Consider the following 49403-nt stretch of genomic DNA (forward strand, 5'->3'; position numbering starts at 1 on the left):
CGATGGAGCCGGTGACGACCACTGCGGGCAATTCGGGATCGAGGGTCTGCCACGCGCGTTTCATCGCGCCTTCGGTACCGGTCTTGCCAAGCTCTTCTTCACCCAGGCCAGTAACGACGATGGGCAATTCGTGCGGTGGCAGGCCGTCCGTGTAATGCAGCACACTGGTGACGGGCAGGTTCTCACAACCCACCGGGCCATCGATGATGACCTGCAGGCCCTTCACCGCGGTGAAGACGTAGGTCGCGCCCCAATATCCGCCAGCGCGGTCATGATCGAGGATCAGGCTCATGTACCCACCGCCTCTGCCGCCTTGCGCGCAGCTTCGTTGAGGGCGGCATATTTGGCTTTGAACTTGGGCCGATCCTGCGGCGTGTCTTCCCACACGCCCGAGGTGTGATCGGTGCCGACCCCCTCAAAGAATGCCTTCATGCTGTCCATGCGCGCCTTGTTGGCCATCGCGCCGTTGACGACCTGCGCCAGCGAGCCAGCACCTGCTGGCCCCATGAGCGGACGGGCCGAGATGAGATTGGTGAAATAGAGCGAAGGGATGGCCTTCTGCTTGGCGTGCTGCACGACAGGCGTGGTGCCGATCGCGAGGTCGGGACCGAATTCCGCAATAGCTGCGATGTCTTCTTCCAGGCTTGCCCGGAAATTCACCCGCACACCCTTGTCTTCGAGCCATTCGCGGTCGGGATCTGACCATTGCGTGCGCGGGCAGGCGGAGCCGACATAGGGCACATCCGCACCGCTTTCGATCAGTAGCCGCGCGACCAGCAATTCGGACCCTTCATAGCCCGACACAGTGATGCGGCCATTGATCGGGTTTGCCGCGAGCGCGCCCTTGATCGCGCCGACGAAGGCGTTTTTCGATGCATCGACTTTCGCCTGTGCGATGCCGCAAGCCTCACCCACTGCGTGAAGCCAGGCAGCTGTGCCCTCCGCGCCAACCGGGGCAGAACCCAGAACCTGTCGCCCGGCAGCCTGAAATTCGCGAACGCTGGCGGTGTAGAAGGGATGGATCGCGGCGACGGCTGCGCAATCCAATGCGGAATAAAGCTCGCGCCATTCACGGGTTGGGACAACCGGACCGGCAGCCAGCCCGAGCGGCTCCAGCATCATGCCGATGCCGACTGGATCGGCGGGAAACATCTCGCCCAGCAGGGTGATGGTCGGCTTGTCGCTCTGCTCACGCGGCGCAGCGACGGGGCCCTCCTTCACTTCCTCGCGCGCATATTTGAGCATCGCGCCCGCCAGCACGTCCTTTGCTTCCGCATGCGTCGGTATGCCAAAGCCGGGCACATCAATGCCGACGATCCGGACACCATTGATCTGCTTCTTCAGCAGCCTTAGCGGAACGCCGCTTGCCGTCGGCACGCAGAGATTGGTGACGATGATCGCATCATATTTTTCGGGATCGGCGAGGTCCTCCACCGATTCCTTGATGTCCTCGAACAGCTTGCCGGTAACGAGCGTTTCGGAGCTGAAGGGCACGTAACCCACCGTCCGCCGTGCGCCGTAGAAATGCGATGTAAAGGTTAGGCCATAAACGCAGCAGGCCGAGCCGGAGAGCACCGTCGCCGTGCGCCGCATCCGTAGGCCGACCCGCAAGGACCCGAAGGCAGGGCACATGCTCTGCGGCTGGTCATGCGGGCCCACCGGATAGTCGGCGGCATATTGATCGAGGATTTCGCTCTTGCCCGCCTTGCGCGCGGCATCCTTCATGGTTTCCGTGCTGGAGCATGCGCCGCCCTCGGCAGAACCGATATCGAGCGTGTCACGCTCGCGAACAGAGGCGATACCGTCGGTCAAGCGCTATACCTCATCGTACACGACTTCGAGGCTGGGCTTGGGCTCAAAAGAACCGCCGCGCATATCGGCCTGGGTGGCTGGCACCAAAGTGATGTCACCACCTGTGTCTTCCGGGGAGAAGAGGCCTAACAACCCGTCCTGGTCGAGAGGGGTGGGCTGGCGCGGCGGAGCCTCAGCAACGTTTGCAGCCAGCTCTTCAAAGAGCGAGCCCCATTCGCCGCCGGGCGTTCCGATAATCTGGTAATTTGCCGATTTCCGGCGAATGTCTTCATTTGCGGGGATGGCCGTGAGGACCGGAATATCAACAGCGTCAGCAAAGGCCTGCGCTTCTCCGGTACCGTCATCCTTGTTCACGATCATGCCGGCAACGCCGACATTGCCGCCCATTTTGCGGAAATATTCGACCGCCTGACAGACATTGTTCGCGACATACAGTGATTGCATGTCGTTAGAGCCGACAACAATGACCTTCTGGCACATGTCGCGGGCAATCGGCAGGCCGAAGCCGCCGCACACGACATCGCCGAGGAAATCGAGCAGGACGTAGTCGAAGCCCCATTCGTGGAAGCCCAGCTTCTCGAGCAATTCGAAACCGTGAATGATGCCGCGTCCGCCGCATCCGCGGCCCACTTCGGGGCCGCCGAGTTCCATGGCGAACACGCCATCGCGCTGGAAGCACACGTCTTCGATGGTCACTTCTTCGCCCGCGAGCTTCTTCTTGGAAGACGTCTCGATAATGGTCGGGCAGCTTTTCCCGCCGAACAGCAGGCTGGTGGTATCGGATTTCGGATCGCAGCCGATCAGCAACACGCGCTTGCCCTGCTGCGCCATCATGTAGCTGAGGTTGGAGAGGGCAAAACTCTTGCCCGATCCGCCCTTGCCGTAGATCGCAATGATCTGCGTTTCGGATTTGACCTCTCCAGTGTGGACCGGATCGGGTTCGATGGCTGCTTCTTCGCGCAGGGCGGCGTCAGTATCGAGCATCGTCATGCGGCTTGGCTCCAGTCGAGTACCATTTTCAGGCAGTCGGTATCGTGAAAGGCTGTGGGATAGGCGCGCTCCGCATCGCCAGCGGGGCTGGTGTGCGAAATCAGATCGGAGAGATCGAGCGCGCCGGTTTCGATAAGATCGCGCGTTACGGCGAGGTCCTGCGGCTGCCATTCCGCCGCGATGCGCATCCGCGCTTCTATCTGGAAAGCGGGCGGGAAGGCGAAACTTGGGCGGTTGGCGTAAAAGCCTGCAAGAACGAGCTCGCCGCCATGAGCGAGGCGACCGATCAGCGTGTCGATCCCATCGGCATATCCGCTCGCGTCATAGATGGTCGCGTAGTCTTTGCGATCATCGTCTTTCGGGGCGATCACATCATAACCGACCCCGCCGCTGCGGCGACTGGCCTTATTGTCCCAGACGGTGGGAGCAGGCGCTCCGGTAGCGATGGTCAGGCGAGCGAGCAGGCGCCCCAGCGTGCCGTGGCCGACAATCAGCTCGGGCGGCTTTTCGCCGGAAATTGCGTGCAATGCGGTCGCAGCCAGAGCGAAAAGAACGCCGTCCTTGCCAAGTGATTCGGAGACCAGAAGCGCGCGCGATGAAGGCACAATTACTCGCTCTGCCGTACCGCCGAAAAGGCTGCGTGCATCTTGGTAGCAAGCGGCGCCGGGCACGAAGACCCATTCGCCAATGCGGCCTTTTGCGTCAGCCCCCGCGTCGGTGATCCGGCCGACCGATTCATAGCCCGGCACAAGCGGGTAACCCATTCCCGGAAACCGCGGCATTTCGCCAGTCCAAAGGAGTTTTTCAGTGCCGGTGCTGATGCCGCTCCAGGCGATATCGACGATCACGTCGGAAGGGCCGCACTCGGACAGGTTCAGGCGGCGGAGCGCGAGCTGCCGTGGTGCCTCTAAAATGACCGCGTGTGCGTCCATGCGCCCGGTCGTCCCCTTTCCGTCCCGTGAGGGCGTTATCGGTATCTCGCGATACCCTTCCTCACCGTTAGCTACGCCTTACGCAGCCGAGTGTCAATTTTAGAAGACAATGATCTATGTCAAAGAAAACTTACAATAAGGCTGCACACCAGTGGCTGGTGCGTCTTCACTTGGCGCGATCGGGAAAAGCCGGCGGCGCTGAGCATGGCCATGATCTCTTCTGCCGAGCGGGGGCGGCCCGAGTTCATGGCCCAGAGATAGAGGCCGAAATAGGCGTCTCCCATGCCCTTCGCGCCCCGTGTATCGGCCATCGGTTCGGCGATAAGCAGCCGCCCGCCCGGCGGCAGGGCTTTGCGGATGGCGGTGAGCAGCTTCACAGCCTCATCATCATCATGATCATGCAGGATGCGCACGAGCGAGATGCAATCATATTCAGACGGTAGTGGGCTGTGGAAGAAATCTCCCGGATGTAGCGAAATGCGTTCGGAAAGGCCCTGATTGCCGAGCCAGGCCGAAGTTCCATCGAGCACTGGTGGCAGATCCAAGATACCGATTCGCAGGCCCGGGTGGGCGTTTACCACTCCGGCAGCGAAACGGCCGTGCCCTCCGCCCACATCGAGAAGGCTGCGATGCTGGCTGAAGTCATAAGCCGCGAGCACTTGCTCACACACCATCGCCTGGGATTGCGCCATCAATTGCGAATATTCGGATGCCGCTTCGCCATCGCCTTCAGCGGCATAATGCCAGAATTGGGAAAGCGCGGTAGGCTTCCCGCGATCGGCGCGCAGCAGGTCGAGTGGTTCGGCGAGGTCGCGGTACAGCACGCGGTTGTGGCGCACCATTGCGAGCGCCCCTTCATTCGTGTGCAGCGCTGCGCCTTGCTGGCCGAGCATCCATTGGTTTGGCGCAACCTCTTGCGCCAGCTCGATCGCTGCGGCTGCACGGACTAGGCGAAGCGCAGCAGCGTCTGAAAGTCCGGTGTGTTCGGCAATCTCGGTGAGAACGACAGGCCCCTGCGATAGAAGCGCGAGCAGATCGCTCTCAACACATGCAAGCAGGGTCTGAGAGTAAGTGAAGCCAGCGACAAGGTCGAAAGCCCATCTGGCTTTCCAGCGCGCGATCATGGACATCGGCCAGACACGCGAAGACCATTTCTGAAAGGCGGGCGAGCCAAGGATCCGGTTGCGACGAGTGATCCAGCGGACTTTCCATCGCGATGCAGATCGTGCACCAATTCGAGAAACTTCTTCCGCCATATGTCTAGCGAACTGGACATATTGAGTGTAAAGGTCAATGAGCATGCTTTCGAAGTTTGAAACCTGATAGGAGCTTGAGCCTTGTCAGCCTCGTCTCACCAGCAGGATCATGTCGTCATCATTGGCGCTGGCATCGGCGGTCTATCTGCGGCGGCTTTGCTGGCAGCGAAGGGATGCCGCGTGACTGTCGTCGAAAAGGCTGAGCACGCTGGCGGCAAGGCACGGCGGTTTGATATTGGCGGGGCGGAAGTAGATGCTGGACCCACGGTCTTCACGCTGCGCGATGTTTTCGAAAATATCTTCTCCGAATGCGGCGCTCGCCTGACGGACCACGTCACTGTGCGCCCTGCCGAGACGCTTGCACGCCATGCTTGGAGCATGGATGAGCGGCTCGACCTTTTTGCCGATCCTGACCGCAGCGAAGAGGCGATTGGCGATTTTGCCGGGGCGAAAGCTGCGAAGGGTTTTCGCTCCATGCGTGCCGAGGCGAAGCGCATCTACGACATCCTTGATGCGCCTCTGCTGCGTCAGGGCAAGGTGACCTGGCCGCCGCAATTTATCCAGCGGATCGGCCTTGGCCGCATGGGAGAGCTTTCTGCCGTGCGGCCGTATGAGAGTATGTGGAAAGTGCTTGGCGAGCATTTCGAGGATCAGCGCCTGCGCCAGCTCTACGGTCGTTACGCCACATATTGTGGATCATCGCCTTTCGATGCTCCGGCCACGCTGATGCTGATCGGTCACGTGGAGGCGCAGGGTGTTTGGTTGATCGATGGCGGGATGAGCGCGCTTGCCAAGGGTTTGCAAAGCATCGGTGAAGCCAATGGCGCTCATTATCGTTTCGGCAATGCCGTCACCTCAATCGAGACAGAGAGTGGTCAGGCATCCGGCGTGATATTGGATAGCGGCGAGCATATTGCTGCCGATCGCGTCATCGTGAATGCAGATCCTGCCGCACTGGCGAACGGGCGTTTCGGCAAGAATGCGCAGCGCGCAACGCGCACTCACATGCGGCGTAACCGCTCCTTTTCGGCCATGGTCTGGCTTGCCAACGCGCAGACAAGCGGCTTTCCGCTTAAGCGCCATAACGTGTTTTTCTCGCCCGATTACGCGCAAGAATTTACCGACATCTGGGCAGGTATGCCGCCGAAAGACCCCACCGTCTATGTTTGCGCCATGGATCGCGAAAAGCGCGAGGATGTTTCGGGGCGAGAGCGTTTCCAGGTCATCGTCAACGCGCCTGCCAATGGCGACACCCACGTCTATTCGTCCAAGGAGAGAGAAGAATGCACCAGGGCGATGAGCCGGACATTGGCCCGCTGCGGGATGGAGCTGGAGACCGACTTTCCGCATCAGCTGCTGACGCCGAACGAATTCGAGAGCTTTTTGCCCTCGACCGGCGGAGCGATTTATGGACGGGCCTCGCACGGGTGGGCGGCATCCTTCCTCCGCCAAGGCACGAAGACGCGGATCCCTGGGCTCTATTGCGCGGGTGGAAGCACCCACCCCGGGGCGGGGGTTCCGATGGCCGCCTTGTCCGGGCAGTTGGCGGCCCGCACGGTCATGACAGACCTCGCTTCGACACGCCGGTCCCACCCGGCGGCTATGCCTGGTGGTATGTCGATGCCATCAGCGACGACGGGCAATACGGGCTGACGCTCATCGCCTTTATCGGCAGCGTTTTCAGCCCCTATTACAAGCGCAGCGGCAGAGGCGATCCGCTGGATCACACGTGCCTGAATGTCGCGCTCTATGGCCCCAAGGCGCGCTGGACGATGACAGAGCGATCGCGCGGGGCGGCGGTGCAAGAGAAAGACCAGCTACAGCTTGGCCCCAGCAATGTGCGCTGGACGGGTGAAGCTTTGGAAATCGACATCGTCGAGCGCGATACGCGCCTTTTCAATCCCATCCATCGCCGAGTGCGCGGAAAGCTGCGCGTCATTCCGCGCGCGATCAATACGGTGCCATTCGGGCTCGATCCTGACGCGCGCCATCGCTGGCACTGCCTTGCGCCGCGCGCCCGCATCGAGCTCAACATGCCAGAGCCCGGCATTAGCTGGAACGGGGAAGGTTATCTCGACAGCAATTTCGGCGAGGAATCGCTCGAAGAAGGTTTTCGCGTCTGGCACTGGTCACGCGCGCATGCCCGTGAAGGCAGCGTGGTGAATTATGAAGGCGTGCGGCGCGATGGCTCCCATTTTGCGAGCGCTCTGCGCTTTGCCAAAGATGGCTCACCAGAGCCCGCCGAGCTGCCGATGGTCGCACCGCTGCCCAACACATTCTGGCAGATCGAGCGCAAGACGCGGGCCGACAGAGGACATGCGCGCGTGCTCGATACGTGGGAAGACAGCCCTTTTTACGCGCGATCTCAACTGCTAACACAGCTGTATGGGGAACGGGTAGTCGCGGTGCAGGAAAGTCTCGATCTGGACCGCTACAAGTCACCGCTCGTCCAGTTCATGGTCCCCTTCCGCATGCCCCGAAGGCGCAGCTGATTGTTCCTTCACAAATCCGCCGATCAACTCCGCCGCGGCTTCCGCGTCCTCTTCATGCGCCAGATGGCCGAGATCATCGAGCAGGGTGAGTTGGGCGTTAGGTAGCCGCGATGCCGCGCCTTCCACCGCGCCCGTCGGCACGGCCTTGTCCTTGCGGCCATGCACCAGCAGGACGGGATTGGTGACTTCGCCCAATCCGTCGCTAAAAGTGTCGAGATCCCAATTGGCCATCATCTCCAGCGCGCCTTCGCAGTGGCGGTGATTGCCAAGCAGTGCCTCGTAACAGGCCAGATATCCGGGCGTGATTTTGGAGCCTGTAGCCCGCCGCAAGAATCTCTCGGTTTCTCCCGGAATACGGGTGGTCGCGGCAAAGATGCGTGGAACGAGCGGATTGACGAACAGCATTTTCGCCATTGCCGGAAACAGCTTAGCCGCGAGGCCGGGGAATGGCGTGATGGCTGGTCCGAAACCGACGACAGGGATGTCCGGGGTATGGGTACGAGCGTAGTCCAGCGCAATGGCGACCCCCGCCGAATGGCCGACGATAGCATCGGGGGATCGACCAAGCTCGCCCAAGAGTGCGGCCAAGGCCTTTGTCACATTGGCCAATGTAGGCCCGCCACGAAGCGAGCCCGCGGTAAATCCGTGGCCCGGTAAATCAGGCACGATCAGCGTAAAGTCGTTTGCCAGCTCTTCCATGACGCCAGCCCAGCTGTGGCAGGACGCACCGGTGCCGTGCAGCAGCAAAAGGCTCGGACCTTCGCCCATTTGCTGCACGTGCCAGTCTAGCCCGCCGGCAGTGACGAAGCGGGAGGCCTCCGCATTGGGCCAATCGGGCAGTTCCCGGTCGCGGTTGAGCGGCGATCTCATGCTGTCTGCTTCTCAGGCTGTGCAGCCAAGACCACTTTGCTGAGCGCCTGCGCATCTGCAAATGGCAGCGGCAGGTAGCGGCCCCGCATGTCCGCGGCCAGTTTGGCAGCATCGTCCCGTGGCCGGGGGGCGATGTCGATCACGAGTGACGCAAGACCGCTAGAAGCCACGGCTTTTGCAGCGGTCTGGGCATCTTCGCGCGCCTGCTTGCGGCCCGGCGTTCCGTCGGCGGCAATATTGGCGCTGCCATCAGTCAGAAAGACAAGGAATGGCGTGTTGCCTCTGCTCGCAATCGAGGTTCCGAGTTCTCTCGCCAGAGCAAGCCCGGACGCGAGCGGCGTTCCGCCCCCACCGGGCAATCCCGCCAAAGCTCGGCGCGCGCGGGTGAGCGAGCGGGTGGGGGGAAGCAGCAAGTCTGCACCCTTCCCGCGAAATGCGATCAAGGCGACTTCGCTGCGTTTCACATAGGCTTGGGCGAGGATCAGCTCGACAGCCCCCTTCGCTTCGGCAAGGCGCGCTGCGGCGGCCGAGCCTGAAGCATCCACGCAGAAAACGGTGACGCTGGCCGCGCGCTCTTCGAACCGCCGAATGCGCAGATCGGTTTTCCGGATTTGCAGCGTGTCACTGCCGCTCTCGCGCTGCCGCAAGGGTTGCCATGGAACCGCGCTTCTCAACGTATCGATGAGGGCGAGTCTTGCGCCATCGCGCGGCTGGCCGGGACGTGCGCCCAGCGGCTTTCCGCGTAGCTTCGACTTGGTGCGATTGCCGCTCCCACTCCCGCTTGCGCCCCGTCGGGTGTCGTCTTTGGCAATCATTTCGAGCACATCAGGCGGGATCGCTGCCAGCGCGGCCTCGATCACAAGATCGTCCGGGATCTGTTCGCCCGTTTGCTGCTCTTCGCTTTCGCTGGGTGTCTCGGAATGATCGGGGGGAGGGGGCGGAGGCTCGTCCGCCGTTTGCTCCTCAGGCGATTGCGGAATGCGCGTGGCACGCGGAGCTAGGACAAGTCGTGCGGCGGCGGTCAGATCGTCCTGTGCGATTCCTTCGCGACCAGACAGAGCCGCGTGCGCGCGCGCAGCATTCAGGGCGAAAAGCAGTGGCCTCGCCGAGTCCACACCGAGGGCCATGGCCACGCCTGCAAGCGTTTTGAGCGCCTCATCGGAAGCTGGAACGACAGAGCCAAGGGCAATGGGTCTCCGCTGCTCGCCATGGTCCGTCTGCAGCTTCGTGACCTTCGACAGTTCACAGTGAAAGGCGATCCGATCAAGCAGCGTCCCGGGTGCACGCTCATCTGCCTCGCGCCCATCGTCGAGCAGGATCAGGCAGAAGCCTGCCTTGGCATCCATCGCCTGTGCGAGCCTTCCCGCAAGGCCATCTCGCATCCGCTCTGCCATCGGTGCAATCAGCAGTGTGCCACCCGCATCGGCGAGCAGCCCCTTCTGCATGACTGGTTTTCCTGCCGTCAGGCTGGCGACGATGTCGACGCCGCCTAGCAAGCGCTCTTCATCGATGTGCGGCGGGATGCGCCGGGTTGGAAAGCCGCTTTTTAGCGCATCAATAACGCAATCACGCGCAGGACCTCCACCGCGCAGGCTCATGCCGCCGAGCGCTGCGGGCGCGACTTTCAAGAGCCGCGCGGCGAGCAGCGCATCCGCGAGCGGCGATGGATTGTCCGCTGGCCCTTGCCCACTCATCCGAAAAGTTCGGATATCGCCCGTTCGATGCGGACGGTGGAGCCGGTTTCATCGAGCACATCGCGGCGCAATCGGTGACGCAGCGCGAGTGGCGCGACTTGGATCAGATGTTCGCGGCGGACAGCCTTTGCGCCTTTCAGCGCAGCAAGTGCACGAGCAGCCCGCATCAGCGTCAATTCGCCGCGTAAGCCGTCGGCTTTCACTTCGGCGCATAGATTGGCCGCGTCGGTCAGCACGTCATCAGGCACGGTGAGCTTGGCGAGCTTCGTCTGGCCGCGGGCGATCTGCTTCAAGACTTTGTCTTCTTCGGCAGCCCAATCCTTGGCGAAGGCCTCTGCATCACGCTCTCGCGCGCCGCAGCGACGCATGATCTCTACCCGGTCCTCTATAGCCTCGGGCGTGCGCACCTCGACTGACAAGCCGAAGCGATCGAGCAGCTGTGGGCGTAATTCACCCTCCTCAGGATTGCCGCTGCCGATCAGGACGAAATTGGCGCGATGGCGCCCGGAGAGGCCTTCGCGTTCGACCACATTTTCTCCAGACGCGGCGACATCCAGCAGCAGGTCGACCAGGTGATCTTCCAGTAAATTGATCTCGTCGATGTAAAGAAACCCGCGGTGCGCCTTGGCCAGCAAGCCCGGCTCGAAAGCCTTCTCGCCCGAGCGCAAAGCCCGTTCCAAATCGAGCGCGCCGAGGACGCGGTCTTCCGTCGCGCCAAGTGGCAGATCGACGAATGGCACCGGTACCTTGCGCGCCCGTTTGGACGTGCAGGGATCGGGGCAGCTGCCCGATTGATCTGGCGTGCAGCCATATCGGCAGCCCTCGGCGATGGAGATGGGAGGAAGCAAAGCGGCCAGTGCACGGGCAGCGGTACTTTTACCCGTGCCGCGATCGCCAAACACCATCACCCCGCCAATAGATGGGTCGACCGCCGCGATCAGCAGCGCCAGCTTCATCTCGTCCTGTCCGACGATGGCGGAGAATGGAAACCTGCTCACGTGTCAGGCAATCTGGACAAATCCGAGCGTCAGGGCAAGCGTTGATTGCGCATTTACCGATTAGTTGCTGGCGCGCGCTTTCAAGGCGGCGGGAACCTTTCTTGGGCTTCCGCGTCTAGCCGTCGGATCACGCGATACATCAGTTCACGATCAAAACTTGCTTGTAATTCGTTCGAACGAACAGTAGGCGAGTCGCGTGAAAAACAAACTCATCAGCACAGCCATCCGCCAGTTTGGTGAGCGCGGCTTCGATGGTGCCAGCACGCGCGACATTGCGTCCGAGGCGGGCACCACGATGAGCAACATCACATATCACTTCCGCGGGAAAGACGGGTTGTATCGCGCTGCTGCCGAAGCAATCGTAAAGCGTTTCGCCGAAGTCAGTCGGCATCAATTCACCGAGCCGCCGCCGAGCGAGATGGATGCCGAGCAGCGTATAGAGCGCGTTTGCGCGGTGCTTCGCACGATCGGTGCCTTTATGCTGAGCGAGGAGGCGGAGCCGCTTGCGCGCTTCGTCGCCCGCGAACAGCATAGTCCTAATTCGATCATGCGCGAATATTTCGAGCGCGATATCGGGCCAATGACTGATGCGTTGAAACAGCATGTTTCCACGCTTCGCCCCGATCTTTCGGATGAACAGGCTCATGTGACGACGTTTTTCCTGCTTAGCATGGCCATCTCACTGCGCAGTTCGCGAATGTCACTTTGCATGTTCATGGACGTGCCCGACATCGACGATGATCTGGGATCGCGCCTACTCAATCGGCTGGAGGGCACTGTGCGCGAAGTGCTCGCTCATCCCAATTCTCAGGAGGGACAGTAGTGAACCGTCTGCTCGCCTGTTCAATGATTGCCGCGCCGCTCTTGCTGACCGGATGTATTTCTCTGGCTCCGGACGTCGAAGTCCCGGCGGTGACGGCGGAGATCCCCGATACCTATACATTCGCGTCCGATAGTGGCGAATACACTCCGGCTGCCTGGTGGACAGCTTACGACGATCCGGTGCTCAATGCCCTCGTCGACACGGCGCTTGTCCGGAATTTCGACATTGCAGAAGCTGCTGCGCGAGTGGAACAGGCGCGTGCGCAAGCGCGAATTGCGCGCAGCGCGATTTTCCCCACGCTCAACGCTACAGGCAATGCGACCAGTTCCAGCACACCCCTCGTCGGCAGCGCGTTCGGGGGATTTGGCGGCGGCGGCATCGACCGAATCGAGAATGATACCGTTTCACTGAGCCTTGGCGCGGCCTACGAACTCGATCTGTTTGGCCGAGTACGGAATGATTTGTACGCAGCCCGCGCAGATGCGCTTGCCACCGAATTCGATTTCCGCACCATCCGCCTTGCGACCGCAGCTGAAGTTATTGCTGCCTATTTCGATATCGTCGATACAAGGCGCCAGCTCACGCTTGCCGAGGAAACGGCCGACGTGCTGCAGGACCGCGCAGACCGTACGAATGAGCGGTTCGAGCGCGGCCTCGTCCAGAGCTTCGAACTCTATCAGGTGCAGCAGGAATTGCGCGCCACGCAGGCTTCCGTTCCGCAATTGCAGGCTGCATTGGCTGTCAATGAAGGGCGCGTGGCCATTCTGCTGGGAACATATCGCGGGAATATCGCCGAGCAGCTGGACGGCGATTTGAGGCCGCAGCTGGTTTTCGAAGAAGTGCCGACGGGTATTGCAGCAGAATTGCTCGATCAGCGGCCCGATGTCGCTGCGGCTTGGTTGCGGCTTGAAGCTTCGCGGCTGCGGATCGGTGCACGCAGGGCAGAGCGGTTTCCAAGCCTCAGTCTTTCCGCTTCGCTTGGCACGCAAGGCGACGGGATCGGTAGTGCGCTTAATATTGTCGACAATTGGGCGGCATCTCTCGCCGCCAATATTGTCGCACCGATCATCGATGGCGGGCGCATTTCGGCAAATATCCGCGCAGCACGCGCGACTTACGATGCCAATGCCGCCGCCTATGCACGCAGCGTGGTGACTGCCTTTACGGAAGTCGAGAACGCGCTTGCCGATTATGAGCAGCAGCGCCAGCGCTACATCCTCATCACCGCGCAATTGCGTGAAGCAGAGGCGTCGTTCGATTTGCAGCGCCGTCGCTATGCGGCAGGTGTCGGCAGCTACATCACCTATCTCGATGCGCTGCGTAATGTCCGCCAGGTCGAAGCAAGCTTGTCAGGAGCCGCCCGGGCAACAGCTCTCGCTCGGCTGGGCGTCCACCGCGCCCTCGGCGGCGACTGGGCACCTTTGGCAGCGCAACCCATTCTTGAAATGCAGCCTGCGGACGTGACCGCGGCAGGAGACGCTTCATGAGCAAGCAATTGAAACTTTCGCTGATCGTTCTTGGCGTTGCCATCCTGATTGCAGCGCTGATGATCTGGTTGCGTCCGGAACCGGAAGAGCAGCCGCGTAAGCAGCAGGCTCCCTTGGTCGAAGCGGTCGCTTTCCAAGCGGCGGCGGGGCCTATTCCGGTCATGGCTACGGGCAGCGTTCAGGCGCGGGACCAGGTGGTGGTCAGTCCGCAGGTTGGCGGTCGTCTTGCCTATGTCCATCCTGCGTTTCGCGAAGGCGGGACGGTTCCGGCAGGCGCTGTTGTGGTGCGTATCGAAGCGGCGGATTATCAGAACCAGGTTCGCATTGCTCAGGCTGACGTTGCGGCGCAGAATGTGAATGTCCTGCAGGCGCAAGAGGAAGTTGAAATTGCGCGCGATGAGCTGGCGCGGTTCGGCGCTCGTGAAGCTGCTCGCTCCGGAGATGCGCAGGGTTCGCGCATTCTGCCTCCGGATGGACTTGCTTCAGCCGGGACCGCGCGATCTGCGCCTCCCGTCAACGCCAATGGCCTCGCATCGCGCGAACCGCAGCTCCGCTCCGCTCAGGCGGCGAGAGACCGTGCGCAGGCCAATCTTTCTGTCGCGCAGCTTTCGCTCGCACGCACGCGCATCACCTCGCCGTTCCGCGGACTCGTACAGGAAGAAAGCGTCGCAGTCGGCTCGCTTGTGCAGCCCGGACAAGCGCTGGGTTCCATTGTTTCGACTTCCGCTTTCGAAGTGCGCCTATCGCTGACCGCGGATGAAGCTGCCCTGATTCCCGGCCTGCTTGGCGGTGGACGTGGGCAGATTCCTGCCAGCGTCTTTTACGATTTCGGCGGATTGACCTATCGCTGGGATGCGAGGGTCGATCGCGCCGATGTCAGCCTTGATGCAGAGACGCGCAACGTTGAGGTCTTCCTCCAGGTCCCCAATCCGCTGAACGGCGGTGTGCAGGTTACGCAAGATGGCGAAGAGCCTGCTGGCACACCAGCGCCGCCACTCTTGCTCGGCGCATTCGTGCGCGGGGAGATTACCGGCGCAGTGATCGAAGACTACGCTGAAATCCCGGCACAGGCGCTGAGGCCCGGAAATGAAATCTGGGTTGTGCGCGATGGCCAGCTGCGAATTCTGCCCGTCCGGGTAATCCAGCGCTCGGATAACCTTGCCTATGTCAGCACGCCGACACTGGCGCAGGGCGGGTATCTCGTCACCAGCAGCCTGCCGACGCCGAGCGATGGTATGGCCGTGCGCCTCTCCGGTGAGAATTCCCAATGACCGAGGGCGAGGACAACGCAAACGAAAATGGCGCGCCGACTGATGATGGTGCGCCAAGCGAAGATGGCGCGACAGATCGTTTCGGCAATGTGTCAAAGGATCGTGCACGCGACCGCAAGGGCGTAATCGCCTTCATGGCGCGCAATGGCGTGGCGGCAAATCTGCTGCTCGTGTTCATGGTCGTCGCGGGAGTGGTCGCCTACAATAATATCGTGCAGGAGGTGTTCGCCGAAAGCAGCCTCGATACGATTGCCGTCACTGTCGATTATCCCGGTGCAACGCCTGAGGAAATCGAGGAATCCATCGTCCAGCGCGTGGAAGAAGCGGTCGGCGCGATCGAAGGCGTGAAGGAAATCACCTCAACTGCAAATGAAGGCTCGGGCACGGTCAATGTCGAGCTGGAACTCGGCACCAATATGTCGGACGCGCTCGACGAAGTGAAGTCCGAAGTCGACCAGATCCAGACATTCCCCGGCGACGCTGAAGAGCCCAATGTGCGCGAGCTGACCACGCGCCAGATCGTGATGCGGATCGCCCTATTCGGCGACGTGAATGAACGCTCTCTGAAAGAAAGCGCCTATGCGCTGGAAGATGCGATTTCAGGCCTCGACGATGTCAGCTATGTCGAGACCAGCGCGGTGCGCGATTACCGCGTCTATGCCGATGTACCGCAGGATCGATTGCAGGCACTGAACCTATCGCTGACAGACGTGTCGCGGATTGTCGCGGCGAGCAGTCTGGACAGTCCGGCCGGCTCGATCGACACCGAAACCGAAGAAGTGCGCGTGCGCACAGTCGGCCAGAATTACGACCAGCAGGATTTCGAGGATATCGTGCTGCTGAGCTCAGGCGATGGCGCGATTTTGCGGCTGAGCGATGTCGCGACAGTCAGGGACGAATTCGAAGATGCCGACCTTGTCACGCGCTTCAATGACCAGCCCATGGTTTTCGTCGATGTCTATCGCACCAGTGATGAACGTGTTCTCGATGTCGCCAATGCAGTGAAAGAATTGCTGGAGAGCGGACAGGCGCTGCCGCAAAACGTCAACTACGCCATCTGGAACGATCAGTCGCTTCTGCTTGAGGATCGGCTTTCGCTGCTGGTCAATAACGCCGCAATCGGGCTGCTCCTGGTCCTGATTGCGCTGACGCTATTCCTCGACCTGCGTCTCGCCTTCTGGACCGCAATCGGCATCGGCGCGACCTTTATCGGGGCCATCTTTATTCTCCAATATGCGGGGTCGAGCATCAACATGTTCTCCCTGTTCGGCTTCATTCTCGCCATCGGTCTGGTGGTGGATGACGCGGTGGTTGTCGGCGAGAATATCTATGCCGAACGCGAGCGCGGGCGAAGCGGCATGGGCGCCGCCATTGCCGGGGCGCAGCGCGTTCGCATTCCTGTCATCTTCGCTGTTCTGACGACGATTACAGCCTTTGCGCCGCTGCTGGCTGTGGGCGGGACAATCGGCAAGATCCTTGCCGATATTCCGTTGGTCGTGCTCGCAGTCCTGTTCCTCTCCCTGGTCGAAGCGCTGCTGGTTCTGCCGCATCACCTTAGTCATTTACCTGCCTCCGGAACTGCTGCGAAAAACCGTGTCACCAAATTCTTCGAGAAGCTGCAAAACGCGGTCGACAAGCGGCTGAAGATTTTCGTGAATGGCCCGCTGGACCGGGCTCTCAATGTGTCGATCAAAATGCCATTCCTTGTGTTGTCTTGCGCACTGGCGGTACTGATCCTGTTCTTCGCAATGATCCCCGGCGGCATTATCAAGGCATCTTTCTTCCCCGATATTGAAGGCGACCGGGTCACGGCGCGGCTGGAAATGCCGGCGGGTACGACGATCGAGCGCACGGCCGAAGTCGTCGAGCGGATCGAGGCAGCAGGCGACCGAGCGATTGCGCGCTTTTACGATGGCGAGGTGACAGAGGCCCCATTCATAGAAGGAATTTTCTCCTCCACCGGACTGCAACAGGTTCAAGGCGGGCCCGATGGTTTGCGCTCCACTTTCCGCCCCTCGCTAGCGGATGTCGAGATCGGACTGATATCTGCGACCGATCGCGATATTTCCGCAACTGAGCTTGAGGAAGCTTGGCGAGAGGAGCTGGGCCCTGTGCCCGAGGCGCGATCCTTCACGATCAGCTCTTCGCTTCTCGAAGTCGGCGATCCGGTGAATGTGCAGGTTTCCCATCCTGAGAATGCCGTGCTGGACCAGATCGCCGAGCGGATTGTCGCTGAATTGCAAACTGTTGCCGGCGTCTTCGACATCGAAAGCGATCAGGATGCAGGTATGCGCGAAATCGAACTTCGCCTGAAGCCGGAAGCCCGGACGCTTGGCGTCACTTTGCAGGATGTCGCAGGGCAAGTGCGTGCCGCCTTCTTCGGCGCAGAAGCCGTACGCGTGCAGCGTGGCCGCGAAGACGTGCGCGTCTATGTCCGCCTGCCTGAAAGCGAACGCGATTCCGTCGCCGATATTGAGCGCTTCCGAATTCGCGTGCCGGGCGGATTTACGTCCGTCGGCGCGATTGCGGATGCGAGCTTCACCGAGGCACCGTCGGTCATTCGCCGCGAGGATGGACGCCGCATCGTGACGATTACGGGCGATGTCGATGAGGATGTGATTACCGGCCAGGAAGCGAGCACTGTACTCGAGCAAGACATCCTGCCTGCGATCACCGCGGACTATCCCGGCATGCGGTATTCCCTCGGCGGGGAGCAGGAAGAACAGCAGGAAAGCTTCGGCGATCTGGGCGCGGCATTCGGCCTTGCGCTGATCGTTATCTACGCGCTGCTCGCGATCCCCTTCAAATCCTACACCCAGCCTTTGATCATCATGGCCGCAATCCCGTTTGGCTTGGTCGGCGCGCTGTTCGGGCACCTGTTGCTCGGCATCCCGGTTGGCATCCTCTCGATGTTCGGGATCGTCGCTCTCTCAGGAGTGATCATCAACGGCTCGCTGGTCCTGATCGACTTCCTGAATGAGAATCTGGATGAAGGCATGGCACCCGAAGATGCGATGATGGCGGCTGCCAAATCGCGATTCCGCCCGATCATGCTGACAGCCGTCACGACCTTTCTCGGCGTGGCACCGATCACGTTCGAAACGAGCGTGCAGGCGCAGTTCCTCATCCCGATGTCCGCCAGCCTTGGCTTTGGCGTGCTGATCGGCACGATCCTGCTAATGCTGGTGATTCCGGCGCTCGCTATGATCCACATGCGCGCAAAGAAAAGGGTCAATCTCGCGCTTGGGCGAGACGACCCTTATCCTGAGCTTACGCTCGCTTACTGACCGCTATTGTTGCTCGCGAGCAGGCGGAAGCCCCACGCCGGCAGCGAAACCGTGTCACCTTGTGCCAGTGTGACGGCTTCGCCCGTGCGGAATTCGGAATAGCTGCCTGCGGCAATACCGTCTGACAGGGTGGCTTCGACCGGGCTGTCCGACATGTTGAACAGGCCGACCACCTTATTGCCATCCTGTTCGCGCACCCAGGCGAAAAGTTGCTCAGGCTGGTCGTTGACGACCTGCTGCATGCGTGCGCCCCAGCGACCATTGTGCAACGCCGGGTTTTCCGTGCGGAATGCGATCAGGTCGGTCAGCAACTCGCCATAATCGCAATCCTCGCCCTGGCTCCAGTCGATGGGATCGCGCTCGAAGAATTCGAGCCGCTTGGCGTTGCAGGCCTCCTGACCGTTATGGATCAGCGGCAGGCCTTCGCCGGTGAAACTGAGCGCTGTCATGATTTCGAGTGCATCGCCGTAATTTTCATACAGCGTGCCTTCCCACGCATTGCTGTCGTGGTTCTCGATATAGGTCATGCGCATGGCTTCGCGCGGCCACAAGCTTTCATTCTCAGCGTAATAGCCGAAAAAGCTGGTGGCGTTGCCATTGCCCTGCGCGACGTTTTTCGAGGTATTGTGCCAATCCCATGCATAGGTCGCATCGAAACTGGCGCGGTGAAAAGCTGTTTCCTGCACTTCGCCGAGCATGAAGACCGGGCGAATTTCATCGAGCCGGGCGCGCATCGTTTCCCAGAAATCTACAGGGACATAGCCTGCAACATCGGCGCGGAAGCCGTCGATTTCGAAATCGCGGACCCAATATTCCATGGCGAGGCCGACATGCTCACGCACGCCCGGCTGCGACCAGTCGAGATCGATGATGTCGGACCAGTCCCACCACGGGGTGGGGCGGAAGTCGCCATCCCATGTCTTTTCGTACCAATCGGGGTGATCGGTCGCGAGTTGGTTGTCCCAGGCGGTGTGGTTCGCCACCAGATCGAGGATTACCTTGAAGCCCTGCTCATGCGCGGCATCGACGAAGCTGCGGAAGTCCTCTTCGGTCCCGAATTCGGGATTGACCGCGTAATAGTCCTGCACCGAGTAGGGGCTGCCGAGAGTGCCTTTACGATTCACCTCGCCAATTGGGTGGATGGGCATCAGCCACAGGATATCGACGCCCATTTCAGCCAGGCGCGGGAGCTCTTCCTCGGCCGCGGCGAAAGTACCCTCTTCGGTGAAATGGCGCGTATTGATCTGGTAGAGCACCGCATCGCGGCTCCATTCCGGATTTTCGATCTGGACATAGGATTGCGGTGTCCAAGGATCGTTTTGGGCGTTCGCTGCAGGTTCTTGCGCTCCCGAACCCATCGCATAGGCACTGCCTGCCATCAGGGCAGTGGCAGCAGCGCCGATCAGAAATTTACGCATTTACAGTCTCCGTTGAGGTTTCGCCCGGCACTTGCACGCGAAGCATGGCGAGGCCCGCGAGCGTCCAGCTGGCGGCGGCAAACAGCATCGTCCAAATCGGTTCGCCCGGGAAAAAAGCATTCATGACGCTGCCCATCAAAGTCGCAACCAGCAGCTGCGGCACGACGATAAAAATGTTAAACAGGCCCATGTAGATGCCGAGCTTCTTCTGCGGCAGGCTGCTTGCAAGGATGGCGTAGGGCATCGCGAGGATCGAAGCCCAGGCGATACCTTTAAGAACCTCGCAGATGATTAGCAGGTTCGGATCGCGCAGCACGAAGAAGCCGAGGAAACCCAGCGCACCGAGCAGCAGGCAAGTCATGTGCGTGCGCACTTTGCCGATCTTGCGGGCGAGGGCGGGCAGCACCAGCAAAGCTGCGACTGCCGCAACGCCGTTCTGTACAGTGTAGATCAGGTTCCACCAGTTCGCGCCCTCATTATAGGCAGCGGTAGTCGGGTCGGCACTGCCGTAGAAATATTGTGAGACGATCGGGCCGGAATAGATCCACATGATGAAGAGCGCGGACCAACTGAAGAACTGCACCAGCGCGAGCCGCTTCATTGTTTCCGGCATGCCCGAAAAATCGCCGACGATGCTGGAGAGCATGTTTGCATGCTTGCCCTGCTTGGCCATGGAGATTCCCAGCGCACTCAAAACGCCATAGGTCGCCAGCAGACCGCCGAGCAGGTAGATTTCCTTCTGAAGTTCCAGCGGCTCGACCGACAGTGCGACAAGGGCTCCAGCAAAGATCCACAAGATCGGCGACAGATAGCTTTTCGAGGCAAGCGCGCTAACGCTTTCCCCTTCATCGACTTCGCGCTCAGCCTCGAATGCGGCCATTTGTTCGGGCGAATATTCCTTGGTCGTGAAGACGGTCCACATGATCGCGCTGAACAGGGCGACGCCGCCAGCCCAAAAGCTCCATTTGACAGTGTCCGGGATCTGCCCATCGGTAGCCACATTGCTCACGCCGAACTGATCTAGCAGCCATGGAAAGATTGCCGCGACCACCGCGCCCGCACCGATAAATGCGGTCTGCACGGCGTAGCCAGTCGCATGTTGCGACTTGTCGAGCATATCGCCGACAAAGGCGCGAAAAGGCTCCATCGCGATGTTAAGGCTTGCGTCGAGAATCCACAGCAGCGCGGCAGCAAACAGAAGGGGCGCAGCAAACGTGGGGGCAAGCGGCATCAGGAAAAGAGAAATCGCCGCGAGCAGCGCGCCGGTCATGAAATAGGGACGGCGGCGGCCGAAGCTGTTCCAGGTCTTATCCGAAAGGTGTCCGATGATGGGCTGCACGATCAGGCCGGTCAGCGGGGCTGCGACCCATAGCGCGGGCAGATCGTCCATGCTCGCGCCCAGCGTCTGGAAGATGCGGCTCATATTGCCGTTCTGCAGGACGAAACCGATCTGAATGCCGAAGAAGCCGAAGCTCATATTGGCAAGGCTGCCCCAGCCCATTTGCGGCTTGCGCGTAGGTGAAATGCTGGGCTGCGCGCCCTGAACCGATGCCATTGAAAAACCTCTTCCCGTATCCCGTGGGCGGATGGTTCACGCCATCCTGCTCCAAGTGCAATTGGCTGGCATTAAAACCCGCCTGCGACAATACGTATACGAATGTGAAGCGCGGCTTAGTCGCCGGTGCTGCCACGCTTGATCAGGCGGGCAGGCAGGCGATTGTCGGGCTTCTCCTTGCCCTCCACGTCGGCAAGCAATGTGGCGATCAGACGTTCGCCCGCACCTTTGATATCCTGCATGATCGTAGTGAGCGGCGGATTGGTAAGGCTGGCGGAGGGGATATCGTCGAAGCCGATAACGGACACGTCGTCCGGCACTTTGCGGCCTACTTCCGCAAGTGCGCGCATTGCGCCGATCGCGATCAGGTCGCTTGCCGCAAAGATCGCATCGAAATCCTTTGCTGACTTCAGGAGATCTTTCGCAGCGCCATAGCCCGCTTCTTCGGTGGTAATCGCATCGAATTGCAGGCCAGTGTCCGGCTCAATCCCGGCCTTGACGAGAGCGGCGTAGAGGCCCTGATAGCGGCTTTCGAATTCGGGATAGTGTTCGTCCGCGTGGCCGAGAAAGGCGATCTTGCGCCGTCCTTTAGAAAGCAGATGTTCGCCCGCCATTTGCCCGGCACCGAAATTGTCCGAGCCAACAGTTGTTCCGTTGAGGTCGCTTGATACAGAGCCCCAGCGCGCGAAATGCGTGCCTTGCTGCTCGAGCTGGTCGAGCCGCTGCTTGTAGAGCGTGAAGTCGCCATAGCCGAGCAGGATTAGGCCATCCGCGCGGTGGCTGTCTTGATATTGCATGTGCCAATCGTCTTCCATGCGCTGGAAGGAAATCAGCAGGTCGAGCCCGCGATTGGCGCAGGCGCGAGTGATCGATCCCAGCATGGCAAGGAAGAAGGGGTTGATCATGCTTTCATCGGGAGTGGGATCCTCGAAGAAAAGCAGGGCGATGGTATTGGATCGTTGGGAGCGGAGTGAAGAGGCATTCTTGTCGACCGTGTAATTCAGATCGCGGGCGATTTCCTTGATCCGTGCGCGCGTTTTCTCGCTAACGGACTTGTCCCCGCGCAAGGCGCGGCTGACGGTCGGCTGCGATACCCCGGCAAGATAGGCAATGTCGAAACTGGTCGGCCGACCAGTCGGGGCGCGTCCCATGATCTCTCCCGCGGTGCCACTCCCTAGACACCGACAGTTGGACGGTAGGCCGGGCGTGCAACAATTGCAAACGAGATGGAGGCCGACAGGTCAGGTGAAAATTTGATCCGAAATCGCGAAAAACCGAGACTTGTATGACGGTTCCATGACTTGCCATCATAACGCGGCCGATCATCTAAGTCTCTGAATCTCAGAGATTCACATGCAGCATTTCTGCAACAGCGCATTCTATGCATAGGATTGCGTATACGTATGCTGTCTATCTTATTGGCTCGAACCAACCGTAAATCACAAAACACGAGATTGGGCGAAAGACCCAACATGCGTGAGTTTTTTTTGGAGCAGGACTGCCGGGCGGGATTCCCAAATCTCCCGGCCATTTTCCGGGGGAATATATGAAGATCCGTAACACCCTTCGCGCTGGTGCCAGCACCACCGCCTTTGCCATTGCCGCATTCACGCTTCCGGGCGTCGCCGCAGCGCAAGATACACAGAATCAAGAAGCTCAGGTTGAAGAGCAGGAAGAAGAAGATGAGGATGCGATCATCGTCACCGGCTTCCGCGCCGCTCTCGACACGGCTGTTGGCGAAAAGCGCGAAAACGACCTGATCGTCGAGTCGGTTACCGCTGAAGATATCGGCCGTCTGCCCGATGCCTCGATCGGTGAGTCGATCGCACGTCTCCCCGGCGTTACGTCGCAGCGTCTCAATGGCCGCGCCAATGTGATTTCTATTCGTGGCCTTGGCCCCGACTTCTCCCAGACGACCCTGAACGGCCGTGAGCAGACCTCGACAAGCGACAGCCGCGCTGTCGAATTCGACCAGTACCCTTCGGAAATCGTCAACCAGGTCGTCGTCTACAAAACGCCGTCGGCCAGCCTTGTCGGCCAGGGCCTGGTCGGCACGATCGACATCCGCACCATTCGCCCCTTGGAAGTGAATGAGCAGATCCTCGCTGTGGGTGTGCGCGGTTCTTACGCTGATATCGGCGCGCTGAACGCCGGTTCGGACGATATCGGCTACCGCGCCAACGCCACTTTCGTCGATCAGTTCGCTGACGACACGATCGGCGTTGCTCTCGCAGTCGCCTACACCAATGAGCCGTATCAGCTGCAGGAATTCAACGCTTGGGGTTATGCAGGCAGTGGCAATGCCGGCGATCCGCTCGTCATTGGCGGCAACAAAAGCTTCGTCACATCGACCAGTCTTGAGCGTATCGGTTTCAACGGCACCTTCCAAGCCGAATTGACGCCGGAATTGATGCTGACGGTCGATGGTTTCTATTCGAACTTCGACGATGAGAGCATCAAGCGCGGTATCGAGCTTCCGCTGGCATTCGGTGGCTTCTTCGGAACCACTTTCGATCCGGCCACTGCCACCACGATCAGCTCACCGGATGGCGAGTTTGCGCAGTCAGGCACTTTTGAGAATGTCGAAGGCGTCATTCGTAACGACATCTTCCAGCGCGAAGCGGACCTGTATTCGGGAGGCATCAACCTCTCTTGGGAAGGCAATGACGGTTGGGGTCTTTTCGCCGACTTCGGATATTCGCGCACCGATCGCAATGAACTGAGCCTCGAGAGCTATTCGGGCACCGGTTATGACCGCCTCAATGGCGCGACCGACACGATCGGTTTTGTCTCCGACACTGACGGCACCTTCTTCTCGCCGACGCTGGACTACTCCGATCCCAACCAGATCGTGCTCACTGACCCGCTTGGCTGGGGTGGCGATCCGAATAATGGCGGACGCGTACAGGCCGGTTACTTCAACAACCGCATTATCGAAGACGAGCTGTTCCAGTACCAGGTCGGCATTTCGCATGACTTCGTGACCGGCTTCCTGTCTTCGCTACGCTTCGGCCTTTCCTACACCGATCGCACCAAGAGCCTGACGCCGGACGAATTCTTCATCCAGCCCGCAAATGGTGCCACGGAAGTTCCGATCCCCAGCGAGTTCCTGCTGGAATCCACCGATCTGAGCTATCTCGGCCTCGGCCCGATCGTCAGTTATGACGCGCGCGACATTATCGAGTCAGGCACGCTGATCCTTACGCCCAACCTGTCGAACGACATCCCTGCCAAAGCCTATGACATCTCGGAAGAGTTGCTGCGTGCCTACGTCCAGGCCGATGTCGAGCAGGATCTTGGCGCGGGCGTACTGACCGGTAATGTCGGTGTGCAAATGGTCTACACGGACCAGAACTCGACGGGCACTGCCTTCGCCAATGGTGAGCAGGTCGATGTTTCGCTGGGTGACACCTATTGGGATGTCTTGCCGAGCGCTAACCTCTCGCTGCGTCTCGATAGTGACTGGGTATTCCGTCTTGCCGCTTCTCGCCAGATCCAGCGTGCGCGCCTCGATGCGATGCGGGCTGCCATCGGCTACGGCATCAACAACAATGTGCAGGACAGCCCGACCGGCCTCGCGCCGTTCATCAGCGGTGGTGGCGGTAACCCGCGCCTTCGTCCGTATCGCGCCAATGCCGTCGACTTCAACGTCGAGCGTTACTTCGCTGGCGGATCTGGTGTGGTTGCGCTGCAGCTGTTCTACAAGGACATCGTCAGCTACATCGATGGTTCGCGCACCGTGTTCGATTACACCGGCTTCCCGCTTCCTGCAGGACAGGAGCCGGCGACCCTGATTGGTACGCTCGATTCCGAAGTGAACACCGGCGGCGGTGACTTCTACGGTGGTGAACTTTCGATCACCCTGCCGTTCGATGTCTTTACCAGCGCGCTGGACGGCTTCGGCGTAACCGGCGGTGTCGGCTATACCGAAACCAAGATCGAGAACTTCGAAGGCAATGAAGATGTCATTCCGGGCTATTCGGAATGGGTTGCCAACGGCACGATCTATTACGAGCGTGGTGGCTTCAATGCTCGCGCAAGTGCGCGTTATCGTAGTGAATTTCTTGGCGACTTCACCGGTTTCGGCGGTTCGCCCACGCGGCGCCAAGCACGTGCCGAAACGATCATCGACGCGCAGATCGGCTACAATTTCGAAGGTGGTTCGCTCGATGGACTGTCAATCTTCCTCAATGGATCGAACCTGACCAACGCACCGTTCGTTGCGCAGGCCAATGCGGAAAATGACCTCCTCGTGCTCGATTATCAGGAATACGGTCGCCGCTTCCAGATTGGTGCGACGATCCGCTTCTGATCGACAGCTTGCCGGCGGGGTGCTTGCACTCCCTTAAGTGCTCCGCCGGCATACTTGTCTCCATCATGTCTCCGAAGTGAGGCATGATTACGAAGATGGCGATGTTGCCGTCTTTGGGGCAGGGGCAGCGCTATGACAGAGAAGGTTTCAACTCGATATGTGATCGCCGGCGGTGGCACCGCTGGCTGGATGATTGCGGCGGCACTAGCTCGCTTCGCTCCTCCCGGTACGAGCATTTCCCTGATCGAAAGCGACGCCATCGGGACTGTAGGTGTCGGCGAAGCGACTATCCCGCAAATTCACCTGTTCAATCGTGCGCTCGGTTTCGATGAGCGTGAATTCCTGCGCAAGACGCGCGGCAGTTTCAAACTCGGCATTGAATTCGACGGCTGGCGGCGCGAAGGCGAGGCTTACATGCACGCCTTTGGCCCGATCGGCAGGCCTTTGGGATTGCTGCCCTTCCAGCAATATTGGCTGCGCGCCAAGAAGGCGGGCTTTGCGAAGCCACTCCAGCGCTATTCGATGAACGAGCTCGCGGCGCGCACCATCCGCATGCATCGCGGCAAAACCGTGCAGGGCGGCGAAATGCCCTACGCCTATCATTTCGATGCCGGCCTTTATGCAGAATTCCTTCGTGCCTTTGCAGAGGCGCGCGGTGTCCGCCGGATTGAAGGGAAGATCGGCACGGTCGAGCAGGATAGCGAAAGCGGCGATATCACCGCGCTGTCGCTTGAAAGCGGCCCGTTGATCGAAGGCGATTTCTTCATCGATTGCACAGGCTTTCGTGCGCTGCTGATCGATGGGGCTTTGGAAGCGGGCTTCGATGACTGGAGTAATTTTCTCCCCTGCGATCGCGCATTGGCCGTGCCTTGCGAAGGGGCGGGGGACTTCACGCCATATACCAAGGCGATTGCGCGAAAGGCCGGATGGCAATGGCGCATTCCCCTGCAAAACCGTATCGGCAATGGCCTTGTCTATTGCAGCAAATACCTTTCCGACGATGAAGCGAGCGAAACGCTCCTCGCCAATCTTGACGGAAAGCCGACTGCCGATCCGCGGCCCATCCAGTTCACCACTGGCAAACGCCGCGAGCACTGGAAAAACAATTGTTTGGCTGTCGGCCTAGCTGCTGGTTTCATGGAGCCGATGGAATCGACCAGCATTCATATGATCCAGAGCGCCATCAGCCGCTTTCTCCAGGTTTTGCCGCAGCATGGCGGCAAGGCTGAGCAAGCCACCAAGGACTGGTTCAACGATCAGGCGACGTTCGAGTGGGAGCGTATCCGCGACTTTCTCGTGCTGCATTACACCGCGAACGAACGCGAGGGGCAGCCTTTTTGGGATCACGTCCGCAATATGGAATTGCCTGCCACGTTGACGGCCAAGTTGGAGCAATGGAAAGCATCGGGCTTCATTCACCGCGAACATGAGGAACTGTTCACCGAAGTGGGCTGGTTCCAGGTTCTTGTGGGGCAAGGCGTAGAGGCAGAAGGATATAATCCGATTGCCGATGCCGTTCCCGAAGCGGATGTGCGCCGGTTGCTCGATCAGACCGAGCACGCGCTTGTCGCGCAGGTCAAGCCGATGCCAAGCCATATCGATTTTCTGCAAAACTATGTGACCGGGAAAACCCGGTCGGAGGTACCAGCATGATGTTTCGCCATTTCGCCGCAATCCTGATGGCCAGTGCGGCTCTGCCCGCCTGTGCGACGGCTCAGGAGGCCGCAGAGGCCGAGACCGGCACCAATGCTGCCTATCTCGATCGCGCTCCCAGCGAGGAAGTGATCTATTTCGTCCTGCCGGATCGGTTCGAGAATGGCGACACCTCTAACGATACCGGCGGATTTGAAGGCGGACGCTTGGAGCACGGCTTCGATCCGACCCATCGCGGTTTCTTTAATGGCGGGGATCTCGCAGGCCTGACATCGCGCCTCGATTACCTTGAGGAATTGGGCATCACCGCCATCTGGTTCGCGCCGATTTTCCAGAACAAGCCCGTACAGGGCCCTCCGGGTGACGAGAGCGCGGGCTATCACGGCTATTGGGTCACGGATTTCACCCGGCCGGACAGCCATTTCGGCACGGCGGAGGAATTCGCTGCTTTCGTGGACGCTGCCCATGCGCGCGGCATGAAAGTGTATATGGATATCATCACCAACCACACTGCCGATGTGATCCGCTTCGCAGAGGGTGACGAGACCGGCTACGCCTATCGCAGCCAAGGCGATTTTCCCTATTCTACGCGCGGGGGGCCGGATGGGGAGCCGATCAACCAAGGCTTCATGGGGCCGCTCGACAGCAGCGAAGAGAACTTCGCCCGCCTGACCGATCCGACCTGGGCCTACACGCCTGTGGTGCCGGAAGCCGAACGCGACGTGAAAGTCCCCGCATGGCTCAACGATCCGATCTATTACCACAATCGCGGCGACACGACCTTCACCGGCGAAAGCGCGCGGCTGGGGGATTTTGTGGGTCTGGACGATCTCTTCACCGAGCATCCCCGCGTTCGTGCCGGGATGATCGACATCTTCTGCGACTGGATCAGCACCACCCGCGTCGATGGGTTCCGCATCGATACGGCGCGGCATGTCGATCCCGGCTTCTGGCATGAATTCATTCCGGCCATGGAAAGCTGCGCCGATGAAGCCGGCATTCCCAATTTCCACATGTTCGGGGAAGTCTTTGCCGAGGAGCCGACCGCCGGATATATCGCTGAATATACGCGCCGCGACCAAATACCTGCCGTTCTGGATTTCGCCTTTGCATCCGCCATGCGCGAGGTGCTCGGGCGCGGGCAGGGCACCTTTGTTCTTAACCGACTCTACGACGGCGATGTGCTGTATGAAGGCGGCGCCGAAGCTGCGCTCAATCTGCCGACATTTCTCGGCAATCACGATCTCGGCCGGTTTTCGACCCTCATCAAGCAGGACATGCCTGAAGTCTCGCAAGACGAGCTTTTGAGCCGCGTCATGCTGGGCCATGCGATGATGATGAGCCTACGCGGATCGCCCACCGTCTATTACGGCGATGAGCAGGGCTTCGTCGGCGATGGCAATGACCAGATGGCGCGCGAGACGCTGTTCCCGAGCCTGGTCGACGAGTATAATGACAACAATCTCATCGGTACCGATGCCACCACGGCGGAAGAGAATTTCGACCAGACGCATCCGCTCTACCAGCTGATTGCGCGCTTCTCGGACATTCGCCTCAGCCACCCGGCGCTCACCCGTGGGCACCAGATGGTTCGCCATTACGAGCAGGAGCCGGGCCTCTTCGCGGTTAGCCGTGTGGATGAGGAAAGCGGACAGGAAGTGCTGGCCGTCTTCAACACCAGCGGCGAGGAACGTTCTGCCAATGTTTGGGTGCCCTATGATGCGCGCGCTTTTGAAGCCATCGAAGGAGAATGCCCCGCAGCTCCGACCGCACCAGGCAGCGCGGCTTTCACTATCCCGGCCTTCGGCTGGGCGCTGTGCCGTGTCAGTGAGCGCGCCGAATGAGCAGCGCGCAATCTTCCCTTCCATGGTGGAAAGGCGCGGCGATCTACCAGATCTATCCGCGTAGCTTCATGGATTCCAATGGCGACGGGATCGGCGATTTGCCGGGCATCACTTCGCGTCTCGGCCATGTCGCCAGCCTAGGCGTCGATGCGATCTGGATCAGCCCGTTTTTCACCAGCCCGATGAAGGATTTCGGCTATGACGTTTCGGACTACCGTGACGTCGATCCGATTTTCGGCGAATTGGCTGACTTCGACGCGCTTGTGGCCCGTGCGCACGAGCTGGACCTCAAGGTTCTGATCGATCAGGTCTATTCGCACACTTCTGATGAGCATCCGTGGTTTGTCGAAAGCCGTTCCAGCCGCGATAATCAGAAGGCGGATTGGTATGTCTGGGCCGATGCGAAGGCTGAAGGCTCACCGCCGTCGAACTGGCAAAGCGTTTTCGGCGGCCCGGCCTGGACATGGGATGCGCGGCGCGGCCAGTATTACCTGCACAACTTCCTGAATTCGCAGCCGCAGATGAATTTGCACAACCGCGATGTTCAGGACGCGGTGCTCGATGTAATGCGCTTCTGGCTTGATCGCGGGGTGGATGGCTTCCGCATCGATGCGCTCAATTTCGCGATGCATGATCCGGAATTCAAAGACAATCCGCCGGCACCCGAGAACGGCAAGGCGCGCACGCGGCCTTTCGACTTCCAGTTAAAAATCAACAATCAGTCACACGCAGATATTCCGGCCTTCATCGAGCGCATCCGCGCGTTGACGGATAAATATGACGGCATTTTCACTGTCGCCGAAGTCGGCGGGGATGATGCCGATGTCGAAATGAAAGCCTTCACCGCGGGCGAAAATCACCTGAATTCGGCCTATGGTTTTGACTTTCTCTATGCCGACACACTCACACCCGAACTCGTCTGTGAGGCGCTCGCGCAATGGCCGGACCAGCCGGATATTGGCTGGCCGAGTTGGGCCTTTGAAAATCACGACGCGCCGCGAGCGCTCAGCCGCTGGTGCAAGCCGGAGAATCGCGATGACTTTGCGCGGCTTAAAGCAGCGCTACTTGCTTGCCTTCGCGGCAACATCATCCTGTATCAGGGCGAAGAGCTCGGCCTGACGCAGGTCGATATCCCGTTTGAGCAGCTCCACGATCCTGAAGCGATCGCCAATTGGCCGCTCACCCTCAGCCGAGATGGTGCGCGCACTCCCATGCCATGGGAAATGTGCAGCTGCGGCGGGTTTGGATCCGAAAGCCCGTGGCTTCCCCTTGGCGAAGACAATATCGGCCGCGCAGTGGAAGCGCAGGACAAAGACGACACCTCGCTCCTCAACCACACACGCGCGATGATCGCTCTGCGCAAGGCCCACCCGGCCCTTCATCACGGAGCGGTAAGCGCATGCGGAGTCAGCGGCCATGTGCTGACGCTTGAGCGCGTAGCTGGTGATGAGACCGTACGCGCCATCTTCAATCTTGGCGCCGATTTGGTCACGCTCGATGATGCTTCGGCAAACGGCACGAAAATCGCCGCGATCAATGGCGCGACAACCGAAACACTCCCCCCCTTCGCAGCATTGGTGATGCAATTATGACTTTGATCCGTTCCCTGCTTTCGCTGATCGCTCTGCTGCTTCCCGCAGCGGCGCTTGCGGGCACTGTGACCTCGCCTGACGGGCGCATCGTCGCGACACTTGATGCCAATGGCGAGGGTGTGCCGACCTACTCGGTGAGCTTTGATGGCGAAGCGATCATCGATCCTTCGACCATTGGTTTCACCTTCACAGATGCCGATCCGATGCGGCGCGGCTTCACAGTCGTCAGCGAGACGACCAATTCGCATGACGATATCTGGGAGCAGCCATGGGGTGAGCGCCGCTTTATCCGCGATCATCACAACGAGCTGGCAGTCACATTCCGCCAAGGCGATGATAATGCCCGCGAAATGACCGTGCGCATGCGCGCGTTCAATGATGGCGTCGGTTTTCGCATCGAGTTTCCCGAGCAGGCCAGCATGCCTGTCGCCAATATTGCGGATGAGCTGACCGAGTTTCGCATTGCCAGCGATGGCGAAGCGTGGTCGATCCCCGCAGGCGACTGGAACCGCTACGAATATCTCTATGAGCGCACGCCGATCAGCGCGCTCTCGACGGTGCATACGCCAGTCACCATGATCCTCGAAAACGGCACGCATATCTCCTTCCACGAAGCTGCGCTGGTCGATTATTCGGGGATGTGGCTGCGCCGGATGGAAGGCACGCGCCTGCGCGCAACGCTCGCACCGAGCCCGCGCGGCCCCAAAGTCATCCGCGAAGGTGCATTCCATACGCCGTGGCGCACGATCCAGATCGCCGATGGCCCTTCCGGCCTGTTCGAAAGCGCGATGATTCTCAATCTGAATGAGCCCAATGTTCTGGGCGATGTCAGCTGGTTCGAGCCGCACACCTATCTCGGCATCTGGTGGGAAATGCACCTCGACACGCATAGCTGGGCTTCGGGAGAGCGCCACGGTGCGACCACCGAGCGTGCGCGTGAGATCATCGATTTCGCTGCCGAGAATGGCTTTCGCGGCATCCTTATCGAAGGCTGGAACCTGGGCTGGGACGGCGCATGGTTCGGCAATGGTCGCGAATTCAGCTTTACCGAAGCCTATCCCGATTTCGACATTGTGGAAGTGACGGACTACGCCCGCGAACGTGGTGTGCGCATCATCGGCCACCACGAAACCGGCGGCAATATCGACGTTTATGAAGCGCAGCTTGAAGAGGCGATGGCATTCTATGAAAGCCTCGGCATCGATGCTGTGAAAAGCGGCTATGTCGCCGATGCGGGCGGCGTGATCGCGCCCGATGGCGAGGGCGGCGAGACCTTCGTGTGGCATGATGGGCAGGAAATGGTGAACCACCATTTGCGCGTCGTGCGCGAGGCCGCAGAGCACCAGATCGCGATGAACCCGCATGAGCCGATCAAGGATACCGGCCTTCGCCGCACCTATCCCAACTGGGTTAGCCGTGAAGGCGCGCGCGGGGCGGAATATGATGCATGGGCAGTGCCAAAGAATGATCCGGGTCATGTGCCGGAACTGATTTTTACGCGCATGCTTTCGGGTCCGTTCGATTACACGCCGGGTGTCTTTTCGCTGGAAGGCCGCGGTGCGACGGAGCCGGACATTCCCAGCACGCTCGCTCGGCAGCTATCGTTTTACATCACCATCTATTCGCCCATCCAAATGGTTGCCGACATCCCGGAAAACATCGCCGCCTATCCGCGCGCGCTCGACTTCGTGCAGCGCGTTGGCGTTGACTGGCATGAAAGCCTGTTGCTCGACGGCGCGGTTGGCGAGTTCGCCGTGATTGCCCGCCAGGTCCGCGATAGCGAGACTTGGTTTGTCGGCGGTGTGACCGACGATCAGCAGCGCGAGGCGACCTTTGCGCTCGATTTTCTCGATGAAGGCACACAGTATGTCGCTACCATTTGGGAAGACGGTGAGGGTGCCGATGGGATGGGCGATGATCGCCATGCCATGAATGTGCGCACGCACACGGTCACGCGCGGCGACAGCCTGACGGTGCAAATGGCGCGCGCCGGCGGCTTCGCCATCGAAATCGCGCCCGTCGGCGAGTGAGCGAGCCAAGCCCCCCGCATATCGTCGTCCTTGGAGGAGGCAGCGCCGGGTGGATTACCGCCTGCCTGCTTCACCATCGCTGGGCGAAGCGGGGCGGCAAGATTACGGTCGTCGAAAGCCCGGATATCGGGATTATCGGGGTGGGGGAGGGTTCGACCCCGCAGCTGAAAGCCATGTTCGATCACCTCGGCATTGCCGAGGCGGACTGGATGAGCGCCTGCGATGCGACATACAAGCTGGGCATTCGCTTCACCGGATGGAGCGAGCGGCCGGGTTTCGAAAGCTATTTCCATCCCTTTCCGGGGCCGGTTGATCTGCATAGCGAGCCCGGCTTCACGCGCAATTGCAAGCTGGCGCGGCGCGGTTTCGAAGCGCCTGCGCATCCAGATGACTGGTTCTTGGCGAGCGTTCTGGCCGAAGCAGGCAAGGGACCGCAGGCCTCCGAAAACTTCCCTTTCGCGCCAAGCTATGGTTATCATTTCGATGCGTACAAACTCGGCGCTTTACTGCGCGATTGGGCGACTGCGCGAGGGGTTGCTCACCTGCCGCTGAAAGTCGACGAAATCGAAATGGGCGAAGAGGGAGATGTCGCCGCTCTGCTGTGCGAGGGCGGCGAACGGGTAAGCGGTGACATGTTCGTCGATTGCTCCGGCTTCCGCGCCATGATCGCGCAAGGCGCCTTGGACGGCGACTTCATCTCGTTCGGCGAAAATCTCTTCAACGATCGCGCCGTTGTTGTACCGACCGGCAAAGTCTCGCATTTTCGCCCGCAGACCGGAGCCATCGCAATGACTTCCGGGTGGCGCTGGCACATCCCTCTCACCACGCGCACCGGCAATGGCTATGTCTACTCGTCCAAATATATCTCGGATGAGGACGCAGCGGCAGAATTGTTCGCATCGCTGGGCCTTGAGCAAGATGAGGCCGAGCCGCGTTTCCTGAAAATGAAAGTCGGGCGGATGAAAGACAGCTGGCGCGGCAATTGCCTCGCCGCGGGTTTGGCGCAGGGTTTTGTCGAGCCGCTGGAGGCGACCGCGCTACATATCGTCATCGCAACCGCATTGGAGTTTGCCGAAGCGTATGAGGTGGGCGGCTTCACCGCGCAGCACCGCAACACTTTCAATGCCAATATCGGCAAGCGCTACGATGCCATTCGCGACTACATTGTCGGCCATTACCGGCTCAATCAACGCAGCGACACGCAATATTGGCGGGAAAACGCTGCGAACCAAAACTTGTCCGACGGCTTGAAAGCCATGCTCACCGCATGGTTCACCCATGGCGATATCGCTGCTGCCAATCGAGAGAATTACCCGGTGCAGGCCTATTCGTCCGCCAGCTGGCATTGCCTTTTCGCCGGCTATGGCGCGTTCCCTCCGATAGCGAAGATGCAGCCTTTGCCACCGCAGGTGCAGGCAGCGGATGTCGAGCAGGTCGGCCAGATGCTGGGCGCATGTGCAGCAAACTTCCGCGAGATAAGGATCTGATCACTGCCGCTCGGCGCTTTACGTCGTCCGCCTTTTTCGCCATTGGGACGGTGGTCGATTTAAAGGGAGTTTTCATGCAGCCTGTCCGCAATGATTGGACGCGAGAGGAAATCGCGGCGCTGTTCGGTTTGCCATTTACCGAGCTGGTATTTCGGGCGGCAGAAGTGCACCGCGCGCATCACTGTGCTGATGAAGTCCAGCTGTGCACTTTGCTCTCGATCAAGACTGGCGGTTGCCCTGAGGATTGCGGCTATTGCTCGCAAAGCGCGCATGCCGATAGCGGTGTCGAAGCGACGAAGCTGATGGATGTGCGCCAAGTGCTGCAATCGGCGGCGCAGGCGAAAGACGCGGGAAGCCAGCGCTTCTGCATGGGTGCGGCATGGCGCAATCCGAAAGAGCGCGACATGCCCAAGATCGTCGAGATCGTGAAAGGCGTGCGCGAAATGGGCATGGAAACCTGCATGACGCTGGGCATGCTTTCGCCTTCACAGGCTGAGCAGCTGAAGGAAGCGGGCCTCGATTACTACAATCACAATGTCGATACCGGCCCGGAATATTACGACCGCGTGATAACTACGCGCAATTACCAGGACCGGCTCGATACGCTGTCCAATGTACGCGAAGCGGGCATCAATGTGTGTTCCGGAGGAATCGTCGGCATGGGTGAGACCCGCGATGATCGCGTCGGTTTCGTCCATACGCTGGCCACGCTGGAGCGGCATCCCGAAAGCGTGCCGGTGAATGCGCTGGTGCCGGTGAAGGGCACGCCGCTGGGTGACATGCTAGCCGACACGCCGATGGCCAAGATCGACGATATCGAATTTGTCCGCACCGTTGCCGTCGCGCGTATCTGCATGCCGATGAGCATGGTGCGCCTCTCGGCCGGTCGTGAGAGCATGAGCGATGCGACGCAGGCGCTCTGCTTCATGGCCGGGGCGAACTCGATTTTCACCGGCGACAAGCTGCTGACCGCTCCCAATGCGGGTGACGATAGCGACGCGGCGATGTTCGAGCGGCTTGGCCTCACGCCCATGCAGGGTGAAGAACCCATGAGAGCTGTCGGCGGCTGTTCGGGCGGCTGCGCGACAGTACCGCAAGAGGCCCAGGCAGAGCTGACCTGATCGCCTGAACGCGCGCCCATGCTTGATCACATCCGCCAATCGCTCGATCGCATCGCAGCGAAGGATCGCCGCCGTGTGCTGCGCCCAGCGCAGCTTGCTGGCGATGGCCGGATGATGCGCGATGGGCGCGAATTGCTCGACTTCTCCAGCAATGATTACCTTGGTCTGGCGCGCCATCCTTTGCTGGCCGAGCGGGCCGCCGACTATGCGCGGCGCTATGGCGCAGGGGCAGGGGCTTCGCGCCTGATCACCGGCACATCCGCCGAGCATGAATCGGTGGAAGCACGCATTGCCGCATTCAAGGGGAGTGAAGCCGCGCTGGTCATGGCGAGCGGATGGCAGGCCAATGCGGGCATCATTCCCGCGCTCGCCAAGGCCGCACCTAAAACCGCGATTTTCGCCGATGCGCTGGTTCACAATTCGATCCACGCGGGATGCCGCGGCGCAAAGGCTGACGTGCATTTCTATCGCCACAATGATCACGCTGATCTTGAACGGCTTTTGGCTGAGCACGGCGCAGCGGCGGACGCGCGGATGATCATCACCGAAAGCGTCTTCAGCATGGATGGCGACCGCGCCGATCTGGCTGCACTGAACGCCACCGCGCGCAAACATGACGCGCTGCTTTATGTCGATGAGGCGCATGCCACCGGCGTGCTTGGCAATGACGGAGCGGGGCTGACAGCCGACAATCCGGGCGCAGATATCGTGATGGGCACATTCAGCAAGGCGATGGGTGGCTTCGGCGCCTATGTCGCCTGTTCCGATCTGATGCGCGATTATCTGATCAACATGTGCGCCGGCCTGATTTTCTCCACCGCGCCTCCCCCTGCGATGCTCGGCGCAATGGATGCAGCGCTCGACATTGTGCCCGGCATGGATGCGGAGCGAGCGCATCTGGGTGAATTGGGCGAGCAATTGCGCGAGGAATTGCAGGGCATGGGCTATGATACGCTCGGCTCCACCACGCAGATCGTGCCGCTCGTAGTCGGGCCAGAAAGCCATGCGCTTGCGCTTGGCCAGCACCTGCTCGATCGCGGAATTGCCGCGCTGCCGATCCGCCCGCCGACTGTGCCCAAAGGGACCAGCCGCATTCGCCTTGCCCTTCGCTCCACGCTCAAGGCGCAGGATGTCGATCACGTGCTGAAGGCAATTGGAGAGTGGAAGCTACCATGAGCCGCTTCACTATCACCGGGACCGACACCGATGTGGGCAAGACGGTATTCGCTGCGGGCCTCTCGCAGGCGTTGAGAGCCACCTATTGGAAGCCTGCGCAGGCTGGGCTGGAGGGCGAGACAGATAGTGAAGCAGTCGCGCGGCTTGCTCCGGATGCGACCGTGCTGCCAGAGGCTTATCGATTGCACACGCCTTGCTCTCCGCATGAGGCTGCGCGGGTTGACGGGGTGACCATCGATTTGGCCGAACTGAAGCTCCCTGATGTCGAAGGTCCGCTGGTTGTGGAAGGGGCAGGGGGTGTGCTCGTCCCATACCGGGAGGACTTGCTTGCGGCTGACATCTTCGCTCACTGGCAGCTTCCGACAATCCTTGTCGCGCGCACCGCGCTCGGTACGATCAGCCATTCGTTGATGTCCCTCGAAGCCTTGCGCTCGCGCGAGGTTGCGGTCGCTGGCGTTGCCTTTGTCGGGGAGCACGAGCCTGTTGCCGAGGGCGCGATCACACGCATTGGCGTAGTGAAGCATCTTGGCCGTCTGCCCATGCTCGAGCCGCTCGATAGTCAGACATTGGCGGGCGCCTTCTCCACCCATATCCGTATGGACCTGCTGGCATGAGTAGCAAGTCCCCCGTCTGGCACCCCTTCCACCAGCACGGTCTGGGCGAGCCGATCCCGCTGGTCGATCGGGCGGAGGGCGCGGTGCTGCACACGGCTGACGGGCGTGAGGTGCTGGATGTGATCTCAAGCTGGTGGGTGATCACCCATGGCCACAATCACCCCCGTATCGTCGAAGCGATCCAGCGTCAGGCCGAGCAGCTCGACCAGCTGATCTTTGCCGGGTGGACGCATCAACCGGCGGAGGATCTGGCGCGCGGGCTGCGGGCGATCATGCCGGATGAGCTGGAGTATGTATTCTTCTCGGACAGCGGTTCTACTGCGGTCGAAGTCGCGCTCAAGATGGCGCTGGGTTTCTGGGCCAACACTGGGCGGGCGCGTCACAAGATCGTGGTGATGGAGCACAGCTATCACGGCGATACGATCGGCGCGATGAGCATTGGCGAGCGCGGCGTTTTCAACAAGGCTTACAGCCCCTTGCTCTTCGATGTTGAGACCATTCCTTTCCCGCATCAGGGCACCGAACAGGCCACGCTTGATACTCTGGAAGCAGCCTGTGCTGGCGGCGGAACCGCGGCCTTCATCGTCGAGCCGCTGGTTCTCGGCGCAGGCGGGATGCTGATGTATTCGCCCGGGACCTTGCGGGAAATGCGCAGCATCTGTGCTCGCCACGATGTCCTTTTCATCGCCGATGAAGTGATGACGGGCTGGGGCCGCACGGGCACTCTGCTGGCGTGTGAACAGGCTGGCGTAGTCCCCGATATCCTGTGTCTCGCCAAGGGCCTCACAGGTGGCTCCATGCCGCTCGCCGTGACGATGGCGACCGCGCCGATTTACGACGCGCACTATTCGACCGACCGTGCGAAGATGTTCTTCCATTCCTCCAGCTTTACCGCCAATCCTGTCGCCTGTGCGGCGGCGAATGCGAACCTCGCCATCTGGCGCGAAGAGCCGGTGCTGGATCGGATTGCGACCCTTTCTGAGCGCCAGAGCAAGGGTTTCGCTCGCATCGCGGCCAAACATCCCATCAGCAACCTTCGCCAATGCGGCACCGTCATCGCGATGGATGTCGACGCAGGTGAGAGTGGTTACCTTGCCGATATCGGTCTCACAATGCGCGAAGGCCTGTTCAGGCGCGACGTGCTGATGCGCCCGCTTGGGAACACGCTCTACCTTATGCCGCCATACTGCATCGCCGATGCGCAATTGGACCGCGTGTTCACCGCGATCGATGAGGTACTGACCGAAGCTCTTTAATGCGCGTCCGGCTGGTTGTCAGGATGCGCGCGCTTGAATTCCTCCATCGCATTGCAGGCGCTTTCGATCCGCACCATGCGCGGGCATTCGGACAGATCGAATGCAAACCGCCGCGCGTTGTATAGTTGCGGGATCAGTACGCATTCGAACATGCCGGGCGCATTGAATAGGAAGTCACCGCTTTCGAGCTGCGCAAGCCGCGCTTCCACCGGATGCAGCGTCTTGGCCAGCCAGTGGCGATACCAGGTATCGATCTCCTCCTGATTGTGGCCAAGCGGATCCTTCAGATACTTCAGCACTGGCAGGTTGAGCGGCGCGTGCAGCTCCGTCGCGATGGCATAAGCCAGTTCGCGAGCGATGTAGCGATGGTCCAGGCCCGATGGCAGCAGCGGCTTGTCGCGATAGGCTTCGTCCAGCCACTCTATAATCGCCATGCTTTGCGCGCGGTCGCCGCTCTCGGTCTCCAGCATGGGCACGGTGGCGAAGGGATTGCGGCTGGTGAAAGCCTCTTCCTTTTGCGCGCTTTCGAGCAGGTTTATCGGGCAGTTTTCATAGCCGATGCCCTTGAGTTCCAATGCGCAGCGCAGGCGATAACTCGTACTGCTGCGCCAATATCCGTAGAGTTTCATGGGCACCTCCTCGATGCTCGCACGTTAGCGATGTAGTGCATTGTGCGTGAAAGTTTCATCTGTTACTAAATGACTATGAGCTATCAGACTGGTTTTCTCAACCACTTCGCCAGCGAGGCCGTTCCCGGCGCGCTGCCTGAAGGTCGCAATTCGCCTCAGAAACCGGCCTTTGGCCTTTATGCCGAACAGTTCAGCACCAGCGCCTTCACCGCGCCGCGCGCCGAGAACCGCCGCAGCTGGCTGTACCGGATGCGCCCGACCACCGAACATGGCGCCTTTAAGCCTTACTCCGGGGCGGAGCGACTTGCCGCGCCCGATGGCACGCATACCACGCCCAATCGCCTGCGTTGGAACCCGCTTCCAATGCCCGACGGCGAGGTCGATTTCGTCGACGGCATGGTGACCTATGGCGGCAATGGCGGCCCTTCCGAAGGCGGGATCGGCATCCACCTTTACGCTGCGACGGCCAGCATGGACGCGCGCGCATTTCAGAACAGCGATGGCGAGATGCTGATCGTGCCGCAGCAGGGCGCGTTGCTTATCACGACCGAGCTCGGCCGCATGGACGTGCCACCCGGTCACATTGCGGTGATACCAAAGGGCATGCGCTTCCGTCTCGAGTTCACCGAGGGAGCCGCGCGCGGCTACATCTGCGAGAACTTCGGCGCGCCTTTCCGGTTGCCGGACCTTGGCCCCATTGGCGCAAACGGCCTTGCCAATCCGCGCGATTTCGAAACACCTGCCGCATGGTTCGAAGACCGCGACGACAACTTCGAAGTGGTCCAGAAGTTCAACGGCAAGCTCTGGACGACCATGATTGACCATTCGCCGTTCGATGTCGTCGGCTGGCACGGCAATTCCGCGCCTTATCGTTACGATCTGGCGCGCTTCAACACTATCGGTACGGTCAGCTTCGACCATCCAGATCCCAGCATCTTCACCGTGCTCACCAGCCCGAGTGACACGCCGGGCACAGCCAATTGCGACTTCGTGATCTTCCCGCCGCGCTGGATGGTGGGCGAGGACACGTTCCGTCCGCCGTGGTTCCACCGGAACGTGATGAGCGAGTTCATGGGGCTGATCCACGGCGAGTATGACGCGAAGGAAGGCGGTGGCTTCGCTCCCGGCGGCGCGTCGCTCCACAACCAGTTCAACGGGCATGGCCCCGATGTCGACAGCACCGCGAAAGCGATGGCTGCCGACCTCAAACCGCACAAGATCGACAACACGCTGGCTTTCATGTTCGAAAGCCGCGCGATCATCCAGAGCACCGATTTCGCCATGAATGGCGGCCTTCTTCAGGACGATTACGATGCCTGCTGGAGTGGATTTCCGAAAGCGAGACTTCCCTGAATGACCCATCACACAACCGATCACACACATGACATGAACGCCACCAGCTGGGTGGAAAGCGCCAATGGTCATCCCGATTTCCCGGTGCAGAACCTGCCGTTCGGAGTGTTCTCCACCGATGGAGAGGATGCGCGCGGCGGCGTGGCTATCGGCGACTACGTGCTCGACCTGCGCAATGTGCTCGATGGCGATCTGATCGAGGATGATCGCGACCTGCTGCATTATGCGTCCTTCGCCACGCTCAACGATTTCTTCGCTATGCCCGGCGGCCCGTCGGAGCTCCGCGCAAAGCTGTTCGCGGCGCTGACTGACGAGAGCTACAAAGCCGCGATGGAAGTCTGCCTGGTGCCCATGGCGGACGTGCAGATGCACCTGCCATTCCAGATCCACGACTACACCGATTTCTACACCGGCATTCACCACGCGGTGAACATCGGCAGCCTGTTCCGTCCGGACAATCCGCTGCTGCCCAACTACAAGCATGTGCCGATCGGCTATCACGGTCGCAGCTCCTCGATCTGCGTATCCGGTACCGATGTGAAGCGGCCCACCGGCCAGCAGAAGCCGGCAGAGGAAGGTGGCACGCCCGAATTTGGCCCGTCCAAGCGGCTTGATTACGAGCTCGAAATGGCGATCTGGGTGGGGCAGGGTAATGACCTTGGCGATCCGATCCCTGTGGGTGAAGCAGAGCAGCATATCGCAGGTATCTCGATCCTCAACGATTGGTCGGCGCGCGATATCCAGGCGTGGGAATACCAGCCGCTTGGCCCGTTCCTTGCCAAGAACTTCGCTTCCACCGTCTCGCCCTGGGTGGTGACGATGGATGCACTCGCACCCTTCCGCACTGCGCAGCCTGCGCGCGCCGAGGGCGATCCCGAGCCACTTCCTTACCTCCAGCACGATATGAGCCACGCGGCGTTCGGCATCCAGATGGAAGTGCTGATCACGACGCCCAAGATGCGCGAAGCAGGGGCAGAACCGCACCGCCTGTCGCATGGTCCGATGACCGCGATGTACTGGACCGCCGCGCAGCTGATTGCGCACCATTCGGTTGGCGGGTGCAACATGCAGCCGGGTGACCTGCTCGGCACGGGCACGCTGACCAGCGGTGAAGACGGCGGCGAAGGTAGCTTGATCGAGCTGACCGAAGGCGGCAAGAAGACCATCAGCCTGCCCAATGGCGAAGAGCGCAAGTTCCTCGAGGATGGCGACGAAGTGATCATGCGCGCCTATGCCGAGAAGGATGGCTACGCCCGCATCGGCATGGGCGAATGCCGCGCGACAATCGTGGGCTGATTCGCGACTGTCGGGCCCTGCCGTAACGGCAGGGTGTGACAGGTGTGACAGTGTCCAAACGAACAAAAAAGCCCCCGGAAATCCTGTGTGATTTCCGGGGGCTTTTTGATTCTGTGAAACGGACGAACAAAGCATCCGTCCGTTCTTCATAGATTTAGAACGGTAGGAAAGTCTCGGTCCGCGATTTCTAAGTGGCTCTTCGCACTCAGATTAATACCAGCAGAAATAGCGAAACCATTCGCCGTTCGGCATTGGAACGTTGATGAGGCAACGCTCCGGTGTATCGGTCGGATCATCGGGATCGTCAGTGACACTGGCAAAAGCCATGTTCGGAGCAGCTACCATGCCAATCGCGCTGACGTAAACGAGCGCTCTGCGTACACTTTTCTTCATCTTGATCATGACCTTATATTGCTGACAAGAGGTCTTATTCGTGCCGCAAAGCGTCAATCGGATCAAGTTTGCTTGCGCGGTGCGCGGGGTAATAACCAAAGGCGACCCCCATCAATGCGGAGAAGAGAAACGCGCCTATGTTGAGCGCTGGATTGAACAGGAAGGGAAGGTCCATGACCCCGGCGAGCATTACTGAGAGGCCAAAGGCGATCCCAATTCCGATCAAGCCGCCAAAGCAGCACAACACCACAGCTTCGGTCAGGAATTGCAGTCGCACTTCCTTGGCAAGAGCGCCAATGGCAAGGCGAATACCGATCTCGCGCGTGCGCTCCGTGACGCTCACCAGCATGATATTCATGATACCGATGCCGCCAACTATCAGGCTGATTGCTGCGATAATCGCCACCACGCCCGTCATCGCCTGGAAAATTCCACCAACCGTGTCGGAAATTTCCTGCGAGTCGATCACATCGAAATTGTTGTCCTCGCCATCTTGAACGACGCGCCGTTCACGCAACAAATCGACGAGCTGGTTCTGGATCGTGATTGTGCTGTAGCTCGGATCGTATTTCACTACGAAGAACTGGATATCGTCGCTTCCGATAAGGCGGCGCTGGACCGTTTTGAGTGGCATGTAGACGATATCGTTCGCATCGTTTCCGCCACCGATATTCGAGCCGGAACGCTCATCGGCAATTCCGATTACGGTGCAGGAGACGTTGTTGAGGCGCATTTCTTCACCCAGCACCTGATCTTCGACGAAGATTTTCTCGACTAATGTCGTGCCGACGATGCAAACGCTTTCGCCGCGATCTTCTTCCTGATCTGTGAAGCTGCGCCCTTCGCCGATATCGATGTTCTGGGCAGAGAAAAACTCCCTGCTCGCGCCATTCACGCTTGTCTGCCAGTCCTGCCCGTTATGGAATGCGGTGGCGTTGGAGAAGACAGCGCCTGCGGCAAATTGCACACCGGCAATCTGATTGCGGACGGCGCGGATGTCCTCTTCCTCAAACGGTCTGCGTGGCACATTGATGTCGGGCTGGCGCGGGAAAACAATGAACACGTCAGAGCCAAGCCCAGCCAGATCGTCCTGCACGTCCGCGGTCAGGCCTTGGCCAAGCGTGACCATCGTCACCACGGAGGCGACACCGATGATGATGCCGAGCGTCGTCAGGAAACTGCGTAGCAAGTGCCTGCGAATTTCCCGAATTGCCAAGAGCAAGGTGGAGCCGAGCATGCGCATCAGGCGGAAGCTCCCGCTTTCAGGCCGCGATCAATGCGCTCCACCAGTCCATCGCGGAAATGCACGATGGTGCGGGCGTATTCGGCCATTTCCTCTTCGTGAGTCACCATCAGCACGGTGATACCGGTTTTGCTGAGATCGGCGAGCAATTCCATGATTTCGATAGAGCGCTCGGAGTCGAGGTTGCCGGTCGGCTCGTCCGCCAGCAGAACGTCGGGATCGGTCACGAGGGCACGGGCGATGGCGACGCGCTGTTGCTGGCCGCCCGAAAGCTCAGCCGGGGTATGTGTGGCCCACGGCAGCAAGCCGACTTTGTCGAGCGACCGCTCGGCAGCCTCACGCCGCGCTTTCTTCGTTTCACCGCGGTATAGCAGTGGCAGTTCCACATTCTCCAGCGCAGTCGTGCGCGCGAGTAGGTTGAAGCCCTGAAACACGAAGCCGAGATAGCGACGGCGCAAGAGCGAGCGCTGGTCGCGGCTCAAACTCTGCACTTCCACGCCGCGGAATTTGAAAACACCGCTGGTCGGCACATCGAGGCAGCCGAGAATGTTCATCGTCGTGGATTTGCCCGAACCCGATGGTCCCATCACCGCGACGAAATCGCCCCGTTCGATGGCCAGATCCACGCCCTTCAGCGCCTGGAAAGCCGCAGGGCCGGTGCCGAAGGTCTTGGTTATGCCTTCCAGTTCGATGAGGGGGGCTTCGCTCACTGCTGGCCCGCACCCTCGCCGGTGACGACTTCCATGCCCGCCTCAAGCTCATCCGAATTGACCACGGTGAAACGCCCGTCGCTCTGGCCAGTGACCAATTCAATACTCCGCAACGAGCCGTCCTCTTCGACAACGTAAACGGTCTGGCGGCTGCCCACACCAATGCTGGCATCGTCATTTTCTTCAAGCCCGAAGTTCGGATTGCCGAAGACGCCTCCGCTCTCTTCCTCTTCCTCCGGATTATAACGCAGCGCGCTGTTGGGAACGAGCATCTGCTCGCCCGTGCTTTCGGTTTCGATTGTGGCGGTGGCCGTCATGCCGGCGCGCAGCAATCCATCGCCGTTGCTCACCACAAGGCGCGCTTCGTAACTGACGACCTGCTGACCGCCTGCCTGCTGCTGCTGGCTGGCAAGGGCGATATTGTTGGATGCAAGATCGACACGTTCCACCGTCGCGGGGAAGCGACGGCCGGGATAGGCATCGACGGTGAAGGTGGCCTGCTGCCCGTCCTCCACCTGGCCGACATCCGCCTCATCCAGATCGACGCGCAGCTGCATCACCGAGAGGTCTTCTGCCAGCACGAACAATGTCGGCGTGTTGAAAGCGGCGACCACGGTCTGGCCCGGCTCCACCTGCCTTGCGAGCACGACGCCGGACACGGGCGAGCGTATCACCGCGCGATCGAGGCTGACCTGCGCGGTCGAAAGCTGCGCGCGCGCTGCCGAGACGTTCGCCTGCGCTGCTGCAACGCTCGCGCGGCCGCGGTTCACTGCTGCTTCGGCGAGGTCGATCTCTGCTTCGGAAGGCACACGGCCACCCGAGAGGCGCTGCACTTCCAACAGACGGTTCAGTTGCGCTTCATCGCCCTCCAACGTGGCCCGTGCCTGCGCGACCTGTGCCTGCGCGGCATTCAAATTGGCGCGGCCCTGCTGGATCTGGTCATTGATGACTTCGGTGTTGATGATCGCGAGAACCTGACCGCGTGTCACCTGATCGTTCACATCGACCAGCACATCATCGATCCGGCCTGACACTTCGGAGCCGACTTCCACCTGATTGGTGGGACGCAGGCTGCCCGTTGCAGTGACCGACAGATCGAGCGAGCGCGTTTCCACTTCCGCAGTAATGTAATTGGGCTGCTCATCGCCGCCAGAGCATTGCGAAATCGCAAGGATCAGGACGAGCAGCAAAACGACGCCGATCCACACGCGCTTGCGCTTATACCATTTCTTCGGCGCCCCCTCATCGAGGTAGCTCTCGATATCCTGCTCGTTGGTAGTGTCTGTCTGGCTCATTCCTCGTTCCCGTCAGATGCCTGCAGGACAGCGCCGCCCGGCAGGGTAAAGTCAAAATCACTCGCGCTCCATCCGCCGCCCAGCGCCTGTGTCAGGCGAACGAAGGCGGTGGCGCGGTCAGCTTCTGCGCCGACCAGATTGTTGCGCGCGGCAAGCAATTGGTTCTCGGCGACCAGCAGTGTGCGAAAATCGGTAAGCCCAGCCTGGTATTGGCTGCGCGCAAGGATGACCGAATTGCTCGCCGCGTCGACGGCTTCATTCTGAATATCGATGCGCTCGTCTGCTGTGCGCTGGTCTACAGCAGCGCTTTCGACCTCTTCCAGCGCGGAAAGGATTTCCTGCTCCCACGCGGCAAGCGATGCGCGCGCGCCCGCCTCTGCGCTGTCGACCCGCGCAGCCGTTGCGCCGCCATCGAAAAGCAATTGGCTGATCCCGCCGAATATGCTGCCGGTGATGACATCGAACAGATTGCTGAAATTGGTGCCGCCCGTTCCGATCGAACCCGTGAGGCGAACTAGTGGAAGCAATTGCGCGCGCACGACGCCGATCCGGGCGCTGCTGGCGATGAGGTTGGCCTCCGCCGCGCGGACATCGGGCCTTCGGCTCAGCACTTCGGCTGGCGGGGCGAATCCGTCGAGTTGGGGAGGCGCGGGGACGCGGGTTTCAACGTCGCTTTCGATTTCATCCAAAACCCGGCCCGGCGTTTCACCGATCAGGGTCGAGATTGCGTTGGCCGTCGCAACAAGGCTGCTTTCGAGCAGCGGAATGGTCGCAGCAGTAGCAGCACGCTGGGCGCGGGCCTGCTCGACATCGAGGCTGGAGACCAGCCCTGCCTGATTGCGCCAGCGCGCAATTTGCAAATTATCGTCCTGGAAAGCGAGCGTGTTGCGCGCGATTTCCAACTGCTCAGCCGTGGCGCGGGCATTAATCGTGGCGATGGCAACTTGGCCGACGATCAGGCGCTGCAAATCGGCTTGCGAATATCCGGCGGTCGCGAAATCGGCACGGGCCGCGGCGACATTGCCCGAGATCTGGCCAAACAGATCGAGTTCCCAATTAGCATCCGCGCCCAGGCTCAGCTGCACCCCGTCGCGCGCATTGTCGCCAATATCGCGGTTCACTCCGCCATTGGCGAAAACGGTGGGGTAATAGCCCGCGCGCGCCTGCACCAGCGATGCGCGAGCCTGCTCCAGCCGCGCGGCGCTTTGGGCGAGGTCCCGGTTTTCGACAATCGCCTGTTCGACGAAATCGGTGAGCAGCGGATCGCCAAGCAGGGTCCAATATTCGGTGAGGTCGGTCGTGATCGGAGCGACATCGCTCAGCGCCCAATCGGCCGGAGTTGAAAGCGTACTTTGCGGGACATTGGCAGCAGGCGTCGTGCAGGCACCGAGCACCAGAAGCGCCGGAGCGGCCAGCAGCGCGCCTTTCGCGCCGAAATTGATGTTGGTCAGTCCCATCCCGCCCCTCAAAAAAAGTCCCCGTCGCAGGCTTACCTTCGCCCCGCGCAGGTGCAAGCCCCTTCGCTTCGAAATCTACATGGAAAGCCGCCGCCATCCCCACCATTGTTGTTCGAGGAACTGCAATATTGACCCGACGAATGTGCATTTCGTCATGCGCTTACGCGGCAGATTGGATCGGCGATCAAGTTCTCTTGCCGAAAATATTTGTTTTACCGCGAAACTTCGCGCGCGAATTGGGCCGCATCTTCCAATACGGGCGCGCGGCCGCGGAAGGGGCGGCCAAGGGCGATCAGGATGTCGATGTGATCCTCCCCTTCATATTGCACCATCTCGGCCTCGACTCCGGCAGCGGTCAAAGCGGCGGTTAGCGAAATGCTGTTGCGCGGCCGCACAGTCGTATCGTCCGCGCCTGTCAGCAGGAGGGCGGGCGGGCTGTCGGCATCGGCAAAAGTCACCGGCTGCGTTTCTGCAAGATCGGGCCACTGGCTGAAGGCAGCGATGGTCGAGTCCGTATCCAGCGGCAGGAAATCATAAGGTCCCGCTAGGCCGACCAACCCGGCGATCGCCGCGCGGTCTTCGCCCAGCCATTGCGGATCATTTGCCAGCATTGCCGCGATGTGCGCGCCGGCGGAGTGACCCATCACTACGATATTGTCCGGATCGCCGCCATATCCCGCCGCATTTTCGCGGACCCAGCGCACGGCCTGCGCGCCGTCCTCCACAAAGGCGGGAAAGCGCACTTCGGGCACCAGCCGATAGTCCGGGACCACGGTGATAAAACCCTCCGCCGCCAATGCGCGTCCGACGAAATCATACCCCTTGCGCGTGCCGCTGTTCCAACTGCCGCCATAGAACCAGACGATCACGGGCTTCACATCATCGGTCGCTTCAACTGGCGCATAGACATCGAGCTTCTGCCGCTCATGCGCGCCATACGCAATATCGCCGGCCACCTGCGCGCTGTTCGCATCCTTGGGCACGAGAGCGTTGAAGGTGCGCAGGCGATCGACCGAGAACGATACGCCGATGGCGACGATCGCGAGAAGGGGCAGGGCGATGAGATATTTCATCCGCGCCTTTTGGACCGGCTGCAAAGGCGCGGCAAGCCTTCAGAAAAGCCCATTCCTGCGCGAAGCCTTCCAAATTGCGCGCGCTGCGCTACATGGCGAATATGATTGCACTCACCGGCTGTCTCGCCGTCATCCTGATCGCCTTGCTGCTCGCGCCCCAAACGCCCTTCGCACGGCTTTGTCACCGGCAGCTGGTTGAGCGTCCGGCATCAGCCCTGGCCAAGTTCCGCCCGCATCACATCATTTATGCGGTGATCCTCATTCCGGTCATGTTGAGCGGAGGCGAGTTTATCGCGCTGCTCGGCCCGGAATTCTTCGCCGCCTATGCCATGGAGCTGGCGATTTATGTGGATGCGGTGATCGTGAGCGTACTCGCGAGCACGGCTGCGTCGATAAAGGCGTTTGCGGGGAGCATACGGCAGAGGTTCAATCGCCTCAGCAGTCGCAAGTCTGCCCGCACGAAACGCGCTGCGCGCAAGCCACAGCGCGATCGCATGCCCGCCAATTACGATGAGCATGTGCCCGCCATGCCGATGGCAGCCTGATCCATGCCATTGCGAATTCCAGGCTTTGGCAAGACACGCCGCGACGTGGGCTCCGCGCCGCTCGCAGGGATCAAGGTCGTCGAGCTGGCGCGAATCCTGGCAGGGCCATGGGCAGGCCAGGTGCTTGCCGATCTGGGGGCAGAGGTCATCAAGGTCGAAAGCCCCGAAGGTGATGATACGCGCGGTTGGGGTCCGCCCTTTATCGAGCGGGAGGATGGCAGCAAGGATGCCGCCTATTTCCATGCCGCCAATCGCGGCAAGAGCAGCATTGTCGCCGATTTTACTGATGCGAAAGATTTGGAGCGTGTAAAAGCGCTGATCGCAGATGCCGATGTGGTGATCGAGAACTTCAAACTCGGCGGGCTCGCCAAATACGGTCTCGATCATGCAAGCCTGAAAGGTGTCAATCCGCGGCTCATCTATTGCTCGATCACCGGATTTGGACAGGATGGCCCCTATGCGGCGCGTGCCGGATACGATTTCATCATCCAGGGTATGAGCGGCATCATGGACCTGACCGGCGCGCCCGACGGCCCGCCGCAGAAAATCGGCGTTGCTTATGCCGATATCATGACAGGCCTCTACGCCGTTATCGGCATCCAGGCGGCGCTGCGCCAGCGTGAGGAGACCGGACGCGGGCAAGTGATCGATATGGCGCTTTTCGACGTCATGGTCGGCACGCTTGGCAACCAGGCGATGAATTACCTCGCCTCAGGTCGCACGCCGAAGCGGTTAGGCAATGCCCATCCCAATATCGCGCCCTATGAGGCGTTTGCAGCGATAGATGGCTGGCTGATTATTGCGGTGGGCAATGACAACCAGTTTGCAAGGTTTGCCGAGGCTATCGACATGCCGCTGCGTGAGGAATGGCGCACCAACGCGCGACGGGTGAAAAACCGCGAGAGCCTTTCGGCATCGATCAAACGCCGGATTGCCGAGTGGGAGCGCGATGCGCTGCTTGCGACGATGGAAGAGCTGCGCATTCCCGCAGGGCCCATCAACACGGTAAAGCAGGCGCTCGAAAATCCGCAGATCGAGGTGCGCGGAATGGTTGCCGAACTTGAGGAAGGGCTGCGCGGTATGCGCACGCCTATACGCTTTTCAGAGAGCGAGCTCGCGATCGGCAAGCCTTCGCCCAAGCTGCCGAAATACGAAGACTGACGACTGACTGCTTTCCGCTGCCAGCCTCGCAGCTTCGCACGAAAAAGAAGGGCCGGGAGATCGCTCTCCCGGCCCATTCTGTTTGCCTTGATGGCGTGGCTTACATGCCCGAGTTCGGACCGTAAGTGATTTCCACACGGCGGTTCTGCAATTCGCGGACACCGTCGGCAGTCGGAACGCGCAGGTCGTTCTCACCGAAGGCTTCGCTCATGATGCGGCCGCCCGGGATACCACGGCTTGTGAGGTATGCCTGGACCGAGTCGTTACGGCGCTCTGCA

The 49403-nt window shown here is 60.4% G+C and carries 39 protein-coding genes (1 of these 39 running past the window's edge); 20 read left to right on the top strand and 19 right to left on the bottom strand.

Translation table 11 applies throughout. The annotated features are described in order from the left end of the window. The 5 genes from bchZ to I5L03_RS05275 all read right to left on the bottom strand — a co-directional run. A protein-coding gene (gene bchZ, locus I5L03_RS05255; RefSeq protein WP_197920619.1) for a chlorophyllide a reductase subunit Z crosses the window boundary here: on the bottom strand, positions 1–292 show its beginning. 1148 nt of this gene lie to the left of the window's left edge; the window shows 292 of its 1440 coding nt (coding positions 1–292); the start codon lies at positions 290–292; its stop codon lies beyond the left edge, outside the window. Further along, positions 289–1725: a chlorophyllide a reductase subunit Y gene (bchY, locus tag I5L03_RS05260; protein WP_197920746.1), complete on the bottom strand. Its 1437-nt coding sequence runs from the start codon at positions 1723–1725 to the stop codon at positions 289–291. Before bchY ends, bchZ begins: the two co-directional genes overlap by 4 nt. Positions 1726–1815: 90 nt before the next feature. After that, a complete protein-coding gene (locus I5L03_RS05265; RefSeq protein ID WP_197920620.1) occupies positions 1816–2802 on the bottom strand; it encodes a chlorophyllide a reductase iron protein subunit X in 987 nt (328 codons plus the stop codon). After that, entirely contained in the window at positions 2799–3734 is a 936-nt protein-coding gene (gene bchC / locus I5L03_RS05270; protein WP_197920621.1) for a chlorophyll synthesis pathway protein BchC, read from the bottom strand. Before bchC ends, I5L03_RS05265 begins: the two co-directional genes overlap by 4 nt. 119 nt (positions 3735–3853) lie before the next feature. Next, positions 3854–4858, bottom strand: coding sequence for a methyltransferase (locus I5L03_RS05275; RefSeq protein ID WP_234035027.1), 1005 nt, complete (start codon positions 4856–4858; stop codon positions 3854–3856). A gap of 213 nt (positions 4859–5071) precedes the next feature. Between I5L03_RS05275 and crtD the strand changes: the two genes are divergently transcribed. Together crtD and I5L03_RS05285 are read left to right on the top strand one after the other, a co-directional pair. Continuing rightward, positions 5072–6643 carry a 1-hydroxycarotenoid 3,4-desaturase CrtD gene (crtD, locus tag I5L03_RS05280; RefSeq protein ID WP_197920623.1) on the top strand — a complete coding sequence of 524 codons (1572 nt, stop codon included), beginning with the start codon at positions 5072–5074 and terminating at the stop codon, positions 6641–6643. Between the two features lie 119 nt (positions 6644–6762). Further along, the gene (locus tag I5L03_RS05285) at positions 6763–7482 is read left to right on the top strand and encodes a hydroxyneurosporene dehydrogenase (protein WP_197920624.1); all 720 of its coding nucleotides are present in this window, start codon (positions 6763–6765) and stop codon (positions 7480–7482) included. Here the strand turns inward: I5L03_RS05285 and bchO are convergent. From bchO to bchI, 3 genes are read right to left on the bottom strand one after another with little or no spacing between them, the layout of a single operon-like run. Beyond that, the gene (gene bchO, locus I5L03_RS05290; RefSeq protein WP_197920625.1) at positions 7429–8352 is read right to left on the bottom strand and encodes an alpha/beta fold hydrolase BchO; all 924 of its coding nucleotides are present in this window, start codon (positions 8350–8352) and stop codon (positions 7429–7431) included. The genes I5L03_RS05285 and bchO overlap by 54 nt on opposite strands. Continuing rightward, entirely contained in the window at positions 8349–10046 is a 1698-nt protein-coding gene (locus I5L03_RS05295) for a magnesium chelatase subunit D (protein ID WP_197920626.1), read from the bottom strand. The genes bchO and I5L03_RS05295 overlap by 4 nt, the downstream gene beginning before the upstream one ends. Continuing rightward, a complete protein-coding gene (gene bchI, locus I5L03_RS05300) occupies positions 10043–11044 on the bottom strand; it encodes a magnesium chelatase ATPase subunit I (RefSeq protein ID WP_197920627.1) in 1002 nt (333 codons plus the stop codon). Before bchI ends, I5L03_RS05295 begins: the two co-directional genes overlap by 4 nt. A gap of 196 nt (positions 11045–11240) precedes the next feature. On the opposite strand from bchI, the gene I5L03_RS13585 reads away from it, so the two are divergent. The 4 genes from I5L03_RS13585 to I5L03_RS05320 are packed head-to-tail and all read left to right on the top strand — an operon-like array spanning position 11241 to position 17912. Beyond that, positions 11241–11867, top strand: a complete 627-nt coding sequence (locus I5L03_RS13585) for a CerR family C-terminal domain-containing protein (RefSeq protein ID WP_197920628.1) — start codon at positions 11241–11243, stop codon at positions 11865–11867. Further along, complete coding sequence (locus I5L03_RS05310; RefSeq protein ID WP_325100093.1) at positions 11867–13354, top strand: efflux transporter outer membrane subunit; 1488 nt, start codon at positions 11867–11869, stop codon at positions 13352–13354. Before I5L03_RS13585 ends, I5L03_RS05310 begins: the two co-directional genes overlap by 1 nt. Beyond that, the gene (locus tag I5L03_RS05315; RefSeq protein ID WP_197920629.1) at positions 13351–14625 is read left to right on the top strand and encodes an efflux RND transporter periplasmic adaptor subunit; all 1275 of its coding nucleotides are present in this window, start codon (positions 13351–13353) and stop codon (positions 14623–14625) included. Before I5L03_RS05310 ends, I5L03_RS05315 begins: the two co-directional genes overlap by 4 nt. After that, positions 14622–17912, top strand: coding sequence for an efflux RND transporter permease subunit (locus tag I5L03_RS05320; protein ID WP_197920630.1), 3291 nt, complete (start codon positions 14622–14624; stop codon positions 17910–17912). The genes I5L03_RS05315 and I5L03_RS05320 overlap by 4 nt, the downstream gene beginning before the upstream one ends. Here I5L03_RS05320 and I5L03_RS05325 read toward each other — a convergent pair. The 3 genes from I5L03_RS05325 to I5L03_RS05335 form a co-directional block, all read right to left on the bottom strand. Next, on the bottom strand, positions 17906–19330 hold the full coding sequence (locus I5L03_RS05325) for an alpha-amylase family glycosyl hydrolase (protein ID WP_197920631.1): 1425 nt from the start codon (positions 19328–19330) through the stop codon (positions 17906–17908). The genes I5L03_RS05320 and I5L03_RS05325 overlap by 7 nt on opposite strands. After that, complete coding sequence (locus tag I5L03_RS05330; RefSeq protein WP_197920632.1) at positions 19323–20885, bottom strand: MFS transporter; 1563 nt, start codon at positions 20883–20885, stop codon at positions 19323–19325. The genes I5L03_RS05325 and I5L03_RS05330 overlap by 8 nt, the downstream gene beginning before the upstream one ends. Before the next feature lie 116 nt (positions 20886–21001). Continuing rightward, on the bottom strand, positions 21002–22036 hold the full coding sequence (locus I5L03_RS05335) for a LacI family DNA-binding transcriptional regulator (RefSeq protein ID WP_197920633.1): 1035 nt from the start codon (positions 22034–22036) through the stop codon (positions 21002–21004). A gap of 395 nt (positions 22037–22431) precedes the next feature. On the opposite strand from I5L03_RS05335, the gene I5L03_RS05340 reads away from it, so the two are divergent. The 10 genes from I5L03_RS05340 (at position 22432) to I5L03_RS05385 (ending at position 37970) form a co-directional block, all read left to right on the top strand. Then, positions 22432–25197 carry a TonB-dependent receptor gene (locus I5L03_RS05340; protein WP_197920634.1) on the top strand — a complete coding sequence of 922 codons (2766 nt, stop codon included), beginning with the start codon at positions 22432–22434 and terminating at the stop codon, positions 25195–25197. A gap of 132 nt (positions 25198–25329) precedes the next feature. Then, positions 25330–26850, top strand: a complete 1521-nt coding sequence (locus I5L03_RS05345; protein WP_197920635.1) for a tryptophan halogenase family protein — start codon at positions 25330–25332, stop codon at positions 26848–26850. Further along, positions 26850–28694, top strand: a complete 1845-nt coding sequence (locus I5L03_RS05350) for an alpha-amylase family glycosyl hydrolase (RefSeq protein WP_407647602.1) — start codon at positions 26850–26852, stop codon at positions 28692–28694. Before I5L03_RS05345 ends, I5L03_RS05350 begins: the two co-directional genes overlap by 1 nt. Continuing rightward, positions 28691–30286: an alpha-amylase family glycosyl hydrolase gene (locus I5L03_RS05355; RefSeq protein ID WP_197920636.1), complete on the top strand. Its 1596-nt coding sequence runs from the start codon at positions 28691–28693 to the stop codon at positions 30284–30286. The genes I5L03_RS05350 and I5L03_RS05355 overlap by 4 nt, the downstream gene beginning before the upstream one ends. Continuing rightward, on the top strand, positions 30283–32316 hold the full coding sequence (locus I5L03_RS05360) for a glycoside hydrolase family 97 protein (protein ID WP_197920637.1): 2034 nt from the start codon (positions 30283–30285) through the stop codon (positions 32314–32316). Before I5L03_RS05355 ends, I5L03_RS05360 begins: the two co-directional genes overlap by 4 nt. Then, positions 32313–33803, top strand: coding sequence for a tryptophan halogenase family protein (locus I5L03_RS05365; RefSeq protein ID WP_197920638.1), 1491 nt, complete (start codon positions 32313–32315; stop codon positions 33801–33803). Before I5L03_RS05360 ends, I5L03_RS05365 begins: the two co-directional genes overlap by 4 nt. Before the next feature lie 74 nt (positions 33804–33877). Continuing rightward, positions 33878–34924, top strand: a complete 1047-nt coding sequence (gene bioB, locus I5L03_RS05370) for a biotin synthase BioB (RefSeq protein ID WP_197920639.1) — start codon at positions 33878–33880, stop codon at positions 34922–34924. An 18-nt stretch (positions 34925–34942) separates the two neighbouring features. Beyond that, positions 34943–36100 carry an aminotransferase class I/II-fold pyridoxal phosphate-dependent enzyme gene (locus tag I5L03_RS05375; protein ID WP_197920640.1) on the top strand — a complete coding sequence of 386 codons (1158 nt, stop codon included), beginning with the start codon at positions 34943–34945 and terminating at the stop codon, positions 36098–36100. Further along, a complete protein-coding gene (gene bioD, locus I5L03_RS05380; protein WP_197920641.1) occupies positions 36097–36714 on the top strand; it encodes a dethiobiotin synthase in 618 nt (205 codons plus the stop codon). The genes I5L03_RS05375 and bioD overlap by 4 nt, the downstream gene beginning before the upstream one ends. Next, the gene (locus I5L03_RS05385; protein WP_197920642.1) at positions 36711–37970 is read left to right on the top strand and encodes an adenosylmethionine--8-amino-7-oxononanoate transaminase; all 1260 of its coding nucleotides are present in this window, start codon (positions 36711–36713) and stop codon (positions 37968–37970) included. The genes bioD and I5L03_RS05385 overlap by 4 nt, the downstream gene beginning before the upstream one ends. Here I5L03_RS05385 and maiA read toward each other — a convergent pair. After that, the gene (gene maiA, locus I5L03_RS05390; protein ID WP_197920643.1) at positions 37967–38599 is read right to left on the bottom strand and encodes a maleylacetoacetate isomerase; all 633 of its coding nucleotides are present in this window, start codon (positions 38597–38599) and stop codon (positions 37967–37969) included. The two genes, I5L03_RS05385 and maiA, sit on opposite strands and share 4 nt — an antisense overlap. A gap of 69 nt (positions 38600–38668) precedes the next feature. On the opposite strand from maiA, the gene hmgA reads away from it, so the two are divergent. Beyond that, positions 38669–39952 (top strand): homogentisate 1,2-dioxygenase, encoded by a 1284-nt coding sequence (gene hmgA / locus I5L03_RS05395; protein ID WP_197920644.1) that lies wholly within the window; start codon positions 38669–38671, stop codon positions 39950–39952. Then, positions 39953–41248, top strand: a complete 1296-nt coding sequence (fahA, locus tag I5L03_RS05400) for a fumarylacetoacetase (RefSeq protein ID WP_197920645.1) — start codon at positions 39953–39955, stop codon at positions 41246–41248. Between the two features lie 210 nt (positions 41249–41458). Here the strand turns inward: fahA and I5L03_RS05405 are convergent, their stop codons facing one another. The 6 genes from I5L03_RS05405 to I5L03_RS05430 all read right to left on the bottom strand — a co-directional run bounded on the left by I5L03_RS05405 (position 41459) and on the right by I5L03_RS05430 (position 47419). Next, positions 41459–41650: a hypothetical protein gene (locus I5L03_RS05405; protein WP_197920646.1), complete on the bottom strand. Its 192-nt coding sequence runs from the start codon at positions 41648–41650 to the stop codon at positions 41459–41461. Positions 41651–41675: 25 nt separating this feature from the next. Beyond that, a complete protein-coding gene (locus I5L03_RS05410) occupies positions 41676–42878 on the bottom strand; it encodes an ABC transporter permease (RefSeq protein WP_197920749.1) in 1203 nt (400 codons plus the stop codon). 5 nt (positions 42879–42883) lie between these two features. Next, the gene (locus tag I5L03_RS05415; RefSeq protein WP_197920647.1) at positions 42884–43594 is read right to left on the bottom strand and encodes an ABC transporter ATP-binding protein; all 711 of its coding nucleotides are present in this window, start codon (positions 43592–43594) and stop codon (positions 42884–42886) included. Continuing rightward, positions 43591–44889: an efflux RND transporter periplasmic adaptor subunit gene (locus I5L03_RS05420; protein WP_197920648.1), complete on the bottom strand. Its 1299-nt coding sequence runs from the start codon at positions 44887–44889 to the stop codon at positions 43591–43593. Before I5L03_RS05420 ends, I5L03_RS05415 begins: the two co-directional genes overlap by 4 nt. Continuing rightward, positions 44886–46346 carry an efflux transporter outer membrane subunit gene (locus I5L03_RS05425; RefSeq protein WP_197920649.1) on the bottom strand — a complete coding sequence of 487 codons (1461 nt, stop codon included), beginning with the start codon at positions 46344–46346 and terminating at the stop codon, positions 44886–44888. The genes I5L03_RS05420 and I5L03_RS05425 overlap by 4 nt, the downstream gene beginning before the upstream one ends. A gap of 212 nt (positions 46347–46558) precedes the next feature. Next, a complete protein-coding gene (locus I5L03_RS05430) occupies positions 46559–47419 on the bottom strand; it encodes an alpha/beta hydrolase (protein WP_197920650.1) in 861 nt (286 codons plus the stop codon). A 92-nt stretch (positions 47420–47511) separates the two neighbouring features. Between I5L03_RS05430 and I5L03_RS05435 the strand changes: the two genes are divergently transcribed. Beyond that, positions 47512–47964, top strand: a complete 453-nt coding sequence (locus I5L03_RS05435) for a hypothetical protein (RefSeq protein ID WP_197920651.1) — start codon at positions 47512–47514, stop codon at positions 47962–47964. Between the two features lie 45 nt (positions 47965–48009). Continuing rightward, entirely contained in the window at positions 48010–49125 is a 1116-nt protein-coding gene (locus I5L03_RS05440) for a CaiB/BaiF CoA transferase family protein (protein WP_325100095.1), read from the top strand. A gap of 100 nt (positions 49126–49225) precedes the next feature. Here I5L03_RS05440 and I5L03_RS05445 read toward each other — a convergent pair. Continuing rightward, positions 49226–49403: OmpA family protein (locus tag I5L03_RS05445; protein ID WP_407647603.1), on the bottom strand; the 178-nt coding region annotated here is incomplete at its 5' end.

It is taken from the genome of Aurantiacibacter sediminis, from assembly GCF_016019885.1.
In the GTDB taxonomy this organism is placed as follows: Bacteria; Pseudomonadota; Alphaproteobacteria; order Sphingomonadales; family Sphingomonadaceae; genus Alteraurantiacibacter; species Alteraurantiacibacter sediminis.

Coding starts and splice junctions, on each gene's coding strand:
- I5L03_RS05355 (WP_197920636.1), top strand. CDS start 28,691: ATGAGCAGCGCGCAATCTTCCCTTCCATGGTGGAAAGGCGCGGCGATC.
- I5L03_RS05315 (WP_197920629.1), top strand. CDS start 13,351: ATGAGCAAGCAATTGAAACTTTCGCTGATCGTTCTTGGCGTTGCCATC.
- I5L03_RS05435 (WP_197920651.1), top strand. CDS start 47,512: ATGGCGAATATGATTGCACTCACCGGCTGTCTCGCCGTCATCCTGATC.
- maiA (WP_197920643.1), bottom strand. CDS start 38,599: ATGAAACTCTACGGATATTGGCGCAGCAGTACGAGTTATCGCCTGCGC.
- I5L03_RS05425 (WP_197920649.1), bottom strand. CDS start 46,346: ATGGGACTGACCAACATCAATTTCGGCGCGAAAGGCGCGCTGCTGGCC.
- bchC (WP_197920621.1), bottom strand. CDS start 3,734: ATGGACGCACACGCGGTCATTTTAGAGGCACCACGGCAGCTCGCGCTC.
- I5L03_RS05405 (WP_197920646.1), bottom strand. CDS start 41,650: ATGATCAAGATGAAGAAAAGTGTACGCAGAGCGCTCGTTTACGTCAGC.
- I5L03_RS05360 (WP_197920637.1), top strand. CDS start 30,283: ATGACTTTGATCCGTTCCCTGCTTTCGCTGATCGCTCTGCTGCTTCCC.
- I5L03_RS05295 (WP_197920626.1), bottom strand. CDS start 10,046: ATGAGTGGGCAAGGGCCAGCGGACAATCCATCGCCGCTCGCGGATGCG.
- I5L03_RS05325 (WP_197920631.1), bottom strand. CDS start 19,330: ATGCGTAAATTTCTGATCGGCGCTGCTGCCACTGCCCTGATGGCAGGC.
- I5L03_RS05265 (WP_197920620.1), bottom strand. CDS start 2,802: ATGACGATGCTCGATACTGACGCCGCCCTGCGCGAAGAAGCAGCCATC.
- I5L03_RS05385 (WP_197920642.1), top strand. CDS start 36,711: ATGAGTAGCAAGTCCCCCGTCTGGCACCCCTTCCACCAGCACGGTCTG.
- I5L03_RS05335 (WP_197920633.1), bottom strand. CDS start 22,036: ATGGGACGCGCCCCGACTGGTCGGCCGACCAGTTTCGACATTGCCTAT.
- I5L03_RS05285 (WP_197920624.1), top strand. CDS start 6,763: ATGACAGAGCGATCGCGCGGGGCGGCGGTGCAAGAGAAAGACCAGCTA.
- hmgA (WP_197920644.1), top strand. CDS start 38,669: ATGACTATGAGCTATCAGACTGGTTTTCTCAACCACTTCGCCAGCGAG.
- I5L03_RS05350 (WP_407647602.1), top strand. CDS start 26,850: ATGTTTCGCCATTTCGCCGCAATCCTGATGGCCAGTGCGGCTCTGCCC.
- I5L03_RS05410 (WP_197920749.1), bottom strand. CDS start 42,878: ATGCTCGGCTCCACCTTGCTCTTGGCAATTCGGGAAATTCGCAGGCAC.
- I5L03_RS05275 (WP_234035027.1), bottom strand. CDS start 4,858: ATGATCGCGCGCTGGAAAGCCAGATGGGCTTTCGACCTTGTCGCTGGC.
- I5L03_RS05420 (WP_197920648.1), bottom strand. CDS start 44,889: ATGAGCCAGACAGACACTACCAACGAGCAGGATATCGAGAGCTACCTC.
- bchY (WP_197920746.1), bottom strand. CDS start 1,725: ATGAAGGATGCCGCGCGCAAGGCGGGCAAGAGCGAAATCCTCGATCAA.
- I5L03_RS05430 (WP_197920650.1), bottom strand. CDS start 47,419: ATGAAATATCTCATCGCCCTGCCCCTTCTCGCGATCGTCGCCATCGGC.
- I5L03_RS05340 (WP_197920634.1), top strand. CDS start 22,432: ATGAAGATCCGTAACACCCTTCGCGCTGGTGCCAGCACCACCGCCTTT.
- bioD (WP_197920641.1), top strand. CDS start 36,097: ATGAGCCGCTTCACTATCACCGGGACCGACACCGATGTGGGCAAGACG.
- fahA (WP_197920645.1), top strand. CDS start 39,953: ATGACCCATCACACAACCGATCACACACATGACATGAACGCCACCAGC.
- bchO (WP_197920625.1), bottom strand. CDS start 8,352: ATGAGATCGCCGCTCAACCGCGACCGGGAACTGCCCGATTGGCCCAAT.
- I5L03_RS05330 (WP_197920632.1), bottom strand. CDS start 20,885: ATGGCATCGGTTCAGGGCGCGCAGCCCAGCATTTCACCTACGCGCAAG.
- bioB (WP_197920639.1), top strand. CDS start 33,878: ATGCAGCCTGTCCGCAATGATTGGACGCGAGAGGAAATCGCGGCGCTG.
- I5L03_RS05375 (WP_197920640.1), top strand. CDS start 34,943: ATGCTTGATCACATCCGCCAATCGCTCGATCGCATCGCAGCGAAGGAT.
- I5L03_RS05345 (WP_197920635.1), top strand. CDS start 25,330: ATGACAGAGAAGGTTTCAACTCGATATGTGATCGCCGGCGGTGGCACC.
- I5L03_RS05320 (WP_197920630.1), top strand. CDS start 14,622: ATGACCGAGGGCGAGGACAACGCAAACGAAAATGGCGCGCCGACTGAT.